Raw genomic sequence first — 57,671 nt, 5'->3', positions numbered from 1 at the left:
GCATTTATTGCTGCGTTTATTGCCGCCGGTGCTGATCTTTCTGCTGGGGATGGTAAATATCTTCTCTGTACTGACCCCGCCTTTGCGTGGCCGTCTGAGATTACTGCGTGCTTATATTCCTGTTGAAAGTATTCATGCGTCCAACCTGCTGGTGGTGTTCCTCGGACTGATATTGCTGGTAACAGCCACCTTCCTGTTCAGAGGCCTGCGTAGCGCGTGGATTGTGGCGTTATCTGTATCGCTGTTGTCAGTGGTGGGACATCTCAGTAAAGCGCTGGACTATGAAGAAGCATCACTGGCTTTGGGTACTGTAATTACATTGATCATTACATCCAGTCAGTATCGCGTAAAAAGTAACCGGCAGCTGGTCAATATCGGCGTCATTACGGCTGTCTCCACTTTATTGGTCGTCTTATTTTTCGGGACCCTCGGGTTCTATTTTCTGAATGCCCGTCATTTTGGAATGGAGTTCACGTGGTTACGCTCCCTGAGAGCGTCTTTCCATGGTTTCTTGTTGCTGGAAGACGATGGACTGAAACCAATGACCCGTTTCGGGAGAGAGTTCCTGAGTGCAATAAGGGTATTGGGAGTAGGCGCCTGGGCTTTCCTCTTTTATACGATCATTCGTCCTTATCTGCCGGTAGGCAAACATAGTAACGCGGCGCTGGAGAAGGCGCATTACTATCTGAGTCAGTATGGTAGTTCTGCGATGGATCACTTCAAGGTGGGAGATGACAAATTGTTATATGTGTCTGAAGAATATCAGGGTTTCATCGCTTATCGGATTGCCAGCAGTTTTGCCATCGTGCTGGAAGAACCGGTATGTGCAGAAGAGGTGAAGTTGCCGCTCTTACAGGAATTTGAGAAGCAGTGCCGTACAATGGGGCTGAAACCGGCTTTTTATCGCGTGGATGAACAAAGTATGTACTACTTCGAACACCTGCGTAAAAAGCGCCTTTTAATTGGTCAGGAGGGGATTGTAGACGTAACCGCATTCACATTGAGCGGTAAGGATAAAAAGTCCCTGCGCAACGGTTTAAACAGTCTGGCTGCAAAAGGCTATGTTACGAAGATACATTCCGCACCATTGCCTCCGGCATTGGTACAGGAATTGAAGGAGATATCAGATGAATGGCTGGTGCAGTACGATGTGAAGGAGATGACTTTTTCTCAGGGATTGTTTGATATGGATGAGATCCGTGAGCAGGATGTGATCACGGTAACGGATGCAGATGGAAGGATTGCGGCGTTTCTGAACATCATACCTGATTATGCGCCCGGAGAGTGTACGTATGATCTTATACGCAAACGTACCGAAGCCCCGGGCGGTTGTATGGATGCGCTGATTATAGCATTGATACAGGATGCAAAGGAGAAGGGTTTACAATATCTGAATCTCGGACTGGTGCCAATGTCTGGTATACAACAGCCACAGAATACCGCCGAACAGGTAGTGAAATTTGCTTATGAAAAAATAAAGGCTTTCCGCCATTACCATGGATTACGTGAGTTTAAAGAGAAATATGCCACAGAGTGGTCCAATAAATATCTGGTATACGAACATGATTTTGATCTGATTCAGTTACCGGGTGCATTGAGTAAGGTGATGAGAGCATAAATCAATCATACAATGAGTGGAAGAAAATATCTGCTGTTGCTGCTGGCGATGTTTGTCAGCGCAACAGCATTGAAAGCACAGCAGAGAGATCTGAGTAAGCTGCCGGTAACAGTGAAGGTACCGGCAGCAGGAGCGGCCGGACATCCGGTGGTTTTTTATATTACTGGTGATGGAGGGATGAAGAAGTTTTCTGTGGATATGGTGAATACGCTGGCGGCGAAGGGATATCCCGTTATCGGACTGAATGCGCTGAAGTATTTCTGGAGTAAGAAAACGCCGGCACAGGCGGCAGGAGATGTAGCTGCGTTGATGCAGTATTACAGTACACAGTGGAACAATCACTCGTTTGTCCTTATTGGTTACTCAATGGGAGCAGATGTACTGCCTTTTATTTATAATAGTCTGCCGGCTACATTACAGTCGCAGGTACAGCATCTGGTATTTATGTCTCCTTCTTCCAGCACGGACATGGTGGTACATTTATCAGACATGCTGGGTAAGACCAGTACGCCGGGCAGTATGAATGTGCCGGCGGCGATGAATACAATTTCCGGCAAGCCTTTGTTACTGATCTTTGGTCAGGATGAAAAGGACTTTGACAGTAAATCACTGACGGTTAACAACTACAAACAGCTGGTATTACCCGGGGGGCATCATTACAATGATGATGCGGCAGGGGTGGTACAACAGATCCTTTCACACTTGCTTCAACGTTAAACTACCTTCTTCGCTTAACAACACGTTAACGCCTGTCCCTTTTATTGCTAAAACGTTCTACCATACTGTAATTCTAATTCTTTCATACACACGGGCTTATGCGTATGTGGCGGGATAATTTTATTCCGTTAACATCTTATTAACTAATTTTTGCGACCTGAATTGTAGTATTACAACGTAGTGATGCAGCAGAGAAATTAAGGATATACCACTATTTGTCAGCCATGGAAATAGCCCTCAGGTCTCTACCTGAGAGTTTTTCACATACGGATGAAGGTTACAGCTATTTTGGATAAATATATTATACCGAAAGACATTGCCCCGGTTGTGGAACTGTGCGGTCGGAAACCGTGGTGGACAAGACTTTTAATGGTTGGTTTTTGATGAATACTCCCCAGGTTTCAACCGGGGGAGTTTATTCTTGCTGTAGAAATAACAGCAGCAAAAACCAGATGGCCTGCAACAAAATAGCAGTAGTTTTTTTTAGCTTGCAGGATGGCTATCCTTTGTGGGAGATGAGTTATGATCACATACCCTCAAAATATATATTGTATATGAAAATTGCACTTATGACTGCCATGAAAGGCAGGCCCTGTTTGTCTGATCCAGGTCGAACGATGCCGAATAAATATGCCTTTAAGAGTATTACGTTAACATCTTAGGATCCGGTAATTGATACAAAAAGACACATACACTATGGCTACTCACAACATTAGCCCGGAGAAAGCCGACGCGGTGAATAAGGATCAACGAACTACTTGTTATTATTATTTCTTTTCATTGTAAACCCCACTATGCCAGCATGCCTAAACGTTATTTTGAAAGACTGCAGACCATTGATTATCTGATAAGGATCAAAGGCACCGGAAAACCCGCTCATCTAGCAAAAAGACTGCGTATTTCCGAGAGAACGCTATTTGAATTTCTTAAAATGATGAAGGAGCTCGGTGCTCCGATAGCTTATGATCGCTACAAGGAAAGTTATTATTATTCGGAAAAAGGAGGCTTTAATATCCGGTTTGTCAAAAACCTGACACTTGCCATGGTGGCAATCCATGGAATGTTTATGGATATTTCCTTCCTGCTGCCGTAGATCATTTTCCACCTGCGCTAAATTTTATTTTGCAGGGGATTTCCCTTGCCTGGACGGAATTGCTGCGGAGTCTGATACTCCGCAGTTAACTCCGTATTAACTATTGCATTAACAATGGATTAACTCCCGCTGTAAGAATCCTCTTTATCTTTCCTGCCTGTATCTAAAAAGATTTTTTTCATACTACTTTTCTCATAAGACGGTTTAGATTTCATAAGCTTCTGTACGCAGGTTTCTATTCAGTTACCTGCTGGTTTTAAAACTGTATTCTATTAAAAACACTTAATCCCTGTAATAGCAAATGAAGAAGCACCAGTCCGCATTCCATATTTATTCCAAAGGTCAGCGTATTCGTATCCCGGTTCGTGAATTGCAGTTCGTAGAAGTCCGCGCAGATGGTTGTGTACTCCACCTCACACATTCACATATTATTTCCGAAGAAACACCAGAACGAATCTGGTCCTGCCTGCCAGAGGATTCTTTTGTGGCAGTAAGGAGAAAATTTATGATCAATCTTCACTATATCTCCGGTATCTGTGATCAGTATATTCACATGAACACAGGATTGATTCCACAACGAGATAGACAAACGGGCAGAATCAGTGCGCATTGGCTGCAACCGGGCTGCGTCGCCTGAAGTATAAAAATGCGGTAGTGATGCTATGGGAAATATGATGTAATGAATTGATTTCAAGTTGTTTACGTGGCTTGTTCGGCCGATATGAACCTAGCTGATTAATCACCAGACTATTATGTTTTTGTGCTTCGTATTATAACGAAGGTATAACGTTATTACGCCGTATGTGCTATGTTCAGCAACGAAGCATATACAAGGTAATAAGGGCATTAATAGCTCACAATGGGAATAGCTGTTGAAGACGTGTTTACAAATTCTTCCCTGCAATGTATTCGCCTGAATCATGAATGATCCCGGCGGAATATTCATTACTGACGATACTATGTATACACCGAAAATACCTTACGTTGCTATAGGAAAAAATGAGAAAAATAAAGGCCCTTACCAACTCATGGGTAAGGGCCCTGAACATTCACATGTCAACCGTTGCGGATTTCAGAATGGCAAGAATAATCTATACCGCAACAAAATAAAATCTTTTGATAATCAGCACTAAATGGGGCTATTGATCTCAAAACTAGATATTATAATCCGAATCCATGGTTAACCGATTGTTAAGGTCGGGTTCAGTATCTGTTCAGATTTTAACAGACTTACATATTATTTCAGTCTGTTACATTATTCCTGCTCAGTTTCTCAGGATTTACCTGTAAATTGGTAGTATAATATTTCCGCGTTACACCTATGTCAAGCTCTGCCTGTACAGAATATCCTGCCTTCATTTTTGGATATTTCTAATATTGTATAATTTGTTTATTAGTATTTATTGAAAAATCATATACTTATCCGATTGACTACTGGCTGTATTTGTATCAAATTTGTTTCGGTATGTGAAACCATCAGATCTAGCCATTTTTTCCATTTTTGGCCATACTATCAGAAGAGTTACCAGGACTTACAGTTACCGGAGAAGGTTTCGCAACATATTCAAACCCAAAAAATACATTATGAAAAATGTGAGGCCTAATAACGTTGGGCAGACTGATGAAGAGGATGCTTTAGAGATAAACGGGCAAGGCGAAGCCAACCAACTAATTCAGCAGCTGGCAAAAGACATCAGCAACATCATATTCATGGATATGGATATGCCAGGATTGACACCAACCGAAGCAGCCAGCATATTGAAAGCAGCCTACCCGGAAATGAATATCGTTTTATATACTGTACACGGGAAAGAATTCTCTGTAGCCAACGTCCATCCACGTCAGTCTCCTTCTGAACCTCCGGCTTCCCTGACCAATGTATTTTCTCAGGTATATGAAGCTGCCATGCAAACCAACCTGCTCGCCGTGCAAAAGGTACTCGCATTTTTTAACCGTAAAAATGCCGGTAATCAGGATCACCGTTATGGATTGTCCCCACGTGAACTGGAAGTACTCGATTGTCTTGTAAATGGAGATACCTATAAAAAAATCGCCGAGCATTGCCATATCAGCGTAGGCACCGTACGCTCCCATATCATGAATATTTATCGCAAGCTGGATGTAAATTCCCGTTCCGGCGCTATCGTAAAAGCTATGCAGGAGCGGCTTGTTGGCAGTTGAGGCCGTTTTTTTCTCTCTCTTAACTTTTATTTCCCCATTTTGTTATATAACTGGAACATGCTATTTTACATCAGACCTATCGTCTGATTGAGCTGCTTTATCACCACTTTTCATTTTAGTTGCTGTATTAACCCGCAGTACCCCAGCATGCTGTACAGCGGTCCCTTGTCCGTTTACCCATACCATCTTTGTCGTATTAAAACAACAAACTAAACTCTTGAACAGTCAGCATTGAATTAATCACACCCAAGCAAAAATCATCGTTATGAGAATTAATGGTACAAAAACAGCAGGCGTATTGCTGTTGCTGTTCCTGTCAGCGGTATTGACCGCCTCAGCACAGCAATCGGCTGCAACAGGGGGAAACACTGTCCCCGGCAACATGCCAGAACAGGAAGGTCCTGTGAGAGGAACTGTGAAAGACAAAAACGGAGTAGGCCTGATTGGCGTGACAGTACGTGTAAAAGGGACCTCGGCCGGCACAACTTCCGGCGCAGATGGCACATTTACGATCAACCTTCCGCAGGGAAAAGATACCCTCGTATTTTCCTATCTCGGCTATATCAGTCAGGAAGTTAAGGCTGGTGCTGCCCCACTAAACATCATACTTCAAACCTCCGAAAGTCAGCTGGAACAGGTCGTCGTAGTTGGTTACGGTACGCAACGAAAGAGAGATCTGACCGGCTCCATCGCTTCTGTAAAAGGGGAAGATCTGCTCACACAACCCGTACAGACACCCACACAGGCTGCTCAGGGCCGTATCGCAGGGGTACAGGTGATCTCATCTGGTCAACCCAACTCCCAGCCACAGATCAGGGTACGTGGTACCGGCTCCGTACTGGCAGGGGCCAACCCCCTCTATGTAGTGGATGGAGTGCTGACGGATGATATCCGCAACATCGCTACTGCTGACATCCTCACCATGGACGTACTCAAAGACGCCTCCGCCGCTATCTATGGGGTACGTGCTGCAAATGGTGTCATTATCATCACCACCCGCAAGGGAAAGGCAGGTACGCCACAGGTAAGATATGACGCCAATGTCGGCTTCAGGGAAGCGGCCAGCCTCGTAGAAATGGCCAGCCGTGACCAGTACATCTCTTATCTGACCGATGCTGCTCCGGGTAAAGACCCCGTCAATAACCCCTATGTATACAACGGTACCACCAACTGGTATAATGAAGTGCTCCGGAAAGCTTTTCAGATGAACCATAATATCTCCGTATCTGGTGGTTCAGAAAAGGGCACCTACTATCTGAGTGCGGGTTATATTCAGGAAGATGGTATCATCCAGACCAACAATTTTAAGCGTTTTACCTTCAGGGCAAATAATGATGTCAATATCACGGATCAGCTGAAGTTCACTTCTATGATCTCTTATTCGCGTGCTATTTCCCGTGATGTAGAACTCGGTGATACCTACCGTAATATCTACAGAGCCGCGCCAGTCGTAAAGGGTTTTGAAAACGGCCGTTATGGTAATACCTCCGGATGGGCCAACGTAGGTAACCCGCTATTGGCTATCGATAAAAGGAACGATGGTCGTGGCGAAAGCCGTCTGCAGGGAAATGTAGCACTGGAATATTCCCCGGTGTCTTCCCTGAAACTGCGTTCCGGCTTTAATGCGGATCTCAAATTCGGCAATGACCGGATCTACGCTTACCGATACCTGAATGATGACGCCACCTTTCTGGTAGCCGGTGGTAACCAACAAAATCAAAATAGCCGTCTCACCCGCGAAGAATACCGCTCACAAGGCTGGATATGGGATAATACCATCACATTCGATAAAACATTTGATAAACACTCCCTGACATTACTGGCTGGTTCGGTTACAGAAGGATTCTATAGTACTTCCCTGAAAGGGGTACGTATCAATGTACCGGAATCAGAAGATCTTTGGTATCTGGATCTGGGAGATCCCAATGTCCAATCCACTATTGCCAACGTTGGCGATAAATACGCCCGTCAGTCGTTTGTAGGTCGCGTGAATTATGGATACGACGGCCGCTATCTGTTGAGTGCATCCATTCGCGCGGACGGTAGTTCCAAATTCAGCGACCGCTGGGGTTACTTCCCCACAGTAGGTCTGGGCTGGGTATTATCAGAAGAAAGTTTCCTAAAAGACAAAGGTGTCTTTGATTTCCTGAAACTGCGTGGTAGCTGGGGTAAACTTGGTAATGACAACATTCCTACCAACGCCTATATTGCTGTGACCAGCGTAGATGCTCCTTACGTCTTTGACGGCAATGTCAGTCTCGGTGGCGCACTGAAAGAAGTGAAAGATCCTTTCCTGAAATGGGAAGCTACTACCCAATACGATATCGGTTTTGAATTTGCCCTGCTGAAAAACAGACTGACGGGAGAAATCGACTATTATAGCAAAAAGACAACAGATGCATTGGTAGTCGTGAATACACCCGCCATTCTCGGTGATCAGGATAATTCATATATCACGAATGCGGCCTCTTTCAAAAATCAGGGCTGGGAAATTTCCCTGAACTGGAAAGATGATATCACCGATGACCTGAGTTATAATATTGGTGGTAATATCACTTTTAATAAAAATGAACTGACCGGACTTAACGGCGGACAAGCATTACAGGGTGGTAACGTTGGTCAGCAGAGTTTTGTGACCCGTACCGACAACGGACATCCTGTAGGTAGTTTTTATGTAAGAGATGCGATCGGCATCTTCCAGAATCAGGCAGAAATTGACAATTATAAAGGCCCTTCCGGCAATGCCATTCAACCCGGTGCTGCTCCCGGTGATCTTAAGTACCGTGATGTAGATGGTGATGGAGATATTGATGATAATGACAAGATCTATGCAGGTTCTTTCCAGCCTAAATGTTTCTTCGGCTTTAATCTGGGTCTGAATTACAAGGGACTTGACCTTAGCGCCAATTTCTACGGTAATGCCGGCAATAAGATCTACAATGGTAAGAAGGCATTCCGTTTTGATCCTGCGGATAATATAGAAGCTGATTACGCAAGTAAACGCTGGACAAGTACCAATGGTTCTACAACGGATCCACGTCTGATTACAGCGGGAACGCCTGCCTCTACTTATTTCGTGGAATCAGGTACTTATGTGCGTCTTAATAACCTGATGCTCGGATATACCTTCTCTTCCAAAACGATGAAGCTGATCGGCATCAACAGCTTCCGTATTTACGCTACTTCGCAGAACCTGTTTACGCTGAAGAAATTCAGTGGATTCAGTCCTGAATTACCCGGTGGTACGATTGATGACGCCAATGCGACCAACAACAAGAGCGGCATACTGGATGCCGGTATAGAACTGAATGCATATCCAACTACCCGCACATTTGCACTGGGTGTCAATGTCTCATTTTAAAACGGAACAGCCATGAATCTTATACTCAATTATAAAAAAATATGGTGCTGCCTGATCGTACTGATGTTTACAGGTATCACTTCCTGCGATAATTATCTGGATGTAAAACCGCAGGGGCAGATAGATCAGGAGGCTTCGGCACTGGACCCTGCTACTGCACTGAAACTGGTAATCGGTGTTTATAACACCATGTGGGAAGGCAATATGCACGGTTTCTCTTATGTAGGGATGACGAATATTGCTTCTGATGATGCTGATAAAGGCAGTAATAGCGGCGATGATATGCCCAACTCCGGAGCACTGGATAACCTGACAATGGACGGGTCAGTAAATACTCTGAACAGCATCTGGAGTACCTTCTATCTGGGCGTAGCCCGTGCTAATCAGGCTTTGTCTTCACTGGAAGGTAGTACTCTGGATGAAACACTGAAAAATCAGTTAATGGGAGAAGTACGTTTCCTGCGTGCTTATTTCTACTTTGATCTGGTGCGTTTCTTTGGTGGTGTACCTAAGATTGACAGGGTGATCACGCCACAGGAGTCAAATAGTGCTACCTTTCAGACAAAGGCCAGCGCAGATGAGATCTATGCTTTCATTATCAGTGATCTGGAATTTGCCCTGACGAATGTAGCTGCCAAAGGACAGGCGAATGCAGCCGTAGGCAGAGCCACGAAGGGAGCGGCTGCAGGGATGCTGGCCAAAGTGATGTTATATCGTCAGAACTGGCAAAGGGCTTTTAGTCTGAGTGATTCTATCGTTACGCAGAAACTGGGTACTTATGGTTTGCTGGACAACTACTTTGAAATCTGGAGGGAAACCGGTGCTAACAGTATAGAATCCATTTTCGAAGTACAGACAGGTGAGAATGCAGCGTGTGAGGCGGCGATCGCCAACTATGCAGAATGTCAGGCGCCCCGTGCTGGTGGTAAGTTTGGATGGGCCGATCTGGGTTGGGGCTTTGGTACGCCTTCTCAGAGTTTGCTGGATGAATATGAAGACGGAGACCGGAGAGAAGCAGCAACGATTATCACCATTCAGCCAAATGGCACCTTCCTGTGGGATGGTTTCCGGATTCCGGGCAGGGATAGTGTGGAAAACGCCCGTTATAATTACAAATCTTATCACAGCCAGACTGCTGAAACGAATTGTGGTAACAGAGGCAGACTTCCTAAAAATCTGCGTATACTCCGTTATGGTGAAATATTGTTGATCCATGCAGAAGCTGCACTGGCATTAAACAATGGCGCAGCGGCAGCTACAGATATTTCGGCTTTACATCCACGTGCAGGTTTAGGTCCGGTGACGACGGTGACCAGAGAATACATCTGGCATGAAAGGAGAGTGGAGCTGGCGATGGAGCATGATCGTTTCTTTGACCTGATACGTCAGGATGCGCTGGTACCGGGAAGGGCAGCAGCAGCGTTTACAGCCCATGGGAAGACCTTTAACGCACGCAATAAGGTATTTCCGATCCCACAACGTCAGATCGATCTGGGAGGAGGAAATCTGAAGCAGAATGATGGTTACAATTGATAGATATAACCGGACAATTATTCAAGAGAGCGTATCATACCGGTACGCTCTCTTTTTTATGTGGATGGCGATAGATTATTCCCAGAAGCCGGCAGGTTTGATTTGCTGTGCACCCAGTTGTTTCAGCAACTTACGCGTCTGTACAACGAGCCGTACCTGTCCTGCTACATAAAATGTGGTATCCTGCAGCGGCAATTCGTGTTTTGTCAGCCATTCAATAACACCGCTGGTATAGTTCAGAAGCGTCGTCACCGGCATCTGCAGCAATTGTTCCGGCAAGGGTTGATGATGGCAGATCAGTGTATGGAATTGCTGGTTATTGCCTTTTCTGAGATGGAGTGAAGTAAAGTGCCCAACAGCGCTTGCATCTCCGATGCACACAAGGTGTGCTGATGATGTGGGTTGATGGAAGCCACCCCCCGGTCCGACGTATAACGTAGTATCTCCCGCTTGTAATTGTCTGGCCCAGTTACCACCGGCACCATCATGTCCGGTATCGATCAGCAAAGTAGCCTGTTGTTTTGCTTCGTCCCATGTTGCAACCGTATAGTCCCGGCAGTTAGACTTATCTACTTCAAATTTCAGGTGCTGACAACTGCGCCATTTCAATGCATCCGGCAGTTGCAAAGTAATTGCGAGCAGGTTGTTGGCAATATATTCTGTCGCAATAACGCTGGCAGTTTTTCCCATCCGGGCCATAAAGAAGGCCTGGGCTTTTTCTTTCAGGTATGACATAATGCAAAAGTAGTCGTGCGTCAGGTGGCGCTGATTATACTATTCCGGGTCAGATAGATACTTTTCCCGGACTTTTTCTCTGAAGGCGGCTGGCGTATGGCCGGTGTGTTGTTTGAAGAAACGATTGAAGTAAGACACCTCATTGAACTGCAGGTGCCAGGCGATTTCCTTGATGCTTTCTTTCGCGTGTAGCAATAGCCTTTTAGCCTCCAGTACACGTCTTTCATTGAGGTGTGCGGAGACGGTCCGGCCTGTATGCTGTCTGATCACTTCATTCAGGTGATCTACGGATACGTGCAGGGCCGCTGCATATTGTGCCGGTTTGGTCCATTCCAGAAAGTGGCGGGCCAGCAGGCTACGATAGCGTTGCAGCAGGGGAGGACCAGATTGCGTATAGGCGCTGGCATGACGATACAATAAGGTGATCAGTAGGGACAGATAATGTTGCAGCATTGCCACGTATTGTGGTGTCCGCTCTGTGTATTCCCGCTGTAATTGTGTGATGATAAGACAGGCCTGTGCAAAATCGGCATCTGAGAGCCTTACAGGGCCGGAGGGAAGTGTTGGCAGACTAACATCCTGATGTAACAGGAAATCGGCCGAAAATGCGACTATATATCCCTTTCCTGTATAATCTCTTCTGGGTTCATGTACCTGACCCGGAACGATCAGTACCATTTCACCAGCTTTTACTGTCATTGGTTCGAAATCCAGCATATCAGTTGTGGATCCTTCTGTACAGATGCCCAGCATGTAATAAGAGTGCCGGTGTATGCCCATGAGATGTGCATGTCCTTTGGCTGCATGAGCGCTCAGTTCTCCCACTACAAAGGGAATACCTCCCGGAGAGAAGTCCTCCAGCTGATAGGAAACGATAAAAGGAGCGGATGCGGGCATATTAAGACGCTTTGCTTATAGGTAGACGAAGCAGCAGCGGATAAATTGTATCCCGGAGATAATAAAAAAAATATCTCCAACCCCTTGTTTATTAATTGTATTATGAATAAATTTAGATTCCTATGCAAAAACACATAACCTATGAAATGGATTGAAGAACTCAATGTTATTTACCAAAAGCTCGGCGCTGTTGGTTTTGAAGAAGTAAAAAAAGAGATTTTAAGAGCCCAGATGAGCGGGCACGGTGGAGAAACCTACTATCTTGTTCTACAGCAGCTCATTATGATCAAAAAAGATAAAGTACAGATTTACGAACTGATCAAAGGTGAAGTAGAAAGCATCATTCACTTCAGCAAGCATATGATCCACCTGAACTAATAGTTCAGTTCCTCCTTCAGTCTGGCTGCTTTCCAATGTACCGGTGAATTTTCCGGTATTTTCAGCACCCATTCGAGGCATTGTTGTTTATCGTTTTCACGGATATAACTTAATGCCATATAGAAGGCGGCATCATAGCGATAGCTGGAGCCACTGTTGTATACTTTCTTAAGATCGGCACGGGCATCTTCAAGTTTTCCCTCGTCTACAAGGCTGACTCCCCTGTAGTAACGGGCAGTTGTATGTAAGGAGTCCCTGACTATTACCTGATTAAGCAGAACGATCGCTTTATTGAAATGACCATGATTGAAGGCTGCTGCTGCCTGATGCATCAGTAATGCGGTATCCTGTTCCGTAGACATATGATTGGCATGTACCATTTCCGTTCCTGAAAACTGACGGTAGATATCCTTATGCCATGGGCTGAGGAATAATAGTCCTGCCAGACCTGCACCTATTATAGCAGTGATGATCACGTAGATGCTCACTTTGCTGTTAGGACCTTCTTTGGTATGAAACCAGCGTTCCCGCTGATCGGCGATCATTTCTTCCAATTCTTCCCGGGTGTTATCCGCACCCTGTTTGGTATGTGGAGCTGCTAATGCAGCCTCTATGTATTTTATATGCTGTTCATCCAGGCCGGGAGCGGGCACTTCGGGATGGAATGACATTCCCTTTGTAGGCGCCTTCTGCATGAGATCCTGTTTCCATTTCAGTTGACAGGCGTACATGAAAAAAGGCTCAAAACGATTTGTAAGGGTTAATTTATGAAGATGAGCATAATCGTAAAGGGCGATTAGTACATCTTCGAATACATTGGCTGCTTCTTTGATGTTGCCACCCCAACCTGTTACCATATGTTTTACCTTACGGGCAAAACGCTTATAGATCGCGTCAACAATTGCAGGGGAGCTGTCTAGCAAACCGTCGATGTATTCATCGTCGTTATTTATTATCCGGCTGGAAACCATAATTTGCTATGTCTGCTACTGATATTAAAAGTATTAAATCACTGGTCAATAGACAAAAATATTAATACAATGCCTGTGCCGAAATCCGCACTGGGACACACGAAGAGCGGAATTTATATCTGACTTTTTGTTGCATTGTCAAAAAATAAATGTATAAGCCATTTTCAAACATATAGAAGTAGCGGATTGAGGAATTGACTCTGTTCTCAGGTAAGTTATTCACATCCCTGATTCAAGTACTGCTAAAAATGACCATGCCTGTCCCCGGATTTTCCAGAATCAGGAACAGGCATGTATAAAATGGAAAAATAATCAGCATTCAGGGTGTAAACTGAACACCAGTTTACGCAGGATCTGTTTCAGTGCATCAGCATCCTGCTGACCGACAATCCCGGTATATTCCTGTTGTATCTCCTGAAAGCTTTCCGCCGCACAGATGATCAGTTGTTTGCCTGCATCTGTCAGAGATATTACAGCTGCACGGGCATCAGTGACGTGTTTGCTGGTGTGAATAAAGCCACCTGCTTCCAGGTTTTTAACCACTTTACTCATGGCCTGTTTGGTAATACGGGCCTTTCTCGCCAGTTCGTTATTGATGATCCCCTGCGGATCTATATTCACTATCAGCACAAGGTCACCCAGTTTGAAATGGCTATAACCTTTCTGCTGTAGCTTTTGCATAATTCTACAATCCATATCCTTTTTCAACAGACCTAACATTCTGATAAGACTCTGTTGACGTTGCGCCAGATGCTGCTCTAACTGCTCATCCAGTGAACTGTTCATATGATTGTTTTTTGGAGCTACTTAATAAATTGATCAGCCTTCTTTTATCCAGCTGCTTACTTTTTCGTTTCTTATCCCAACCTTATAAAGCTGCCAGTAGGCTGCAGGTGTGGACTTTCATTTCCCCGAAATCGAACGCGCGATACCCAGTTCTAAGCCCCGGAGTTCCGCCAGTCCGCGTAAGCGGCCAATGGCACTATAGCCGGGATTTGTTTTTTTGTGAAGATCATCCAGCATCTGGTGACCATGATCCGGGCGCATCGGAATAGTGGTATTTCTTTTATGCATCACATTCAGAATCGACCTCACTACTGCATACATATCAACATCGCCTTCCAGATGATTGGCTTCATGGAAGTTGCCAATACTGTCGCGTTGTGTACTTCTCAGGTGTATAAAGTGAATATGCTCACCCAGCCGCTCTACCATACCCGGAAGGTCATTATCAGCGCGTACGCCATAAGAACCCGTACAGAAACAAAGTCCGTTAGAGGCATAAGGTGCTGCTGCCAGCAGTTCTCTTGCATCCTGCTCCGTACTTACAATCCTTGGCAGTCCCAGAATAGGGAATGGAGGATCGTCAGGATGGATCGCCAGTTTAATACCTACTTCCTCTGCTACAGGTGCGATCTGCTGCAGGAAATAGAAAAGATGCAGTTTCAGTTGTGTGGCATCAATGCCTTTATACTTATCAAGGGCTGCCTGAAAAAGCTCCAGTGAAAAGCTTTCTTCAGAACCTGGCAACCCGGCAATAATATTCCTTTGCAGCAATGCTTTCTCTGCATCGGTCATACTGTCAAAACGCTCTTTCGCCATGGATATATCCGCAGGGTCATAATCGTTCTCTGCACCCGGGCGTTGTAACATAAACAGATCAAAAGCAAGGAATGCCGCTTTTTCAAAACGCAGTGCTTTGGATCCGTCTTCAACTGTATATGCGAGGTCTGTCCTTGTCCAGTCCAGTACAGGCATAAAGTTGTATGTCACTATGTAGATACCGCATTGCGCGAGGTTGCGCAGGGATTGCTGATAATGTTGTATATATTCTTTGAACCTTCCACTCTGGGTTTTGATGTCTTCGTGAACGGGTACACTTTCTACCACTGACCAGCTAAGGCCTGCGGCTTCGATCATCTCCTTTCGCTTTTGTATCTCCTCGACTGTCCAGATCTCTCCGTTCGGAACATGGTGTAAGGCCGTTACAATACCGGTCGCTCCAGCTTGTTTGATATCAGCCAGGCTAACCGGATCATTCGGTCCGAACCAACGCCATGTCTGTTCCATTCTTAGCATACGCATATAAAGGTTTAAGCCCAAAAATAGGACTTCCGGAAATTAATTAATGATTTAGTAATAAATGATTTCTCTCATGCTACAAGGTCAGTATTCTGCTGTTGATCCTTTTTCAAGCTAAAATAAGCGTGTATTCCAATGGTTTATAAGCGTGCTGTCCTTGTAGAATTTTTGCAAACCTAAGAAAATCTAATGGGAACAACCAACGCTTCAGGAAATGATTGCCAGCATAATGTCCATTACATTCGTTTGCGTAGGACCTGTTTTAATCAGTCCTCCTGCTTTTTCAAAGAAATGCCACGCATCATTCTGCTTCAGATAAGCGGCTGCATCCAGTCCTTTTTCTATCGCCTGCTGCATCATATCTTTATCCGAAAAAGCACCGGCTGCATCTGTCGGACCATCAGTGCCATCGGTACCTGCACTGAGTACAAGAATGTCCGGAATATCTTTTATCAAAATGCCCGCAGCCAGCGCCAGTTGCTGATTCCGGCCACCCAGACCATCTCCCTTCACCGTTACGGTACTCTCGCCTCCCATAAGTATACAAGCAGGTTTTTTACCCTCCCGGCTGCGTGCTTCATTAACCAGTTTCTCTGCCAGTTTTTCTGCCTCCCCGGTAACCGTGGAACTTAATATCCGGGTATCATACCCAAGGGACTCCGCATGCTGCTTTGCAGCTTCCAGCGCAATGTGATTACTACCAATTAAAAAGTTATGCACATGCGCCAGATCCGGATGTCCGGGTTTAGGTGTCTCAGGCAATTTTCCGGCACATCCCTGTTGTAAATGTGCATAAATAGCGGGGGGTAATTGCGATGTGAGCGCGTATTTATCAAGGATCGCCATAGCATCTCCAAACGTGGAAGGATCAGCTACGGTCGGACCAGAACCTATAACAGAAAGATCATCGCCTACTACATCACTTAATATCAGACTGCACCAGGCTTTGGTATTGGCGGGTAGGGGAAGTTGTCCGCCTTTTACAGCTGACAGATGCTTCCGCACAATATTCATTTCATAAATATCTGCACCGCTTTTCAGTAACAGGGAAAATACCTGTTGTACCTGTGCCAGATCTGCTCCCGCAGGATAATCTGCAAGCAGGGCAGAAGCGCCACCGGAAAGCAACAACAGCACAATATCATCAGGCCGGGTGTTACGTAATAAAGCAAGCATTGCTGTAGTCGCCTGTACGCCATTTTCATCAGGTACAGGATGTGCGGCTTCTTTTAACTGAATATGCTTTAACGGTAATGCGTGTTCGTATTTTGTGATCACCAGCCCTTTTATCTGCACGCCGCTCAGTACCTGCTCAATAGCCTGTGCCATGGAGGCGGACGCTTTTCCCGCACCCAATACCCATACTGTACTGTCAGGTGTGATCGTAAACGACTGATCACAGACAGTCAGTACACCATCCCTGTAGTGTACGTGCCGGTGCATAAGATGTGCCGGTTGTACTGCCGCTACTGCTGCCCGGAATATCGCTATGGCGTCTTCTCTCCGCATCATCTCTCAAGATAAAAAAATAAGGATGCCAATCAGCATCCTTACTCCATTCATTTATAAAAGACCCTTCTTAGCGGGCATTACGTTTTTGTTGTTTTTTGTCCATTCTGGCTTCCATATGTTCCTTCTTCTTCAGTTCCCAGTCATTCCACTTTTTATACTGATCGGCCGAGAGTACTGATTTGAAACGCTGATTCCGTTCTTCATTCAACGCTTTCATCTGCTGCATCTTATCTTTTTTGGACAGCGTCGTATTGCGTTTGAGCGCTTCCATGCGTTGTGTAATATCGGTATTGATGGTGTGAATGTCTTTGTCCTGTTGTTTGGACAGGTTCAGCCGCCGGTCAAGTTTATCACTCATTTTATCCGCACGCTGCTCCGGTGTAAAGCGTACCTTCTTCACGGTGGAAGTATCCCTGTTTTGTGCCATGCTGCTGCCGCTTATTGCAAGTAAGAAGCATAATAACAGCCCACTGATGCGGATCATATAACTTTTCATAAAAAACGGGTTATTCTCTTGGTTAAATATAGGTAATTAACGCAATATTACTACCAGTCATCAAAAATCTGTTGAAATATGCAGAAGCCACATCAATCATTTGTTACTTTTAGGTCGCAGCAGGTATTGCCCTCCCGGTAAGACCTTTCTGATTGTCAGGATACTATGAACCCAAAATCTAAATTGACAAACACAAGCCAATGAGTAATTTTTTTTCGCCGCGTAAGCGGTTGTCCCACCTGTGTCTGTTGCTGAGCGGTCTGCTGGCCGGTTCGTATGCTTCAGCGCAGGAAACTTTTCCTGTGAACGGTATCGCCGATCCCAGAGAAGGGTGTTATGCTTTTGTAAAAGCGACGATTGTAAAAAGCGCCGGTAATGTATTGAACAACGCCAGCCTCGTAATCCGTAATGGCCGCATCGTCAGCGTTGGCAATGGCCCTGTACCCAAAGATGCGGTAGTGATCGATTGCGGTGGTAAATATATCTATCCTTCTTTCGTAGATGCTTACAGTGATTATGGTACACAGCCGGCAAAGAAAGCCGGTGGTGGTTATAGAGGGGAGCCTCAGTTCCTTTCTGCTACCAAAGGTGCTTATGGCTGGAATCAGGCGGTTAAAAGTGAGATAAATGCAGCTACTTTATTCCAGATAGACGGTACTGCCGCAGAGTCATTGAGAAACATAGGTTTTGGTACAGTATTAACTCATCAGCAGGATGGCATCGCCCGTGGTACCGGTGTGCTGGTAACGCTGGCGGATGACCGTGAAAATAAAGTCCTGATCAAAGAAAAAGCCAGTGCGCAATTCTCCTTCGATAAAGGTAGTTCCTCACAGAATTATCCCAGCTCCTTAATGGGTAGTATTGCACTGCTGCGTCAGACATTCCTTGACGCGCAATGGTATCAGTCTCACCCCGCTAAAGAAGGTACAAACCTGACCCTGCAGGCGTGGAATGACAGCCGCACCCTGCCGCAGATCTTTGATGTACAGGATAAATGGGATGCCTTACGTGCAGATAAAATAGGCGACGAATTTGGTGTACAATATATCATCAAAGCCAGTGGTAATGAATACCAGCGTATGCCGGAAATGGTAGCTACCAAAGCCTCCTTCATTCTGCCGCTGAATTTCCCGCAGCCGATCGATGTGGAAGATCCGAATGATGCCCGCTTCGTGGCACTCAGCGATATGAAACACTGGGAACTGGCTCCTACTGAAGCCGCTGCTTTTGAAAAAGCCAATATCCCATTCTGTATTACGGCTGCCGGACTGAAAGACCTGAAGCAATTTCTGGGCGCTGTGCGAAAATCAATTGAGTATGGTCTCAGTGAACAAAAAGCTCTGGATGCACTTACCCTCTCTGCAGCACGCATCATTAAAGCAGATGATCTCGTAGGTTCTTTGGAGCCGGGTAAACTGGCTAATTTTCTGGTGACTTCCGGTGCGATCTTTAATGAAAATACGGTACTGTTCCAGAACTGGGTACAGGGTAAAAAATACATCATCAAAGATGAAGGCTGGAAAGATGTGCGGGGTACTTATACACTGACCCTGACACCCGGCAATACAAAATATACCCTCCTGCTGAAAGGTACTGCTGCTACGCCAACCCTGTCCCTTTTACAACAGGATACACTGGCAGGTTCCATCACCATCAATGATAAGCTGATCAAAATCGCTTTCCCGATAAAGAAAGGTGGTGCACAACTGCGTCTCAGCGGTGTAGCTGGTACAAACGAATGGAGTGGTACCGGTCTGGATACCGCCGGTAAATGGGTGAAATGGAACGCTACATTCAGCGCCGCGTATACCAAACAGGATACCGCAAAACCTAAAACTGCTCCGCAGCTGGGTAACATGTACTATCCTTTCAACGGATATGGCTGGGAAGCCCTGCCTAAACAACAGGATATCCTGATCAAAAATGCCACTGTCTGGACCAGTGAAAAAGAAGGTAAACTTGAAAACACAGACGTCCTGGTACGCAATGGTAAGATCGCACAGATCGGTAAGAACCTGCCTGCCGGCAATGCACGCGTTATAGACGGTACAGGCAAACACCTGACAGCCGGTATCATCGACGAGCACTCTCACATCGCTATTTCCAAAGGCGTCAATGAAGGGACGCAGTCCGTTACTTCAGAAGTGCGTATCGCGGATGTGGTGAACCCTGATGATGTGAATATCTACAGACAACTGAGTGGTGGCGTGACAGCTTCACATCTGTTACATGGTTCTGCCAATACGATCGGCGGACAAAGCCAGCTCATAAAATTGCGTTGGGGTGCGGATGCAGAAGAACTCAAATTCGCAGGATCAGATCCGTTTATCAAATTCGCATTGGGCGAAAACGTAAAACAATCCAACTGGGGTGAACGCCAGCGCGAACGTTTCCCGCAAACACGTATGGGGGTTGAACAGGTATTGACAGATGCATTCACACGTGCGCGTGATTACGAAAAAGAAGGCGCAGGCAAACGTCGCGACCTCGAGCTGGATGCATTGGTAGAGATCCTGAACAGCAAACGTTTCATTACCTGTCACTCCTATGTACAGAGCGAGATCAACATGCTGCTGCATGTGGCAGATACTTTCCATTTCAGAATAAACACCTTTACGCATATTCTGGAAGGATATAAGGTGGCGGATAAGATGAAACAACACGGTGCCGGCGCGGGTACTTTCGCTGACTGGTGGGCTTACAAAATGGAAGTACAGGACGCGATCCCTTACAATGCCACTATCATGCAACGTGTAGGTGTAAATGTCGCCATCAACTCCGATGATGCTGAAATGGCACGCAGACTGAATCAGGAAGCTGCCAAGAGCATCAAATATGGCGATATGACGGAAGAGGAAGCCCTGAAACTGGTGACCATCAACCCGGCCAGACTGTTGCACGTAGCAGAGCGTACCGGTAGTATCAAAACCGGTAAGGATGCCGATCTGGTACTATGGAACGACAATCCTCTGAGCATTTATGCAAAAGCTGAAAAGACCCTCGTAGATGGTATCGTATACTTCGACCGCGAGAAAGACCTCGAATTGCGTCAGCGTATCAGCGCAGAACGTAATCGTCTGGTGCTGAAAATGCTGGGTGAAAAGAAAAAAGGTACGCCTACCCAGAAAGCAGCTGCTACCAGAGAGGAAATGTATCACTGTGAAGATCTGCAGGCTGGTCACCAGCAACGTCTGACAGATGGAAATAACGAATTGTAACCACTGCACGCATCAATCAAACAACATGAAACGTAGTTTATTAACATATATCACCGCACTTTCCTGCTCCGCCGTAATGGCTCAGGAAACAATATATCCGGCGCCTCCGCAGGCAAAGCCGGTTTACCTGACCAATGCGACGATTCACATCGGTAACGGACAGGTAATCGAGAAAGGTTCCCTGTCTTTCGCCAATGGTAAGATCGTTGCCGTAGGGAATAATCTGACAGCACCCTCCGGAGACGTAAAGGTCATTGACCTGCAGGGTAAGCATGTGTATCCGGGTGTGATCGCACCTCTGACCACTGTAGGTTTGACGGAAGTAGAAGCGGTACGCTCTACCAACGACTTCAGTGAGGTAGGAGAGATCAATCCTTCTGTACGTTCACTGGTGGCTTATAACACTGATTCAAAAGTGATCAATACCCTGCGCTCTAATGGTATTCTGCTGGCACAGGTAACACCTGAAGGTGGAATGATACCCGGTTCTTCTTCCGTGGTACAACTGGATGCATGGAACTGGGAAGATGCTGCTTACAAGGCGGATGGCGCTATCCACTTCTATATGCCAAGCCTGTTGCCTCCACCCGCTACACCCGGCCGGTTCTCTATTACCAAAGACAGAGCAGAAGAATTTGCCGAAAAAACTGAAAAGGTACGGTCATTCCTGAGCGAGGCGAAAGCTTACCTGCAGGAAGATAAACACACGGCTGTCAACCTGAAGTTTGAAGCAGTGCGTAAACTGTTCGCCAAACAGCAAAAGCTGTTCATTCACTGTAATCTGGTAAAGGAAATGCTGGTAGCAGTGGACTTTGCAAAGGAATTTGATATTGAGGTAGTCATAGCCGGTGGTGCTGATTCATGGATGATCGCAGATGTGCTCAAACAGCATAATATCTCTGTGGTCCTTGCCCAGCCGCACAGTTTACCGGTGATGCAGGATGATGATGTGGACCAGCCATATAAAACAGCCGCACAGTTACAACAGGCAGGCGTACTGTTCTGCCTCAGTAATGAAGGCTTCTGGCAGCAACGTAACCTGCCTTTTGAAGCAGGTACTGCCAGCACATACGGACTTTCCAAAGAAGAAGCACTGGCAGCAGTGACACTGAATGCAGCCAAAATCCTCGGTATCGATAAGATCACCGGATCACTGGAAACCGGTAAGGACGCCAATATTACCATCAGTACAGGCGATTTGCTGGATATGCGTAGCAGTGTGGTAACGCAGGCGTTTATTCAGGGAAGAGAAGTTAGCCTTGATAATAAACACAAACAGTTATATGAGCGTTATAAATATAAGTACGGACTGAAATAGCTGAAACTTATAACAGGCAAGGGGCCCGGTGTTGTACTAACAATACCGGGCCTTTTTCTTTTTTATATGGCATGAATTTTTATTGTTTCATACAAACACATTAATTCGATGGCAGCAATCCTCAAAAGAGAAGAGGCGATCAGAAAGGTTTCTGATCTGATTAACGATGTGCGGGTATGTATGTTTACTACCGTTGACGAGCACGGCCACGTTATATCCAGACCCATGGCTACTGTAGATGTAGACAAAGAAGGGAATGTCTGGTTTTTTTCCAATGAATATGCCGGTCAGGTGATGCAGATTTCAGAAAATAATGAGCTGAACCTCATTTATTCCCACCCGGGACATAACACCTATCTGAACATCTTTGGTATCGGATCGATCGTACTGGATCGTGAAAAAATGAAACAGTTGTGGACGCCGGCCGTTGAAGCGTGGTTCCCCGATGGGATTGACGATCCCCGGCTTTGTCTGTTGAGGGTAGATACCAAACAGGCGTGGTTCTGGGATAATTCATCCAGCAAAATGGTGATCTTCTTCAATATGCTGACCTCCATCATCCGGGGAAGACGCTTTGAGGAAGGAGAGAAGGGAGAACTGGATATTGAGTAAAATTATAATAGCAAATAAAAAGGGCTGACGTATCTGTGATACGCCAGCCCTCCTGTTTATAATGTAAGCTTATTTTACAATTACAAGGAAGTAGTTGTTTTTTCCTCTCTGTACAAGGATGTACTTGTCATTCAGCAGCAGGCTTTTATCAATCATCTTATCAATAGCTCCTACCTTCACCTTGTTGATGCTGATACCGTTGTTCTGGATCATTTTACGGGCTTCTCCTTTACTAGGAAGGATGTTGGTCTCCGCAAGGAAAGAGAGGATATCCTTTCCGGCTTCCAGTTCGGCAGCAGCTACTTCTACCTGTGGTACACCGTCCATGATCTCAAGCAACTGAGATTCAGTCAGGGATTGCAGTACCTCGGCGGTATCGTTACGGAACAGCAGATCTGATGCTTTCAGGGCAAACTCCAGTTCTGTCTGACCATGTACGAAGACGGTCAGTTCTTCTGCCAGTTTCTTCTGCAGCAGGCGTTTACCAGCATCCTGATCGTGTGCAGCGATCAGTTCATTGATCTCTTCCTGACCAAGGAAGGTGAATATTTTGATGTAGTTTTTAGCGTCTTCGTCTGTGGTTTTTACCCAGAACTGGTAGAACAGATAAGGAGACGTTTTCTGTGGATCCAGCCATACGTTACCTCTTTCTGATTTACCGAATTTAGTGCCGTCTGCTTTTTTCAGCAGAGGACAGGTAAAGGCAAATGCTTCCCCATTCGCTTTACGGCGAATCAGTTCAGTGCCCGTTACGATGTTACCCCACTGGTCAGAACCACCCATCTGCAGTTTACAGTTCTTCGCTGTATACAGATGATAGAAGTCATAGCCCTGAATCAGCTGGTAGGTGAATTCTGTAAAGGACATACCGCTATCGCCTTCCAGTCTTCTTTTTACGGAATCCTTGGACATCATGTAATTAACGGTAATGTGTTTACCGGTATCGCGGATGAAATCCAGAAAGGAGATCTCTTTAAACCAATCGAAGTTATTCACCATTTCAGCGGCATTCGGTTTGGCCGGATCGAAGTCGAGGAACTTCTCCAGCTGAGCTTTGATACCGTTCTGGTTATGCGCGAGGGTATCCAGATCCAGCATTTTGCGCTCTTCTGCTTTGAAGGAAGGGTCGCCCACCATACCGGTGGCGCCGCCAACCAGTGCAAAAGGCTTGTGACCCGCTCGCTGTAAATGTACCAGCAGCAGGATGGGTACCAGACTGCCTATATGAAGAGAATCTGCTGTAGGGTCAAATCCTACATAAGCAGAAGTCATTTCTTTCAGTAATTGCTCCTCCGTGCCCGGCATTATATCCTGCACCATACCTCTCCAACGTAATTCCTCTATCAGGTTCATGATTAATTGGGATAATTTTTGCAAACGTAAGAAAAGAATTTTAAACGATATGGACGAAGCAGGGCATTGTGCCGGAAATTCGTACATTCAATTGCGGATAAAACCGCCATCTTTTGTAAAGAGTACCATATGAAAAAAAGCTTGTTTTTAATTGCCGCACTGCTGGCAGCGGTAAATGTATTATTCGCGCAGGATTGCAAAAACTACTATTATCTCCTGAATAACGCTGAAGTAGAGATGAGCATGTTCGACGCCAAAGGGACGACTGTCGCAAAGAATGTTTATAAAGTATTGTCTGTCAATAAGGAAGGGGGCTCAACTGTATCTGACTTCACAGTGACCACAAAAGACGCCAAAGGCGCCTCTTTGTCTTCTGGTAAGGGTAAGTTCAAATGTACCGGTGGAGAGATCATGATTGATATGAAAATGTCCCTGCCCAATATGCCACAGCTGAAAGACATGAAGATGGAATCAGACGGGAGCGCATTTTTGAATTATCCTGCCACCTTAAAGGAAGGTCAGACCCTGCCAAATGGCTCCTTTGAAATGAGCGGTAATGCTAATGGTATGGATATCAGTCTGCAATATCAGGTGACTGACCGTAAAGTAGCGGGTAAAGAGAAGATCACGACTGCCGGTGGCAGCTGGGAATGTTATAAGATCACTTATAAGATGAATCTTGGTCTGAAAATGATGTCTATGAACATGCCGGTTGAAATGAATGCAACAGAGTGGTTTGCGCCGGGTTTTGGTGTGGTGAAGACGGCCACGTTTAAAGATGGCAATCCGGTTGGGCATATGGAGATCACCAGTTTTAAGAAGTAAGAGATATTAATATGCAGGTCTCAACAGATCTGATTATCATAAAAGGAAAAGGCGTTCACTAATGGTGAACGCCTTTTCCTTTTATAGAAGAAGTTAATAATTAACGCTTCATCTGCTTTTACAGCTGTTTGATACACTCTTTCAGACTCTCTTTCCAATGAGGGATCTGAATACCAAATGTCTCTTTAATCTTGCTTTTGTTCATGACACTGTAGGCAGGTCTTTTGGCCGCCGTAGGATACTGATCAGAAGTGATCGGAGATACTGTACAGGAAGCATTGCTTAGTTCGCGGATTGCGACAGCAAAGTCATACCAGCTGGTCACGCCTTCATTGCTAAAGTGATATACGCCGCCATATTCACCGGGTACATCCCATACTTTGGTCAGTATGGTCAATACCACTTTAGCCAGGTCTACTGCATAAGTAGGAGTGCCTGTCTGGTCAAATACGATGTTCAGGCTATCTCTTTCCTGCATCAGTTCGCGCATACGTTTTACGAAGTTGGCGCCGAATTCGGAATACAGCCAGGAAGTACGTAATACAATAGTAGCAGGGTTGGTACCTACAGCCGCACCTTCGCCACGCAGTTTGGAACTGCCGTAAATGCTGACCGGACTGGCGTCGTCTGTTTCTACATAGGGTACGTTCTGCTGGCCGCTGAATACATAATCAGTAGAGATATGTACTAACTGGGTGTTGTATTCAGCACAGATAGTAGCGAGGTTCAGTACTGCTTCAAAGTTGAGTTTAAAAGCAAATTCTTCGTCACCTTCCGCTTTATCTACAGCTGTATACGCTGCACAGTTCACACAGGCGTGTATTTCCTGCTGAGCAAAATAATTGCGCACAGCTTCTTCGCTGGTGATATCCAGTTCATTGAAGTCTGTGTATAGGAAGTTAAACCCCGGATAATCCGCTGTTACTTTTTTAATTGCCTGTCCCAGCTGGCCATTGGCGCCGGTTATCAGAATATTTTTCATTACTTATCTGAATTGTAAATGAAGTTATGCGTGCAGTTTTCAAGCGTGGGCAGTATCACATCTTTTTCTGATACCAGCGCATCCGCCAGACTGATACCCCAGTCGATGTTCAGTGCCGGGTCATTGTAAATGATACCACCTTCACTGGCTTTATTGTAGAAGTTATCCACTTTGTACATCACTTCTGCAGTCTCGCTTAATACGGAATAACCGTGGGCAAAACCTTTGGGTACCAGCAGCTGCTTTTTATTTTCAGCACTCAGTTCGATAGTGAATACCTTACCATAAGTAGGAGAGCCCTTGCGGATATCTACTGCTACGTCGATAATGCGTCCTTCCAGTACTCTTACGAGTTTGGTCTGTGCATGTGGTTCCTGCTGGTAATGTAAACCTCTCAGTACGCCATAAGTAGACCTTGCCTGGTTGTCCTGTACGAATTTCAGCTGCAGACCATGTTGTAGAAAGGCCTGTTCGCTGTAGCTTTCAAAAAAATAGCCACGGTTATCGTTGAATACCCGTGGTTCATATACTAACAGATCAGGTATCCCTGTTTCAGTAAAAGGCATATAGTTGATTATCTCTTTTGATACTGGTCACTGTAATATTCCTGGTAGGCGCCGCTGGTGACATGATCCAGCCATTCTTCGTTGGACAGATACCAGTCAACGGTTTTTTCCAGTCCTTCCTCAAACTGGAGGGAAGGTTCCCAGCCCAGTTCTTTATTGAGTTTGGTAGCGTCGATTGCATAACGCAGATCGTGGCCTGCACGGTCTTTCACAAAAGTGATCAGGCTTGCAGAGGTACCCGGTGCGCGGCCCAGTTTTTTATCCATCACCATGCAGAGCAGGTTGATAAGATCGATATTTTTCCACTCATTGAAACCGCCGATGTTATAGGTTTCCCCTAAGCGGCCTTTGTGGAAAATGGTATCAATTGCTCTTGCGTGGTCTTCCACAAACAGCCAGTCGCGCACATTCTCTCCTTTACCATATACAGGTACCGGCTTGTTGTTTTTGATGTTGTGGATGGCCAGCGGAATTAACTTTTCCGGGAAATGATGTGATCCGTAGTTGTTGGAGCAGTTGGAAATGATGGCAGGCAGGTGATACGTGTGATAGTAGGCCATCACAAAGTGATCAGAGCTTGCTTTTGATGCAGAATAAGGAGAGCGGGGATCATAAGCGGTTTCTTCTGTGAAGAAACCTTCTTCTCCCAGACTGCCATATACTTCATCAGTAGATACGTGGTAGAACAGTTTACCTTCGTAATTGTCTTTCCAGTATTTGCGGGCTGCATTCAGCAGGGTAGCAGTACCTAATACGTTGGTTTTGATGAATGCCAGAGGGTCCATGATAGACCGGTCCACATGGCTTTCTGCTGCCAGATGGATCACACCATCAAAAGAGTAGGTTGTAAACAGTTCATCTATGAATGCTTCATCCGTAATATCACCCTTCACAAAGGTATAGTTGGACTTGTCCTTTATATCTTTGAGATTTTCAAGATTGCCTGCATAAGTCAGCGCATCCAGATTAACAATCTGGTAATGAGGGTACTTATTCACAAATAATCTCACGACATGGGAGCCTATAAAACCGGCGCCACCGGTGATGAGTATGGTGTTGTGCATAATGATTATTTAATTACAGACAATGTACGCATTGCAAATGAACCACTACCTTAAGAGCAGTGGTTCATTTACAACGAATTATTTATTTAATGCTTCTTTGAAGTATTCGTAAGTCACCTTCAAACCTTCTTTTCTGTCTACTTTCGGAGCCCATCCCAGCAGTTCCTGTGCCTTGGTGATATCTGGTTTTCTTTGCTTCGGATCATCTTTTGGAAGCGGCTGATATATAATCTTCTGCTTACTGTTGGTCAGTGCAAGAATCTCTTCTGCAAATTCCAGCAGTGTGATCTCTGAAGGATTACCAATATTTACCGGCAGGTGATAGTCGCTCAATAATAAGCGGTAAATACCATCTACGAGGTCAGATACATAACAGAAAGAACGGGTCTGTGAACCATCACCAAAAACAGTCAGATCCTGACCGGTCAGTGCCTGACTCATAAATGCAGGTAATGCTCGACCATCATTGAGTCGCATACGCGGACCATAGGTATTGAAGATCCTTACGATCCTTGTTTCAACGCCATGGAAGTTATGATAAGCCATGGTGATAGACTCCATGAAGCGTTTTGCTTCGTCATATACACCACGCGGACCAACCGGGTTTACGTTACCCCAGTACTCTTCCGGTTGCGGATGTACATTAGGGTCGCCATACACTTCAGAAGTGGATGCTACCAGAATACGTGCCTTTTTTTCTTTGGCAAGACCCAGCAGATTGTGGGTACCGAGTGAACCTACCTTTAATGTCTGGATAGGCATTTTCAGATAGTCAATCGGACTTGCCGGCGAAGCAAAGTGTAAAATGTAATCCAGATTACCCGGTACATGTACAAATTTGCTTACATCATGATGATAGTATTCAAATTCCGGTAAAGGAAAGAGATGCTCTATGTTTTTGATATTGCCGGTCAGGAGATTATCCATTGCCACCACCCGATATCCTTCGGCGATGAAACGATCACACAGGTGTGAACCCAGGAAGCCGGCTGCGCCGGTAATCAGAACTCTTTTCATATTAACTGGCATTGATAGGGGTGATGATAATTAATTGTTTGTAGCCGCGCGTCCTACACTCTCATAATGGTAGCCAAGTTCTTCCATCCTGAATACGTCAAACAGGTTTCTTCCGTCGAAGATCACCTTGTTTTTCAGCGTACTGCCGATTTTATCGAAATCAGGTGTTCTGAATACACTCCATTCTGTGGCAATGATCAGTGCATCTGCATTTATAAGACAGTCGTACTGGTTAGCTGCATAAGCTACTTTATTGCCGATCAGGCGTTCTACATTGTTGCTTGCTTCCGGATCAAATACAGAAACGGTTGCGCCGGCAGCGACGAGGGCGTCGATCATATATAATGCCGGTGCTTCACGGATATCGTCTGTATTTGGTTTGAATGCCAGTCCCCACAGGGCGAAGTGTTTGCCCTTCAGGTCATTATTAAACCATGCGCTGATTTTCGGCATGAGGAACAGTTTCTGTCGCTCATTTACGTCCATTACCGCATTGAGTATTTTGAAATCGTAGTCTGCATCTTCTGATGATTTCACCAGCGCCTGTACGTCTTTAGGGAAGCAGCTGCCACCATAACCGATACCGGGGAACAGGAAGCGTTTACCGATTCTGTCGTCGCTACCTACGCCTCTGCGCACCATGTCAACGTCAGCTCCCAGTTTCTCACACAGGATCGCTATTTCATTCATGAAAGAGATCTTGGTAGCGAGGAAGGAGTTGGCTGCGTATTTGGTCAGTTCAGCAGATTTTTCGTCCATGAACAGGATCGGGTTACCCTGACGTACAAATGGTGCAAACAGGTCGCCCATTACTTTACGCGCTCTTTCTGAGCGGGTTCCGATCACAACACGATCAGGCTTCATGAAGTCGTCTACCGCCACACCTTCACGCAGGAATTCCGGATTGGAAACCACGTCGAAAGGATGTGAACAGTTCTTTGCAACCGCTGCATGTACCAGTTCAGCAGTACCTACCGGTACGGTACTTTTGTCAACGATTACTTTATAATCAGTGATGATTTTACCCATATCATCTGCTACGCGCAGAATGTAGGACAGATCCGCAGATCCGTCTTCTCCCGGAGGAGTAGGCAAGGCGAGGAATATAACATCTCCATGAGCAACGCCTTCTGCGAGACTTGTTGTGAAGTGTAAACGTCCTTCCTTCAGGTTACGCTCGAACAGTTTTTCGAGTCCTGGTTCATAAATGGTGATCTGTCCGTTGGAAAGCTTATTTACCTTGTTGACGTCGATGTCAACGCAGGTAACGTCGTTGCCCGTTTCTGCAAAGCAAGTGCCGGTCACTAGTCCCACGTAACCTGTGCCTACTACTGTAATTTTCATTTGGAGTTTTGATTTAAGAATGATTTAACTGAATCGATGATGTATTGGAGCTGATCTGCATCCATTTCAGTATGTATTGGTAAGGAAATGACCTTAGAAGTCAGGTCATCGGTAACAGGAAGATTGAAGGCAGCGCCGCCGAAGTCCTCGAACATTTTCTGGCGGTGTGCTGGTACAGGGTAGTAAATCATTGCAGGAACCCCTTTTTCCTGGAGGTATTGTTGTAACGCGTAACGATCTGCGCCATTCAGCTGCAGGGTATATTGATGATACACATGATAACTGTTGTCCGCCCTGAATGGAGTGGTGATCTCCGGGATACCGGCAAATCCGGCATCGTACGCGTCAGCCACCGTACGGCGGGCCTTAATATATTCATCCAGCAATGGCAGCTTGATATTCAATACCACTGCCTGTAAGGTATCGAGACGGGAGTTTACTCCTACTACATCATGGTAGTAACGGGCGGATTGTCCGTGGTTGGCAACCATTCTGATTTTGGCAGCCAGCGCATCATCATTGGTGAAGAGCGCACCACCATCTCCATAACATCCCAGGTTCTTGGAAGGGAAGAAGGAAGTACAGCCTATCTGGCCGATTGCTCCCAGCATCTTTTTACTGCCATCAGCGAAGGTGTAATGACCACCAATCGCCTGTGCATTGTCTTCAATAACAGGAATATTATATTTTCCGGAGATTTTCATGATCGGTTCCATATCAGTCGCATGGCCGTACAGGTGTACAGGAACGATCGCCTTTGTTTTAGGCGTGATCGCTTTCTCTACCTGCTCAGGATCAAGACAGAAAGTCTTCGGATCTACATCTACAAACACAGGTTTCAGACGTAATAAGGCAATCACCTCTGCTGTCGCAATAAACGTAAAGGAAGGAGTGATCACTTCATCACCGGGAGCCAGATCTAATGCCATCATCGCAATTTGCAGTGCGTCGGTACCATTGGCACAAGGAATCACATGTTTAACACCGAGGTAACTCTGCAGTGCATTGGTGAATTGTTGTACAGGTGCGCCATTGATAAAAGCAGCATTTTCCAGCACTTCGGTCATCGCAGCATCAACCTGCGGCTTTATTTTCAAGTATTGGCGTTTTAAATCCACCATTTGAATAGGAACCATGAGTGGGATAGATATTTTGTTTAAAGTGAGCAAATTTACAAATTTTGACATAGGAAGGGCAGTATCTTTGCGCCTGATCCAAAAAACAGTAAAAGTACGTTCAGGCATGCCGGCAAGCACTATAATATATGATCTGGGAATAAGAGGTTACAGGGCAGCTGTAGGGTTGGCGGCCGCTACAGGTAACGCCAAGGCCCGCCGCTGGGTGGAAGGTCGCCGCGACTGGCGCCAATCCTTAGCGCAACACCTGCCTGTAGGCGGTCCCGTCGTTTGGGTACATGCCGCCTCTCTGGGAGAGTTTGAACAGGGACGCCCCGTACTGGAAGCTATCCGTCAGGAATATCCCAACTGTAAAATACTGCTGACCTTCTTTTCCCCCTCCGGGTATGAGGTCCGCAAAGACTATCCGGGCGCTGATCACGTATGCTATTTACCGTTGGATACCCGGCAGAATGCCCGGGATTTCATCAGACTGGTCAGACCATCACTGGCCATTTTTATTAAATATGAGTTCTGGTACCATATGCTGACTGCCCTGCACCGGGAAAAAGTGCCGGTACTGCTGGTATCGGGTATATTTAGACCGGGACAGCTGTTCTTTAAGCCATATGGGGGCATGTTCCGCCGTTTGCTGCAACAGCTGACCTATATTTTTGTGCAGAACAAGGAATCGGTAGAATTGCTGGAACAGGCAGGCATCTCCAATGTCGCCCTCGCCGGTGATACCCGCTTTGACAGAGTGTGGGCTTTGCAGGAAGAGAACAGAGAAGTAACAGGCATCCGAGAGTTTATAGGTAGTCAGCAGGCGATTATCGCCGGCAGTACGTGGGAAGAGGATGAAACCTTACTGGCTGACTGGTGGAAAAAGCAGCAACAGGAGGGACGTTGCCTGATCATCGCCCCGCATGAAATAGAATCCGCCCATATCAATAAACTGCTGGCGCTGTTTCCGGCGGCCATACGCTATACTGATTGGGTGAAACAACCCGGAAAAGAGGGAAAAGTATTATTGATAGATAACGTGGGCATGTTGTCGGCTTTATACCGCTATGCCACTGTCACTTATGTGGGTGGTGGCTTTGGAAAAGACGGTATCCATAATATATTGGAACCCGCTACTTATGGTAAACCGGTGGTATTCGGTCCCATATTCCATAAATTCCCGGAAGCCGCTGCATTAATCGCGGCCGGTGGTGGCATCAGTATTCATGATCTGGAAACCCTTCATGTACAGGTGGAGCAACTCCTGCAGGACAATAATTCCTGTTTACATACAGGGGCACAGGCAAAAAAATATGTTGCTGATAATAAAGGCGCTACCGGTAAGGTACTACGCTATATTCAGGAAAAACGTTTCTTGACAAGGTTGTAAAACTGCCTTACAGTACGGTTTTCGTCATCCCATCCCTGGCGGATTTTCAGTTCTCTCTCTATCCAGTATTCAGCTTCCTGTAAAGAGTGTAATTCATTGATCGTCCTTACAGAACGTTCATAAGTATCTACATCTCCACGGAATAACTCCTGAATAAACTGAAACTTGTCATTAATGCCGATGGCCTGACGAAGATCTTTTACAGGCATATCTCCCAGTCTGTCAGCCACCTCAGCATGACTCTGGCGCCAGCGATCATTCAATGAAGTTGCACTCTGTGCTACCAGCTGATTGAGCTCTTTTAGTTCTTTACGTACGCCATTGGTTTCAGGCTTCTTCTCAGTAACGTGTGCCTTTTCGCCGTTTCCATTGAAAACAGGCGCAGCTGCAGGAGTTACCGGAGGATTCACCTGTTGCTGAGATTCGGCGTTACCGTAAATCGTAATGAAAGCCGGTTTCTTTTCTTCCTGTACAGGCTCCGGCCTCGGTGCAGGCGTTGGCTCAACCGGTTTGGGCATAGACGTATGATGACGCGGTAAGGTCAACGTAGATGCGGCAGCTGGAGCAGCTACTGGCGCTGGTACGGGTTGTTTACGTTCTTCCTGTACAATTGGTTCGGGTGATGTCGCTACAGGTGTTTCTACTGTGATTGTCGCCGGACCAGTTCCTGTCGTAAGCGGAGCTGTAGGAAGGATCACGGCTATATGGCTATCCTGTTTTTTCTGTTGTGCGCGTTCCTGCTCTCTTTCCAGGGTTCTTGCATGCAGGATTTCAGCCTGAAGCAGTTGCACATAGTAAGAAATGGACTGTAAGCCAGCATTTGAATTCTTTAGTTCCTGTAACTTATCAATTAATGCACTTATTTTTTCCATAGCAGTAAAAAAAATAAATTGAAAGCAAAATGCGTTCCATGCCTTAATTGTTAACGCGATATGGGGGAATTTATTTTATTTGCATAAAGTTAGAGCTTTTTAATTACTTGTAAATCAAAATACTAAGATATGTTTATTGAACCTTCTCTTGCGGGAGGGCGAAGGGGTTGGATAGAAGTGATCTGCGGCTCAATGTTTTCCGGAAAAACGGAAGAATTGATCAGAAGATTGAAACGGGCCCGGATAGCCAATTTGAAAGTGGAAATCTTTAAACCGATGATAGATACACGATATGACGTACAACATATTGTGTCTCACGACGAAAGTCGTATCATCAGTACTCCGCTGGAAAATTCACAGCAGATCCTGCTGCTCGCACAGGAAGTGGATGTAGTGGGAATTGATGAAGCGCAGTTTTTTGATGGAGAATTGCCTGAAGTATGTGATCAGCTGGCACTGAGAGGTATCAGGGTGATTGTTGCCGGACTGGATATGGATTATCTGGGTAAACCATTCGGACAAATGCCTTTCCTGTTGGCCAAAGCTGACTATATTACCAAACTACACGCGATATGTGTGAAATGCGGCAACATTGCCAACTACTCTTACCGCAAAAGTAAAGACAGTCATACAGTCTTGCTGGGAGAAACAGATCTCTACGAACCAAGATGCCGGCACTGTTATTATGAAGGTGTTGAATAATACTGAAAAGCGTTCCTCTCAAAGGGACGCTTTTTTATTTATCGCCGCTTTTAGTGCTCACCGGCCATCTCCACTATATGCCGGTGCTGCATGTTCACTGTTTGATTGCTAATTCCTTTCTATATCTCGCCGGACTCACCCCATTATATTTCCTGAACTGCCGGCTCAGATGACTCTCGTCCGTAAACCCCAGTTCCCCCGCAATCTGACTCACCGTAAGCGCACTATAGGCCAGACGCTGTTGCACCAGTTTCATACGGTAATGCGTAATATAATGTTGCAGACTCTCTCCGGTGAACTTCCTGAAATATTCGCCCACATAGTTTTCTGAAAGATTGAATAAAGCAGCCAGTTGCTCAACCCTTAATTGTTCAGGATCAGCTATATGTTGCCGGATATGTAATAAGATCCTGTCTATCAGTGGCTCAGCGAGTTGTTCGCCGTTACTGCCGGCGGCACTGTCAGCCACATTACGGGCAAGTATATTCAGTAACAGTGTTACGAAATGTTGGAGATTTTCTTCCCGGTAAGGCTGACGCTGTTCGTATTCATTGACCATATTCTCCATCAGCATCTTTATCATCTGGCAATCTCCCGGTTGTTTTACCAGCAGCTCCTGAAAACGGTTATGGTGAAAGAAGATATGTTCCAGTTGTTTCAGCCACTGTGCAATGCGTTCTTTATCCTGTGTTGTCTTGCATTTGCCAAGGAATGCCTCCGAAAAACGGATAGAACAGAAACGTGTGGAAGACTTTATATCAAAGCCACGGCAATCCCTTGGCGTGAATAGAAAGATGCTTCCCTTCTGATAAGGAAAGGTGTTGCTGTTTGTAATACGATCGCCTGCTCCCTCCAGTATCTGTACGATCTCAAAGAAATGATAAACCAGCGGACGCTGTTCCCAACATTCCATATCTGATACATACAATTCAAATGGTTCGTACAATACTTTCTGTTCCATACCTGCCAATTTACAGGAAAAACCCCGCTTTGTCACTGTTCCTCCGTACCGGGCGCAGGTAATTTTGAGGCACAAAAGAATAGCATATGAATGCAGAAAAGAAATTGCTGACGCCATTGATCACACCTTCGCTGAGCCTTTCAAACAGAGTAGTAATGGCGCCGATGAGCAGAAGACGTTCTTCTAATGGAATACCCGGTGCAACGGCTAATATTTACTACAGACAAAGAGCCGGTGCTGGCCTGATCATCGCAGAAAATAGTGCGGTGGCCGCCAATGGTATCGGGTATCTGGATGCACCGGGTATTTACAATGAAGTACAGAAAACGGCATGGAAGAAAGTGGTAGATGAAGTGCATGCAGCAAATGGTAAGATCTTTATCCAGCTGGTACATACAGGCCGTATTGGTCATCCGCTTAATCATGAAAACAGTGCGCAACTCGTAGCGCCTTCTGTGGTGCGGGCAGCCGGAGAAATGCGCGTGCCGGGGAATTTACACTTATCTATTCCGGCACCACTGGAACTGAGCACTGCTGAGACGCAGGAAATGGTGCAGGCTTTTGTGACGGCTGCTTTAAATGCAATCGAAGTGGGTTTTGATGGCGTGGAAGTACACGGCGCACATGGCTTTTTAATAGAACAGTTCCTGCATCCGCATACCAATCACAGAACGGATCAATATGGTGGATCTATGACTAACCGTGCACGGTTCCTGCTGGAAGTAACGCAGGGAATTGCTGATGCAATAGGGAAGGAGCGCACGGGTATCCGTTTATCACCTTTTGCAGTACTCAATGATCTGCCTGCTTATAAGGATGAACTGGCTACACATCAATACATTACAGCTGCGCTGGAAGAAATGGGCATTCTTTATATACATCTGTCCAGTCAACCTCTGAACGGACAAGCCTCTATTACGGAAGACTACATCAGAGATGTACGAAGCCGTTTCAGCAGGTTGTTGATCGTAGCAGGTGCCCATACAGCCGCTTCTGCGGAGGCTTTGTTACAGGCAGGGCTGGTTGATCTGGTGGCATTTGGTCGTCCGTTTATCGCGAATCCTGATCTGGTAGAGCGTTTCCGGCAGAATAAGCCACTAAGTCCGGGAGATGTGGAGACTTTTTATCAGGGTGGAGATAAGGGTTATGTGGATTATCCGGTATTGTATGAAAAGGTAGGCCCTTGTAAGGTATAAAAGAAAAGACCGCCCTGTAGAGGCGGTCTTTTTCAGGTATGTTAAAATGATTTAAGCGCTTGCCTTTACCTTAAAGGTGAATTTCTTTTGCGTCAGATAGCTGAAGCCCACTACGAAGATGGTTGTCAGTACTTTAGCAATGGTTGGGTAGATGTGAAAATACTCTACAAACAACTTCATGAAACCGTAGTTCAGACAGATGCAGATACCCACCAGCATGAAATAACGCATCAGTTGTACACGTCCTCTCAGGTTGGATTCTGAGAATACGATAAACTTACTCAGGAGGAATCCTGTCGGGAAGGTCACAATCATTGCCATAAACAAAGCGGCGATGTGTGCACTGACAGTTAAAAAGCTGAAGTGGATCGGGTTTTCGTGTAGTATGAAATGATAACTGACATAATACAATAGGATATCCATAGCCGTATTACCACTGCCGCAGGCGAGGTAACGAAAGGTTTGCAGCGGCATCAGCTTTGCAAACGGCTGGTAAAAAAAATCTAGCACCAATAAAATGAACCTTTTCATAAAATAGTTGTACAGGGCAAAACTAGTCAGTTTTACCGTTACTGTATTGCGCTTTTGGATTATCTTAACAATTTCCTGTTTTTCCAAAGTTTTGGCTGCCGGTTCAAAGGTTGCTGCCTGATCCGGCGCTGCTCTTCCTGCCATACCTGTACAGCAAGAATGGCTGCTGCTTTGGCAGCTTCAGGATCTCTTTGGTTCAGTGACTGTGGTGTGAAGTATTTTCCGATAAAGTTTGTGTCAAAAGCGCCTTCAATAAATGCTGGCTGTTGTAGTGCCCAGCTGCCAAATGGCAATGTGGTGCGGATGCCCTTTACCTGATATTCAGCAATAGCGCGGAGTAATCGCTCACGGGCTTCTTCCCGGTTAGCGCCCCATGCTATCAGCTTGGCAATCATAGGATCATAGTAGATAGGAATGTCCATTCCCTGCTCATAACCATCGTCTACGCGTACACCGTATCCCTGTGGACGAACATACGTTGTCAGGGTACCGGTATCCGGAAGGAAATTATTGGCCGGGTCTTCTGCACAAACGCGCAGTTCGATGGCGTGTCCGTTTATTTTAAGGTCTTGTTGACTAAAAGATAGTTTTTCGCCTCTGGCGACCCTGATCTGTTCTTTTACGAGGTCGAGCCCGGTGATCATTTCTGTAACAGGGTGCTCTACCTGCAGACGGGTATTCATTTCCAGAAAATAGAACGCCAGTTTTTCATCAACGAGAAATTCGACCGTACCGGCGCCATAATACTGGCAGGCGCGGGCTACATCCAGCGCACATTTGCCCATGGCTTCCCGGATGTCGGGCGTCAGGCAGGAAGAAGGAGCTTCTTCAATGAGTTTCTGATGTCTGCGCTGTATAGAACATTCACGTTCAAACAGATAGACATAGTTTCCGTGCTGGTCGCCCAGTACCTGAATCTCTATATGGCGTGGGGAACCCACATACTTTTCAATGAATACGGCGTCATCTCCAAAGGCGCTCATGGCTTCGCTTTTGGCGAGTCTGATCTGTTCTTCCAGTTCTTCAGGGGCGTTTACCACGCGCATACCTTTACCACCACCACCGGCAGAAGCTTTGATCAGAATCGGGAAACCGGTTTTTTGAACCACTTCTCTGGCTTCTTCCAGACTACGCAAAGGGGTTTCAGTACCCGGTACCATGGGTACGCCAAAACGCTGGGCAGCTTGTTTAGCGGCCAGTTTGCTACCCATCATTTCAATGGCAGCAGCGCTGGGACCGATGAAAATGAGTCCGGCATCCTTAACGGCCTGTGCGAAGCGGGCATTCTCGCTGAGGAAACCATAACCGGGATGAATGGCGTCTGCACCCGTCTGCCGGGCGGCGCCAATGATCTTATCGATCAGCAGGTAGGACTGGCTGGAGGGTGCCGGACCTATACATACCGCCTCGTCCGCATACTGCACGAAGGGCATTGCACGGTCGGCTTCGGAATATACAGCAACTGTCGCGATCCCCATTTCCCGGGCAGATCGCATAATCCGTAGTGCAATTTCACCACGGTTGGCTACCAGTATTTTTTTCATGGAAGCGAATATAAGTGATTCTACTATCTTTGCCTCCTCATGAAATCCAGTGCCTTCAGACAAACACTTACCTTAGTAAAAAAGGACATTTTGCTCGAGTTACGACAGAAATATGCCTTTTACGGTATCCTCTTATATATTATATCCACTGTGTTTGTAATAAATCTGATGATTGACAAACCGGAGGAAAAGATCTGGAATGCACTGTTCTGGGTAGTACAGCTGTTTGTGGCGGTGAATGCCATTGCGAAAAGTTTTGTGCAGGAAAACAGGGGCCGGCTGTTATATTTCTATTCTCTGGTACATCCACGTAGTTTTATTGCCGCCAAACTAATCTACAACATCATACTTATGTCAGTGATGACATTGATTACCATGGGCTGTTGTATGATGTTTCTGGGTAATCCGGTGACCAGTTTCTGGTACTTTCTGGGAGTGATCCTGCTGGGCGGGATCAGTCTTTCGCTGCTTTTTACCATGCTGGCGGCTATTGCAGCACAGGCCAATCAGAATGCGGCTCTGATGGCTATTATGGGTTTCCCTATTATGCTTCCCTTGCTGATGTTGCTCTCTAATATCGCAAAGTCTTCTTTTATAACGGTTTATCAACCGGGTTTACCCAAGATGTTCCTGATGATGGGCAGTATGGACCTGCTGATTATCGCACTGTCCTTAGTATTATTTCCTTTTTTGTGGAAAGACTAGCAACAGTTGTATGGATGATGGGAAACAGGTTACTGAATTTTGTGATTAGTGATAAAACCTGTAGGTTTGCCCCCAATATAGTTGGTTTAAAATGGCAAAGCATTGGTGGAAAGCTCTAGCAGTAATTATCCTCGTATACGTTATCATCGCAGGATTTACTGTTGAGATACCGATTATCGGCACAAACGGGCAATCTTCCCGCGGCCTTTTCTTTCACGTTCCCATGTGGATATGCATGTATACCATGTTCACTATCTCCGTGATCAATTCCGTTCTCTATCTTTCTAAATACGATCTTCGTAGAGATGCATATGCAAGTTCTGCTGCGAGTGTAGGGGTGTTTTATGGCATCCTGGGCTTCGCCACGGGTACATTGTGGGCGACCTATACATGGGGTGGTTCCTTTACCCGCGATCCCAAGCAGATGCTGACGGCTGTTGCACTCATGATCTATATGGCTTATCTCGTATTACGTTTGTCCATTCCAGACATTGACAAACGTGCGAGGATCTCAGCCGTGTTTAACATTTTCGCATTTGCTTTGTTGATTCCCTTAACGTATATCATCCCGCGCATGGTCGATTCCCTGCATCCTGGAAGCGCCACCACGCCTGGATTTGCATCCAGTGACACCGACAACCACATGAAATGGGTACTCTATCCGGCGTTCATTGGTTGGACCCTGCTGAGTGTATGGATTTACACACTGCTTGTACGGTACAAAAAATTAGAGCTAAAAAATATTTTTAAATGATCAACAAAGCGTTTTCTTTCTGCTGTACCTGTCTGCTGTTACTCATTTCCCTGTTTGCAAACGCGCAGGAAAATCAAAATCAGAATACAGAGACAGGACCTGTCAACGAATTTTTTCGCAGCAATGGCAAGATCTATGTGATAGTAGGTGTGCTGCTGATCATCTTTATCGGGATTGTTATATTTTTAATAGCACTGGACAGAAAGATCAGCAAGCTGGAACAAAGAGAGAACAGTTTGCAGGGCAAATAAGTCCAACTACATATATATTACCAAAACAATTGTCTATGGCGCAAGAGCAACATTATGACTTCTTTCAGAGCGTTGAAAGAAGTTTTGACAAAGCCGCAAAATTCACGAAATGGGAAAAGGGCATTCTTGAACAGATCAAAGCCTGTAATGCCGTGTACCGTATGAAATTCCCGGTACGCGTAGGTGACACGATCGAAGTAATAGAAGCCTACCGCGTTCAGCACTCTCACCACAAACTGCCTTGTAAAGGTGGTATCCGTTTCAGCGATGCTGTAAATCAGGACGAAGTAATGGCCCTGGCAGCATTGATGACCTACAAATGCGCTATCGTTAACGTTCCTTTTGGCGGCGCCAAAGGAGGTATTAAGATCAATCCACGTAACTATTCCCCGTTCCAGTTAGAAAACATCACCCGCCGTTACACTGCGGAACTTGTTAAGAAAAACTTCATCGGCCCGGGCGTAGACGTTCCTGCTCCGGATTATGGTACCGGCGAAAGGGAAATGAGCTGGATCCTCGATACTTACATGAGCCTCCGTCCCGGAGAGATCGATGGTTACGGTTGCGTAACCGGTAAACCGGTTTCTCAGGGTGGTGTACGTGGCCGTAAAGAAGCTACCGGTCTTGGTGTATTCTACGGTCTGCAGGAGCTGTGTAATATCAAAGAAGATATGCAGCGCCTCGGTCTGGAACCGGGTATCATCGGCAAAAAAGTGATTGTACAAGGTATGGGTAACGTGGGTTACCATGCTGCTAAATATTTCCACGAAGCAGGCGCGGTGATCGTTGGTCTGATTGAGTGGGATGGTGCGCTGTACAGCGATAAAGGTATGGACCCTGATGCAGTACTGAAACACAGAAATGAAACAGGTTCTATCGTTAATTTCCCGGGTGCTACTACATTGAAAAACAATGCAGAAGGTCTGGAAATGGATTGTGATATCCTGATTCCTGCGGCACTGGAAAATGTCATTCATAAAGAAAACGCCCCTCGTATCAAGGCAAAGATCATCGGTGAAGCAGCGAACGGTCCCATTACACCGGAAGCTGACGAAATCCTGAACCAGAAAGGTGTGATCGTTGTACCGGATATGTTCCTGAACGCAGGTGGTGTAACCGTTTCTTACTTCGAATGGTTAAAAAACCTTAGCCACGTACGTTATGGCCGTCTGGGCAAACGCTTTGACGAAAATATGAACATTCACATCCTGAGCGTGATCGAAGACCTTACCGGTAAATCCGTATCCGACAGAGAAAGAAAGTTCATTGCACATGGTGCAGACGAGGTGGATCTGGTATATTCCGGTCTGGAAGAAACCATGCACGCCGCATTACATGAAGTACGTACCATCATGATGAACCACAAGGACATCCATGACATGCGTACTGCTGCTTATGTATGTGCTATTGATAAAGTAGGTGCTGCTTACGATCAGCTGGGTATCTTCCCTTGATATCTGCTTCACATAATTGTTTTAGAAAGGGGATACCAGCCGGTATCCCCTTATATATTATACTATATTCTCCCTGTTATTGACGGATCATGTCCACCTCATGTCCACCTTATCTCCGGGTGTGCAGTATGTCAACGTCCCCTTTTATAGCGGTGTCAGGCGGATTTATCTGCCCGGAAAAGGCGCTTTTTAAAGACGTGTGAAAATAGTATTATAAATGAGCAGGTAACTGCGAAATGAACTGCCATTCCTGTTCGGCCACCATATGCTGACAACAGAAGGTATTCACCCCATTGGTGATCACCAGAAAGGCTGCCGGCAACACCATATGATAACGTATAATCTGCTCTAATACAGCCTGTGTTAACTGTACCTCCATCTCCTTACATTCGATGATCATCCATGGTTGCATTGCCCTGTTATACACAACGATATCACATCGTTTTTTCAGCTCTCCGAGGTAAATTTCCTTTTCCACACCTATCAGGGAGGCCTGATAACCCAATGTTTTCACCAGATAATTAAGAAAGTTCTGCCGCACCCATTCCTCCGGGGTTAATATGACATATCGCTTCCGGAACCGGTCGAAAATGAGTGTTTTATCATTCTCCTTTACAATTTTGAAATCAGGGGTGGGAAATTCGATTGCGATCATGCCGCAAAGATATTTATAGTCTGGTACTAAGCCGATAGTATTATAGTAGTTATACTATACTTATACTATACTCATCTTACGCTAATGCTACCTTTTGAACGTAGCATTAGCGTAAGATGAGTATAGTATAAGTATGGGATGAGGGGCATAACAAAGATTTAACGTCCTTTTCCGCTTATACCAAAGGTATTACAGGGCCAGTGACATGGGACTTCAGAGTTTTTTCTGTATATTCGTTTGTCAAAAGGCTATGAAGACAAAAGAAGAAATTGTAGCTAACTGGCTCCCCCGCTACACCGGAGAAAAATTGGAGAATTTCGGTTCTCATATCCTGCTCACCAACTTCAGCAACTACCTTAATTATTTCGCAGAATGGCATAACACCACTATCGTAGGTGAAGGCCGTCCTATGCAATGTGCTACTGCAGATGACATTACGATCATCAATTTTGGTATGGGAAGTCCGGGTGCTGCAACTGTGATGGACTTACTCAGTGCAATTCATCCCAAGGCGGTACTTTTCCTTGGAAAATGCGGTGGTCTGAAAAAGAAGAATAACATCGGTGATCTCATATTGCCTATCGCTGCGATCCGTGGTGAGGGTACTTCCAACGACTATTTTCCTGCTGAAGTTCCGGCCCTGCCGTCATTTGCTTTGCAGAAAGTAATATCCACCACTATCCGTGAATATGGTTGCGATTACTGGACAGGTACCTGTTACAGTACGAACCGTCGTGTATGGGAGCATGATGTGGAATTCAAGCGCTATCTCGAAAGAATCAGAGCAATGGCGATCGATATGGAAACAGCCACTATTTTCTCTGTGGGCTTCTTTAACAAAATACCTACCGGTGCATTGCTGCTCGTATCAGATCAGCCAATGATCCCTGAAGGTGTGAAGACAGAAGACAGTGATCGCAGAGTGACAACAGAGTATGTGGAAAGACATATCCGTATCGGTATCGATTCACTGAAAAACCTGATCAATAGTCACCAGACAGTAAAACACCTGCTGTTTTAAAGCCGTCTGTTCCTCAATATGCAGCAGCCACTTTTATCCATCCGTGACCTGATGGTTTCATTCGGCAGCACGCATGCTGTCAATGGTATTTCGCTGGACATAATGCCCGGTGAGATCGTCGGTATTGTCGGAGAATCCGGTTCAGGAAAATCAGTAACAGCACTCTCTTTGATGCGGCTGTTGCAGCATCCCGGCCGGATAACCGGAGGCAGTCTGCAATATCATCTGTCAGGCAGTAAAATGCCCGTAACGGATATTGCCCGTTTATCTGAAAATGAATTGCGTTCGTGGCGTGGCAACGAGATTGCCATGATCTTTCAGGAACCAATGACATCCCTGAATCCGCTGCATACCTGTGGGCATCAGGTGATGGAAGCACTCTTACTCCATAAAAGAGGGATGAACAGGGAGGCAGCCAGACTGCAAACCCTGGCATTGTTCAAACAGGTACGTCTGCCAGATCCGGAACTGATAATGGACAGGTATCCGCATCAACTTTCCGGCGGACAGAAACAAAGGGTCATGATTGCCATGGCTATCAGTTGTCAGCCCCGTTTGCTCATTGCTGACGAACCCACCACTGCATTAGATGTTACTGTACAAAAGACGATTCTTGAGCTGCTGAAAGATCTGCAGAAGCAGACGGGCATGAGTGTGATCTTTATTACCCATGACCTCGGGGTGATTGCAGAGATAGCGGACAGGGTAGCGGTCATGTATAAGGGCCGGATTGTCGAGGAAGGAAGCGTAGCACAACTGTTCACCCATCCGCAGCATCCTTATACAAAGGGATTGCTGGCTTGTCGTCCGCCATTGGACAAACGGCTGTTTCGTTTGCCGGTTACCCGCGATTTCATGGAAATAGACCCGCAGGGGGAGATCGTGGAGAAAGCGCAGGAGGTGAAGGCATTTGTGCATAGTCTGGAGGTGCCGCAGGAGCTGATTGCCGGCAGGGAAGCGCTGTTGATGCAGCGGCCGCCTTTACTGGAAGTAAAAGATCTGCATACATGGTTTCCCGCCAGAAAGAACATTTTTGGCAAGGTCCTTTCCTGGACGAAGGCTGTTAATGGCGTTAGTTTCGATATCAGGGAAGGGGAAACAATGGGACTTGTAGGGGAATCCGGATGTGGAAAAACTACGCTGGGAAGGACTTTGTTAAGACTGGCGGAGCCAACATCCGGCAGTATCTTTTACAAGGGGAAGGATATTACTGCATTACCTGCGGGAGACCTGAGGGACCTGCGGAAGGATATTCAGATCATTTTTCAGGATCCTTATTCTTCGTTGAACCCGCGAATGACGATTGGCCGTGCAATTGAAGAGCCGATGAAAGTACATGGGTTATATGGTACGGAGCAGGGGAGAAGAGAGCGGGTGAGGGAGCTGCTGGCGAAGGTGAATCTGTTGCCGGAGCATTACAATCGTTATCCACATGAGTTTTCCGGCGGACAAAGGCAGCGTATTGTCATTGCACGGGCGTTGGCGCTGGATCCGTCGTTTATTATCTGTGATGAATCTGTTGCAGCACTGGATGTGAGTATTCAGGCACAGGTTTTGAATCTGTTGATGCAGCTGAGGGAGGAGTTTGGATTTACCAGTATATTTATTTCCCATGATCTGTCGGTGGTACGTTTTATCAGTGACCGGATGATGGTGATGAACCGGGGGCAGATTGAGGAAGCGGGACCGGCCGCTGAAGTGTATGAGCAGCCTAAAAGTGAGTATACCAGACAGCTAATTAATTCTATACCGAAAAATATTTATGTGTAACTTAGTGTTCGATAATGTATAGATAATCTCTTTTGATAGAGTCCATAATAATCAATACTTTTGCAGCCTTAAAATTCATTCATACCGTAATATGAAACTATCACAGTTTAGATTCGATCTTCCTTTAAATCTGATTGCGCAGCACCCTTCCAAGACTAGAGATGAAGCACGTTTGATGGTGGTAAACCGTGCCACCGGCAAAATTGAGCACAAGGTGTTCCGTGATATCATCAACTACTTCAATGATAAGGATGTAATGGTGGTGAACAACACCAAGGTATTCCCTGCCCGTTTATACGGCCGTAAGGAGAAGACTGGTGCAAAGATTGAAGTATTCCTGCTCCGTGAGCTGAACAAGCAGAACCGCTTGTGGGATGTAATCGTAGATCCTGCCCGTAAGATCAGGGTGGGTAACAAATTATACTTTGGCGATGATGAATCGCTGGTAGCAGAAGTGATTGATAACACTACTTCCCGTGGTCGTACGATCCGCTTCCTGTTTGAGGGTGATGACAATGAATTTAAGCAGGTACTGGACACCCTGGGTGAGACACCGCTGCCTAAATACATTAAGCGTAAGCCTGAAGAAGAGGATAAAGAGCGTTATCAGACAGTTTACGCGAAACATGAAGGCGCCGTTGCAGCTCCGACTGCTGGTCTGCACTTCAGCCGTGAACTGATCAAACGCCTCGAGATCAAGGGTGTTAAATTCGCAGAAGTTACCCTGCACACCGGTTTAGGCACATTCCGTCCTATCGAGGTAGAAGATCTGAGCAAACACAAGATGGATGCTGAGTACTTCAACATTGACGAGTATGCCGTGAAAGTGGTGAACAAGGCGAAAGAAGAGAACCGTAAGGTTTGTGCGATCGGTACTACTACCGTGAGAGCGGTGGAGTCTTCCGTGACTGCACAGAACCTGCTGAAAGCAGCAGAAGGATGGACAAATACCTTTATCCACCCTCCTTATGATTTTGCAATTCCAAACGCTCTGGTTACTAACTTCCACCTGCCTAAAACGAGCCTCCTGATCATGGTATGCGCTTTTGCAGGTTATGATCTGGTGATGGAAGCATATCAGCAGGCTATTAAGGAGAAATACCGTTTCTTCAGCTATGGTGATGCAATGCTGATCATCTGATAAGCAGAAAAAAAACTATTCGAAAAGGTCCTGTTCCGTATTATGCGGGACAGGACTATTTATGTAAGGCCATATGGAACAGCGTAAAAAGATAGCGATCATTGTAGCCGGCGGATCAGGCACACGTATGGGGAGTGCCGTGCCCAAGCAATTTCTGGAACTTTCAGGTAAGCCTGTATTATGGCATACGGTGAATGCATTTGCCAGTGCATTCCCTGATATACATATTGTGCTGGTATTACCGGAAGCGCATTTTGATTACGTAAAACCATGGCTGCATGATTTTAATACAGGCGCTGCCGTTACATTGGTGAAAGGAGGGGAGACCCGCTTTCATTCTGTAAAGAATGGCCTGCATGAAGTGAAGACCCCGGCTGTTGTGTTTGTACACGACGGTGTTCGTCCGCTGATCAGCACAGCGCTGATCCGTTCCTGTTATGAGGCGGCCCTTGAAAAGGGGAGTGCCATTCCGGTGATCGATATGAAAGATAGTATCAGGCAGTTGGAAGGAGAGGGGAACAAGGCGGTGGACCGTGAACAGTTTAAGATTATACAAACCCCGCAAACATTCTTATCAGAGTGGCTTTTGCCTGCCTTTTCATTACCCTATGATCCATTGTTTACGGATGAGGCAACCGTTGTAGAGCGGCAGGGGCACCGTGTACATCTGGTACCGGGAGAGGAAGCCAATATAAAAATAACGCGCCCGCTGGATCTGACCATTGCGAGCGCGCTATTGAAAGAAAGAAATTAAGCTGAATATTTTTACTGAGCGGTGTCTGGTGACAGGCTCTTTTGGATTTTTGCCAGTATCTGGTGAGCAACTTCCATTGCCTGCAGGCCATCAATGGCATTCACCGGTACCGGTTTATTGTGCAGGATGCTATCGCGGAACAGTTCGAGTTCCATGCGGATGGCATTGGTCTGCTTGATTTCCGGGTTATCGATAGCGATGGTTTTCTTACCTGAATTCGTATCGATATCCAGTGTGAATAAACCTTCGTCTTCCGGTGTTTTCAATTTGATGATCTCTGTCTTTTTATCCAGAAAGTCGATGCCGATGTAGGCGTCTTTCTGGAACAGCCTCATTTTACGCATCTTTTTCAGGGAGATACGGCTGGAGGTCAGGTTAGCCACGCAGCCGTTATGGAATTCGATACGTACGTTGGCAATATCAGGAGTATCGCTCATTACGGCTACGCCGCTGGCGGATATTCTGTTGATAGTAGATTGTACAATGCTCAGTACGATGTCGATATCGTGTATCATCAGGTCAAGGATCACGCTTACATCGGTACCACGCGGATTGAATTCTGCGAGGCGGTGTACTTCGATGAACATTGGTTTCAGCGTGTGACCTTTCAGTGCAAGGAATGCAGGATTGAAACGTTCCACGTGACCTACCTGGAATTTAATATTGGCTTCTTCCACCAGTTTCACCAGTGTTTTGGCCTCATCCATGGTATTGGTCATTGGCTTTTCCACGAAAATGTGTTTTCCGTTACGGATAGCCTGTTCACAGATTTTAAAGTGATGGGTGGTTGGTGCGATGATATCAATTGCGTCGGATGCCTGGATCAGTTCTTCTGCAGAATCGAATCGTGGAATCTTGTATTGAGCTACGCTTTCGGCGTTGGCATTGCTGGGATCGAAAAAACCAACTATTTCTACGTCTTTCATTGCGGCCCATTGGGAGAGATGTATCTTCCCCAGGTGCCCCACTCCGAAGATGCCTATCTTGAGCATGTTACTATTTGATAATAAAATAATTGCGAATGTAAGGAAAAAGGGGGTATTAAATCCAAATGTTATATAATGAACCCATCTTCTACCATACTGCAATAGCCGGCTTCGGAGACAATGATGTGGTCGAGTACGCTGATGTCAAGCAGGCGTCCTGCTGCTTTGAGTTTTTCGGTGATCTGAATATCAGCGGTACTGGGGCGGAGGTTGCCGGAGGGGTGATTGTGGCAAAGGATGATCTGGGTAGCGCCCAGTTCGAGTGCCTCCCGGAAAATGACTTTAGGATCGACGATGGTGCCGGTAATACCTCCGATGCTGATACAGCGGTGCTGCAATACCCGGGAGGCGTGATTGAGATAAAGCACATGAAAGGATTCAAGGAGGGCGTCTCCGAGCAAGGGTTTAAAATACAAGGCAGCATCCCGGCCTTGCCGGATCGTTCTTTTCTGGTGCATATAGCCTGCCTGACGGCGGCGGGCCAGTTCCATGGCGGCGATAATTTTGGTGGCTTTGGCGGTGCCGATACCCTGTATCTTTTTCAGCTGTTCCAGTGTGAGCTTGCCCATTTCTCCCAGATTATTGGAGGCAGAACGTAGTACTTCCTGCGCAAGCGTAAGGGCGGATTTTTGTTTATAGCCATCATTCAACAGTATGGCAAGTAACTCTGCATCGCTTAATGCATGTGTTCCTTTGTTGATCAGTTTTTCGCGAGGCTGGTCATCTTCTGGCCAGTTTTTGATGGCAACATGTGCACTTACCGGATTAACTGTTCCTTCCATTTTGCTAAAAATATTAGCAAATATATCCCTTCCCACTCAGTTTTTTTATCTTCTCTCAATTTATTTTAAATTAGTCTTCTTTTTATAAGATTCTAAGGGAATGCGCGTGTAAGGGACTGTGAATAAGTGTGTTATCTGATTCGCAAAAAAGCCGGGCATTTGCGGTATTGCGGATTGCCTAAAAAAATACAGAATACGTACTCCAAAAAGCATAGTTTTGCAACCTCTTTAATATTCCATGCAACCATCAGTAAAAATTTTCACAGGGAACAGTAACACGGCTCTTGCAGAAAAAATTGCAAAGCGTTACGGTAATGGTCTGGGTAAACTGACCATACAGAAATTCAGCGATGGCGAGTTCCAGCCGATCTACATGGAAAGTATCCGTGGTGATTATGTTTTCCTGATACAGAGCACCAACGCTCCATCTGACAATCTGATGGAACTGTTGATGATGATAGATGCCGCTAAAAGGGCATCTGCAGGTTACATCACTGCTGTAATTCCATATTTTGGTTTCGCGAGACAGGACAGGAAGGACAAGCCAAGGGTAGCCATAGCGTCTAAGCTGGTGGCTAATCTGTTGACTTCTGCAGGTGCTAATCGGGTGATAACCATGGATTTACACGCTCCGCAGATCCAGGGCTTCTTTGATATTCCGGTAGATCATCTTGATAGTTCCGCAATATTCATCCCGTATATCGAGAATTTGAAGCTGGAAAACCTTACCTTTGCGTCCCCTGACGTAGGTAGCACCAATAGGGTAAGGGAAGTTGCGTCCTATTTCAATGCTGAAATGGTGATTTGTGACAAACACCGTAAACGTGCAAATGAGATTGCCTCCATGGTGGTGATCGGTGATGTAAAGGACAGGGACATCGTATTGATCGATGATATCTGCGATACGGCAGGTACACTGACCAAAGCGGCCAACCTGCTGAAAGAGAAGGGGGCAAGAAGTGTAAGAGCTTTCTGTACGCATCCGGTGTTAAGTGGTAAAGCGTTCGACAATATCACTAATTCTGTACTGGAAGAACTGGTGATCTGTGATACCATTCCGCTGAAACAGCAGAGCCCGAAGATCAAAGTGATCAGTGTGGCCGACCTCTTCGCAGTAGCGATCCGGAACATGCACGAAAACAGGTCTATTACAAACCTGTTCGTTCATAGCCACCGCAGGGTCTAGTTAATGAGCATTATTTATAACAACATAAATGTTTAATCAATGAAAACGATAACAATCGAAGGACAACTCAGGAGCGAGTTTGGCAAAAAAGCCACCCGCCAGGCACGTTCTGAGGGCCAAGTGCCTTGTGTTATTTACGGGGGTGCAGAAACCGTAAGTTTTTCAGCTCCGGCAGTATCTTTCAAAAATCTGATCTACACGCCTGATTTTCAGTTGGCTGAAATCAAATTAGGTAGCAAAGTGTACAGATGTGTACTGAAAGACAAACAATTTGACACTGTAACAGACGAACTGTCTCACATCGACTTCCTGGAACTGGTAGAAGATAAACCAGTAGCAGTTACTCTGCCAATCAGAATTGTTGGTCAGTCAGAAGGTGTTAAAGCCGGTGGTAAGCTGGTAGTTAAAATCAAAGCGCTGAAAGTAAAGGCTCTGCCTAAATATCTGCGTGAGAACATCGAAGTTAGCATCGACAACCTGGAACTGAACGGTAATATCCGTGTAGAAGACGTTGTTGCTGAAAACATCGAAATCCTGAACTCTCCACGTATTCCTATCGCGTCAGTAGTAATGACCCGTCAGTTACGTCAGGAAGAAGCAGCTGAAGGTAAAAAGAAATAATTCTTTCAGAATATTTTGCAAAAAGTCCCGTTCCGGCTCGTCCGGGATGGGACTTTTTCTATTTTTGCCCTGCATTACATTTTGCTTCGTATAAATAGAGGCTTTGTATGCTACAGACGTATAGCAATTAAAATAGTAATCCGATGAAGTACCTGATAGTAGGATTAGGGAATATAGGGACCGAATACGAACAGACGCGCCATAATATTGGCTTTGATATAGCGGATGCTTTTGTTAAAAAGCATGGAGGCTCATTCAGGGAAGATCGCCTGGCAGATGTAGCCGAAATAAAATGGAAAGGCCGCATTTTTGTGGTGATAAAGCCCACTACATATATGAACCTTAGTGGGAAGGCGGTAAAGTATTGGATGGATAAGGAAAAAGTGCCACTGGAAAATATACTGGTATTAGTAGATGATCTGGCATTACCATTGGAAGTAATTCGTCTGCGTCCCGGAGGCAGCGATGCGGGACAGAATGGTCTGAAAAGTATTCAGGAACTGCTGGGTACCAATCAGTATCCGCGTTTACGCTTCGGTATAGGTAATAACTATCCACGTGGACGACAGGTGGAGTTTGTACTGGGTAAATGGACAAATGACGAATGGCCGGTGGTAATGGGCAAGCTGGGGAAATGTGTGGAATTGATCGAGAGTTATGCTTCCATCGGATTGCCTCGTACGATGAATGTCTACAACACCCTGAGCTACCCTTATGATAAATAAATGTCGAAAAACTGATATGATCCGTTCATTTAACCTTAAAACCAAGAAACACCTGTCATGAAAATTATTTGTGTTGGAAGAAATTATGCTGATCATGCAAAGGAACTGAAAAATGAGGTGCCAACCGAACCAGTGATTTTCATGAAGCCTAAGAATGCATTGTTACAGAATAATCACCCGTTTTACTATCCGGAGTTCACAGACAATCTGCATTATGAATGCGAACTGGTACTCCGTATCAGTAAGAATGGTAAACATATACAGGAGAAATTCGCCGATAAATATTACGACCAGATAGGTATCGGTATTGATTTCACTGCCCGTGACCTGCAGGAGAAACAAAAACAGAAAGGATTACCATGGGAGATTGCCAAAGCATTTGACAATTCAGCCGTAGTGGGACAGTTTATGCCGATTACTCCTGAACTGGACAAAAAGGATATTAATTTCTGTCTGTATAAAAACAAGCAGATCGTACAACAGGGCAATACCAAGGACCTGCTGTTTTCATTTGATTTTCTGGTGTCTTACATTTCCCGGTATTTCACTTTGAACATCGGGGATCTGGTATTCACCGGTACGCCGGCAGGTGTTGGTCCGGTAGAAATAGGCGATTCACTGGAAGCGTTCATTGAGAATGATAGTATGCTGGAGTTTATGATCAAATAGGCTCTTTTACCGATATGCAGGCGCTTAACGTAAAACTGTCCACAGTTTGTGTTAAGCGCTTTTTTATGCCCTGTAATCAGCTATAAAGCACATAGATTCCCCTTCGCAGTGATGCGATGCAGCAAAACCAGGTACCCGGAAGAAACAGATGAGAAAAACGTTAAGCTGGCAGATCGTTTACGTTAATCAGCCGCTTCAGAGGCGGCATCTCATAGTCAGGAACGAGTGGTAAGGGTCAGTGATCAGGGTATATTTTGATAGATCGCGTCCAATATTCTGGTCAGTTCAGTATAATCATGTTCTGTTAATCCCGACCATCCCGTCTTACGCATATCCAATACCAGCGGACGAACATCCTTGTATTTATCGGAGCCTTTGGGTGTCAGCTGGAGGTATACCTTCCTGCGATCCTGCGGGGATCCTTCCCGGACTACCAGTTCTTTTTTTACCAATAATTCGATGATACGGGACACGGTCGTGATATCCTTAGAGGTCAGTCTGGCAAGCTCATTGTGTGTGATCTTCTTGTGCTTGTACAGGTTTTCGATCAGGAGCCACTGGTCTACGGTAATGTCTTTTTTATTGGCATCGAAGGTCTTCTGCCAGTAATTACGTATCCGTTTGAGGGTGGCATCCAGCTTAAAAAAAGACGGATTGCTTACAAAAGTATCAGTCATAATCATTAATTTGCAGTAGCAATAGTTGCATTAGCAACTAATTTTAGTTAAACATCCAAAACAATCCTTACGTGTTTAAAGATAGTACAAGTGTACCAACTTTTAAAGCTGCTGTTCCCGGTAAGGAGCGGTCTTCCGGCAAACAGGTGACACTATTGAAAGCATACCGCTTCATGCAGCAGGCGGCCCATATGGCGGCTACCTATGAGGCGAACCGCAATATCTGCAAATATGTACATTCCACGTCCCGCGGACACGAGGCTATTCAGATTGCTACGGGCATGCAATTGCAGCCATGGGATTATGCCAGTCCTTATTACCGTGATGACAGCATGTTACTGGCTATGGGCTTTACTCCCTATGATCTGATGTTGCAGCTGCTGGCAAAAAGGGACGATCCGGCATCTGCGGGCCGTTCTTATTACTCACATCCCAGCAGTCTGGATCCGGATAAGCCCATCATTCCACATCAGAGTAGTGCAACGGGTATGCAGGTCATTCCGGCAACGGGTATGGCACAGGGGATCCGCTATCTGGAAAAAAGCCATTCACCGCTTTTAAAGACTGGTCCGAAAGGAGAGTTGCCAGTTGTGCTTTGTTCACTGGGGGACGGTAGTGTTACCGAAGGAGAAGTCAGCGAGGCATGGCAAAGTGCCATACTGTGGGAGTTGCCGGTTATATACCTCGTACAGGACAATGAATGGGGTATTTCGGCCAGTTCGGAAGAAACCCGTGTCATGGATGCATATGAATATGCGGCCGGCTTTAAAGGCATGGAACGCATGCGTGTGGATGGTAGCAATTTCGAAGAATGTTACCATGCAATAGGTGCTGCCATCAGTTATGTAAGACAGGAACGTAAACCCATGCTGGTACACGCCTGCGTACCTTTACTGGGACACCATACTTCCGGTGTGCGTAAAGAATGGTATCGTACAGACGAAGACCTGGCTTTGCACACAGAAAAAGATCCTTTACCATTACTGCGCCAGCGATTGCTGGAGATAGGAGTGGAGGAGAAAGACATTTTGGCGATAGAGTCAGACACCCCCAAATATATCAGTCTTGAATTTGACAGGGCAACTGAGGCTTTTGAGCCAACCGCTGATACTGTAGCAGATCACGTTTTTGCCCCGGCAGCAGTTACCCTTGAAAAAGGAGACAGATTGCCCGCCAACGGCAGCAAAGTAATGATGGTGGATGCCGCACTGCACGCGGTAGAGGAAATTTTACAACAATATCCTGAAGCCATATTTTTCGGTCAGGATGTAGGTCGCCGGCTCGGTGGCGTATTCCGCGAAGCGGCCACACTGGCTGAGAAATTCGGTGATAACAGGGTATACAACACCGCCATTCAGGAAGCCTATATCGTTGGTTCGACCGCCGGCCTTTCCGCTGTAGGTGTCAAGCCTATAGTCGAGATCCAGTTTGCTGACTATCTGTACCCTGGTTTCAATCAGCTGGTAACAGAAATCTCCAAATCCTGTTACCTGAGCAATGGCAAGTTCCCCGTGCAGACACTCGTACGTGTACCTATCGGTGCCTACGGTGGTGGTGGACCTTACCATTCCGGTAGCGTGGAATCCACGTTACTGACCATCAAAGGTATCAAAGTCGTATATCCGTCAAATGCAGCTGATATGAAAGGATTGATGAAGGCAGCCTTCCTCGATCCTAATCCGGTGGTTATGCTGGAACATAAAGGTCTTTACTGGAGTAAAGTCCCCGGTACACAAGGCGCCATCACCGTCGAGCCGGATGCAGACTACGTCATTCCACTGGGTAAAGGAAGAGTCGTACAACAAGCACATCCCCGTGATGTTAAAAAAGGCGACACCATCTGTATCATTACCTATGGTATGGGCGTATACTGGGCACAGGCAGCTGCTACCCGCTTCCCCGGACAGGTAGAAATCATCGACCTGCGTTCACTCTTCCCATTAGATGAAGAATTGGTGTACAGCACGGTGAAAAAACATGGAAAATGCCTGATCCTGACAGAAGAACAACTTAACAATTCTTTTGCGCAGGCATTGGCCGGACGAGTGCAACGCGTTTGTTTTAAATCACTGGACGCACCGGTGTTTACGCTGGGAGCCCTTGATCTGCCTGCTATTCCGATCAATACCATCCTTGAAAATGCGACCTTACCGAATCCTGAAAAGGTAGCGGCTGCGGTGAAGGAATTATTGTCTTATTAAATATTATAAAGTTTTCTTTGGTTTTTTGAAATTGTCCATTATCTTTGCACTCCCGTTTTGAGATAAGACAACGGAAAAATGGCGAGGTAGCTCAGGCGGTTAGAGCGCAGGATTCATAACCCTGAGGTCAAGGGTTCAACTCCCTTTCTCGCTACAAGGACTAAAAAAAGGCTTTCTATATGAAAGCCTTTTTTGTTTATATTGGCTTATACTTTTGTTAACATGAGTAATATCTTCATTACTTCTATAAATATTGGCGAGGTCCTTAATGTAAAGCAGCTCCGGATCTCTCTCTCCACTGATGAGCGAAAACATCTAATTATAACAGGACGAAATGGAAGTGGTAAAACCTCGTTATTACTTGCATTGAAGGCATTTATTAAGACACACTTAGTAAATGCAAGTCTTGTTGTAGGTGTACCAGTAGTCAATATGGAAGAAAATTCAGATAGATTTCCTGTAAAAGGTCTTGAACTTAAATTGAACAGCAGGCAAGCTGAAATAATTAATGAGATCAGAGCTGGAAAATTTATCGTTGCATTTTTTGATTCTAAGAGAGAATCGTCTTTTAACAAACCCACTGGAATAAGCAAGGTTGAATTTAAACCAAGGTATTCACTTGACGATAAAATTGCCAGAGAGTTTATTCAATATATAGTCAATTTAAAAGCAGATCGATCTTTTGCGAAAGACGAAAATGAAGACGCTGTTGTAGCAGAAGTAGATAGTTGGTTTTCCAGATTTGAAAAAAGTCTGGCTGAGTTATTTGGTAATCCCGAAATCAAATTATCCTTCGATAGGAAGAACTATAACTTTAATTTGTTAGAGCCAGGAAAGAGCCCGTACAACTTAAATGAGCTGTCGGATGGTTATTCCGCTATTCTTAGTATTATAACTGAATTAATTTTAAGGATGGATAGCATAGATGCCAAAAGTTATGATGTCGAAGGCATTGTGTTGATTGACGAAGTAGAAACTCATCTTCATATTGAATTGCAGAAAAAGATATTACCTTTTTTGACTTCTTTCTTCCCAAAAATACAATTCATTGTAACTACACATTCTCCTTTTGTTTTAAGCTCTATAGAGAATGCTGTTATTTGTGATCTTGAAAAGAAAATTGTCACTGATGATTTGTCAGGTTATTCTTATGATACATTAATTGAAAGTTATTTTGAAGCAGACAAATATTCCACTGTTTTAAAGAACAAAATCCAGGAATATGAGCGATTGATGGCTAAGGAATCATTGCAGGATAGTGAGAAACTTAAATTGGAAGAATTAAAAAGGTATATTGAAGATGTCCCCAAATTCTTAGCCGATGAATTAGCAGTAAAGATTCAGCAAATTCAGTTAAAAAAGCTTAACAATAAGAAGAATCAATGATTTTCGCCGCTAAGTCCCAGCCTGCACCACCTTGTCTGGCACAGGAGAAAGTAAAAGCCTCTGGAACATATAGATGTGATGATGTTCTTCATGCTATTAAAAAGGATTTCTATAACAAATGTTATATCTGTGAACAACGTGAGCCTACGACCATCAATGTAGAGCACTTCATTCCTCACAAAGGCGATCGCGATTTGGAATTTGATTGGAATAATCTATTTTATGCCTGTGCACATTGTAATAATATTAAATTGGCACAGGTGCAGTTCGATAATGTCCTCAATGTGACTAATAGATTACATGAGGTAGATAGAAAAATAAAATATCAGATTAAACCATATCCGAAGGAAAAAGCAACGTTTGAGGCTATCGATGATACCGAGTCTGTGAGAAACACGATCGCTCTTTTAAACGCTGTCTACAATGGTACTACGACATTAAAGACAATAGAAGCGGGAAATCTTCGGAGTCTTTTGCTTAAGGAAATAAGAGCTTTTAATGATCTGTTGTTTAGGTTTTATGATGAAACTTATACGGAAGAAGAAAGAGAAGTTATAAAGAATGATATAATAAGGCATTTGCGTTCCTCGTCTGCTTTTACTGCATTTAAAAGATGGATAATCCTGGATCTTGAGAATATCAGGCCAGATTTTGAGCAATATTGTGAATAGTCATTGACTATATTGTTTTAATCTAATTGAGACGTTTAAGTTTGTATATAAAAAAAGAGGCAGTATTGATACTGCCTCTTTTTTATATACAAAATTTTTTCACAGTGAAGGGTTATTTCAATACGCTTTTAAGCTCTACAACATCGAAGTTATCATTGCTTTCTAAAAAATGTTTTAGTATTGGGACATGTCCTTGCCCAAAAATTAAGATAACATATTTGTCAGAGGGTTCAACCTGATTTATAATATTTGAATAAATAGCAAGATTTCTTAAATACCAATCTGATACAGCTTCTGCTCCTATATAATTTTTACCTCCTCCAATCTTTGCCATAAATTTCATATAAAGAGATAAATTTCTTTTTAATTGTTCGGGTTTGTTGATGTATTTTAAAACGTCGGTTATTGTGCCTTTTTCAGTTTATCATTGAAATCATTGAGCATGGCATTTGCCTGGGTCCCTAGGTCTTTTAGCAAATCAAGCTGATTATTTTCTTTTGCGGTCGCTGCCATTAAGCCATCATGGGTCATTCCATAAAATTTGTCTATACAGTTTACATGATTTAAGTTTAATTTTTTAGCTAGCCTAAACCCAATTTGTTCTCTTTCTGAAACTGTTATTTATAATGATCTGCTAAATATGAATTGTACAAACTGTCGTTGGAATGTTGATTTTCAAATGGCCGTTCAATCATTACTTTAGTAGCTTTTGTTTGAGATAGAACATTCGTTAAATCTTCTAATTCACCCTGTCGCTTTGCACTAAGAAAATCGTCTACTTTTAATTCGAATTCATCTGTATGTGGGGTTTCAAAATGGATAGTTCCGATCAATAAAATTTTTGTTTTCTGCGTTTGTCCAAATGCTGTAAGCCCAAAAGTTAAAGCACAAAGGAGTGTTAAAATTTTCATATATATTATGCTGGTTTGGTTGTTGCTTTTTGTGTCTGATGTATGAGAAGCTACTACTGATTAACTGTGTGGCAAGGTTATACAACTGTTTATTTTAAATTTATGAATATAGGTCGTCCTGAGAGATAAGCACGATTTTCTATATATGCTATTATCCCAACTTT

The 57,671-nt window shown here is 45.2% G+C and carries 53 protein-coding genes, 1 tRNA gene and 1 pseudogene (1 of these 55 running past the window's edge); 31 read left to right on the top strand and 24 right to left on the bottom strand.

The annotated features are described in order from the left end of the window. The 7 genes from FEF09_RS14880 to FEF09_RS14850 all read left to right on the top strand — a co-directional run. A protein-coding gene (locus FEF09_RS14880) for a phosphatidylglycerol lysyltransferase domain-containing protein (protein WP_146305853.1) crosses the window boundary here: on the top strand, positions 1-1,618 show its 3' portion. 968 nt of this gene lie to the left of the window's left edge; only the last 1,618 of its 2,586 coding nucleotides appear in the window; its start codon lies off the left edge, out of view; it ends in the stop codon at positions 1,616-1,618. Positions 1,619-1,630: 12 nt separating this feature from the next. Further along, positions 1,631-2,335: an alpha/beta fold hydrolase gene (locus FEF09_RS14875; RefSeq protein ID WP_146305852.1), complete on the top strand. Its 705-nt coding sequence runs from the start codon at positions 1,631-1,633 to the stop codon at positions 2,333-2,335. Positions 2,336-3,137: 802 nt separating this feature from the next. Further along, the gene (locus tag FEF09_RS14870; RefSeq protein ID WP_146305851.1) at positions 3,138-3,428 is read left to right on the top strand and encodes a hypothetical protein; all 291 of its coding nucleotides are present in this window, start codon (positions 3,138-3,140) and stop codon (positions 3,426-3,428) included. Between the two features lie 301 nt (positions 3,429-3,729). Next, positions 3,730-4,065, top strand: a complete 336-nt coding sequence (locus FEF09_RS14865; RefSeq protein ID WP_146305850.1) for a LytTR family transcriptional regulator DNA-binding domain-containing protein — start codon at positions 3,730-3,732, stop codon at positions 4,063-4,065. A gap of 947 nt (positions 4,066-5,012) precedes the next feature. Continuing rightward, positions 5,013-5,609 carry a response regulator transcription factor gene (locus tag FEF09_RS14860; protein WP_146305849.1) on the top strand — a complete coding sequence of 199 codons (597 nt, stop codon included), beginning with the start codon at positions 5,013-5,015 and terminating at the stop codon, positions 5,607-5,609. Between the two features lie 265 nt (positions 5,610-5,874). Then, a complete protein-coding gene (locus FEF09_RS14855) occupies positions 5,875-8,970 on the top strand; it encodes a SusC/RagA family TonB-linked outer membrane protein (RefSeq protein ID WP_146305848.1) in 3,096 nt (1,031 codons plus the stop codon). A gap of 12 nt (positions 8,971-8,982) precedes the next feature. Continuing rightward, complete coding sequence (locus tag FEF09_RS14850) at positions 8,983-10,503, top strand: RagB/SusD family nutrient uptake outer membrane protein (protein ID WP_146305847.1); 1,521 nt, start codon at positions 8,983-8,985, stop codon at positions 10,501-10,503. A gap of 75 nt (positions 10,504-10,578) precedes the next feature. On the opposite strand, the gene FEF09_RS14845 is transcribed toward FEF09_RS14850, so the two are convergent. After that, positions 10,579-11,238, bottom strand: a complete 660-nt coding sequence (locus FEF09_RS14845; protein WP_146305846.1) for a siderophore-interacting protein — start codon at positions 11,236-11,238, stop codon at positions 10,579-10,581. Between the two features lie 39 nt (positions 11,239-11,277). Then, on the bottom strand, positions 11,278-12,135 hold the full coding sequence (locus FEF09_RS14840; protein WP_146305845.1) for an AraC family transcriptional regulator: 858 nt from the start codon (positions 12,133-12,135) through the stop codon (positions 11,278-11,280). Positions 12,136-12,276: 141 nt separating this feature from the next. Between FEF09_RS14840 and FEF09_RS14835 the strand changes: the two genes are divergently transcribed. Continuing rightward, positions 12,277-12,513 (top strand): hypothetical protein, encoded by a 237-nt coding sequence (locus tag FEF09_RS14835; protein WP_089809602.1) that lies wholly within the window; start codon positions 12,277-12,279, stop codon positions 12,511-12,513. On the opposite strand, the gene FEF09_RS14830 is transcribed toward FEF09_RS14835, so the two are convergent. The 5 genes from FEF09_RS14830 to FEF09_RS14810 form a co-directional block, all read right to left on the bottom strand. Next, complete coding sequence (locus FEF09_RS14830) at positions 12,510-13,436, bottom strand: tetratricopeptide repeat protein (RefSeq protein ID WP_146305844.1); 927 nt, start codon at positions 13,434-13,436, stop codon at positions 12,510-12,512. The two genes, FEF09_RS14835 and FEF09_RS14830, sit on opposite strands and share 4 nt — an antisense overlap. A gap of 360 nt (positions 13,437-13,796) precedes the next feature. Continuing rightward, the gene (locus FEF09_RS14825) at positions 13,797-14,270 is read right to left on the bottom strand and encodes a MarR family winged helix-turn-helix transcriptional regulator (RefSeq protein ID WP_146305843.1); all 474 of its coding nucleotides are present in this window, start codon (positions 14,268-14,270) and stop codon (positions 13,797-13,799) included. Positions 14,271-14,387: 117 nt separating this feature from the next. Further along, positions 14,388-15,563 carry a mannonate dehydratase gene (uxuA, locus tag FEF09_RS14820; protein WP_146305842.1) on the bottom strand — a complete coding sequence of 392 codons (1,176 nt, stop codon included), beginning with the start codon at positions 15,561-15,563 and terminating at the stop codon, positions 14,388-14,390. Positions 15,564-15,773: 210 nt separating this feature from the next. After that, positions 15,774-17,078 carry a glycerate kinase gene (locus FEF09_RS14815; protein WP_146305841.1) on the bottom strand — a complete coding sequence of 435 codons (1,305 nt, stop codon included), beginning with the start codon at positions 17,076-17,078 and terminating at the stop codon, positions 15,774-15,776. Between the two features lie 67 nt (positions 17,079-17,145). Then, on the bottom strand, positions 17,146-17,574 hold the full coding sequence (locus FEF09_RS14810; RefSeq protein ID WP_146305840.1) for a hypothetical protein: 429 nt from the start codon (positions 17,572-17,574) through the stop codon (positions 17,146-17,148). Between the two features lie 200 nt (positions 17,575-17,774). Between FEF09_RS14810 and FEF09_RS14805 the strand changes: the two genes are divergently transcribed. From FEF09_RS14805 to FEF09_RS14795, 3 genes are all read left to right on the top strand, one after another. After that, positions 17,775-20,792: an amidohydrolase family protein gene (locus FEF09_RS14805; RefSeq protein WP_146305839.1), complete on the top strand. Its 3,018-nt coding sequence runs from the start codon at positions 17,775-17,777 to the stop codon at positions 20,790-20,792. A 25-nt stretch (positions 20,793-20,817) separates the two neighbouring features. After that, positions 20,818-22,110 (top strand): amidohydrolase family protein, encoded by a 1,293-nt coding sequence (locus FEF09_RS14800; protein ID WP_146305838.1) that lies wholly within the window; start codon positions 20,818-20,820, stop codon positions 22,108-22,110. Positions 22,111-22,218: 108 nt separating this feature from the next. Next, complete coding sequence (locus FEF09_RS14795; protein ID WP_146305837.1) at positions 22,219-22,722, top strand: pyridoxamine 5'-phosphate oxidase family protein; 504 nt, start codon at positions 22,219-22,221, stop codon at positions 22,720-22,722. A 69-nt stretch (positions 22,723-22,791) separates the two neighbouring features. Here the strand turns inward: FEF09_RS14795 and tyrS are convergent, their stop codons facing one another. Further along, entirely contained in the window at positions 22,792-24,075 is a 1,284-nt protein-coding gene (tyrS, locus tag FEF09_RS14790) for a tyrosine--tRNA ligase (protein WP_146305836.1), read from the bottom strand. Between the two features lie 129 nt (positions 24,076-24,204). Here tyrS and FEF09_RS14785 point away from each other — a divergent pair, with 129 nt between their 5' ends. Next, a complete protein-coding gene (locus FEF09_RS14785) occupies positions 24,205-24,900 on the top strand; it encodes a hypothetical protein (protein ID WP_146305835.1) in 696 nt (231 codons plus the stop codon). 118 nt (positions 24,901-25,018) lie between these two features. On the opposite strand, the gene rfbD is transcribed toward FEF09_RS14785, so the two are convergent. From rfbD to FEF09_RS14755, 6 genes are all read right to left on the bottom strand, one after another. Next, positions 25,019-25,882, bottom strand: coding sequence for a dTDP-4-dehydrorhamnose reductase (gene rfbD / locus FEF09_RS14780; RefSeq protein ID WP_146305834.1), 864 nt, complete (start codon positions 25,880-25,882; stop codon positions 25,019-25,021). Beyond that, on the bottom strand, positions 25,882-26,448 hold the full coding sequence (gene rfbC / locus FEF09_RS14775) for a dTDP-4-dehydrorhamnose 3,5-epimerase (protein WP_146305833.1): 567 nt from the start codon (positions 26,446-26,448) through the stop codon (positions 25,882-25,884). Before rfbC ends, rfbD begins: the two co-directional genes overlap by 1 nt. 8 nt (positions 26,449-26,456) lie before the next feature. After that, the gene (gene rfbB / locus FEF09_RS14770) at positions 26,457-27,512 is read right to left on the bottom strand and encodes a dTDP-glucose 4,6-dehydratase (protein WP_146305832.1); all 1,056 of its coding nucleotides are present in this window, start codon (positions 27,510-27,512) and stop codon (positions 26,457-26,459) included. Positions 27,513-27,590: 78 nt separating this feature from the next. After that, on the bottom strand, positions 27,591-28,529 hold the full coding sequence (locus FEF09_RS14765) for a UDP-glucuronic acid decarboxylase family protein (protein WP_146305831.1): 939 nt from the start codon (positions 28,527-28,529) through the stop codon (positions 27,591-27,593). A 30-nt stretch (positions 28,530-28,559) separates the two neighbouring features. Continuing rightward, positions 28,560-29,873, bottom strand: coding sequence for a UDP-glucose dehydrogenase family protein (locus tag FEF09_RS14760; RefSeq protein WP_146305830.1), 1,314 nt, complete (start codon positions 29,871-29,873; stop codon positions 28,560-28,562). Further along, a complete protein-coding gene (locus FEF09_RS14755; protein WP_146305829.1) occupies positions 29,870-31,009 on the bottom strand; it encodes a DegT/DnrJ/EryC1/StrS family aminotransferase in 1,140 nt (379 codons plus the stop codon). Before FEF09_RS14755 ends, FEF09_RS14760 begins: the two co-directional genes overlap by 4 nt. A 106-nt stretch (positions 31,010-31,115) precedes the next feature. On the opposite strand from FEF09_RS14755, the gene FEF09_RS14750 reads away from it, so the two are divergent. Next, a complete protein-coding gene (locus FEF09_RS14750; protein ID WP_146305828.1) occupies positions 31,116-32,381 on the top strand; it encodes a 3-deoxy-D-manno-octulosonic acid transferase in 1,266 nt (421 codons plus the stop codon). Here FEF09_RS14750 and FEF09_RS14745 read toward each other — a convergent pair. Further along, the gene (locus tag FEF09_RS14745) at positions 32,351-33,253 is read right to left on the bottom strand and encodes a hypothetical protein (RefSeq protein ID WP_146305827.1); all 903 of its coding nucleotides are present in this window, start codon (positions 33,251-33,253) and stop codon (positions 32,351-32,353) included. The genes FEF09_RS14750 and FEF09_RS14745 overlap by 31 nt on opposite strands. Positions 33,254-33,382: 129 nt before the next feature. Here FEF09_RS14745 and FEF09_RS14740 point away from each other — a divergent pair, with 129 nt between their 5' ends. Next, positions 33,383-33,955 (top strand): thymidine kinase, encoded by a 573-nt coding sequence (locus tag FEF09_RS14740; RefSeq protein WP_146305826.1) that lies wholly within the window; start codon positions 33,383-33,385, stop codon positions 33,953-33,955. Between the two features lie 94 nt (positions 33,956-34,049). On the opposite strand, the gene FEF09_RS14735 is transcribed toward FEF09_RS14740, so the two are convergent. Then, on the bottom strand, positions 34,050-34,916 hold the full coding sequence (locus tag FEF09_RS14735) for an AraC family transcriptional regulator (RefSeq protein WP_186774349.1): 867 nt from the start codon (positions 34,914-34,916) through the stop codon (positions 34,050-34,052). An 86-nt stretch (positions 34,917-35,002) separates the two neighbouring features. Here FEF09_RS14735 and FEF09_RS14730 point away from each other — a divergent pair, with 86 nt between their 5' ends. Beyond that, positions 35,003-36,112 (top strand): alkene reductase, encoded by a 1,110-nt coding sequence (locus tag FEF09_RS14730; RefSeq protein WP_146305824.1) that lies wholly within the window; start codon positions 35,003-35,005, stop codon positions 36,110-36,112. 51 nt (positions 36,113-36,163) lie between these two features. On the opposite strand, the gene FEF09_RS14725 is transcribed toward FEF09_RS14730, so the two are convergent. Both FEF09_RS14725 and accC read right to left on the bottom strand, forming a co-directional pair. Then, positions 36,164-36,643 carry a GtrA family protein gene (locus tag FEF09_RS14725; protein WP_146305823.1) on the bottom strand — a complete coding sequence of 160 codons (480 nt, stop codon included), beginning with the start codon at positions 36,641-36,643 and terminating at the stop codon, positions 36,164-36,166. Between the two features lie 59 nt (positions 36,644-36,702). Further along, complete coding sequence (gene accC, locus FEF09_RS14720) at positions 36,703-38,187, bottom strand: acetyl-CoA carboxylase biotin carboxylase subunit (protein WP_146305822.1); 1,485 nt, start codon at positions 38,185-38,187, stop codon at positions 36,703-36,705. 39 nt (positions 38,188-38,226) lie between these two features. On the opposite strand from accC, the gene FEF09_RS14715 reads away from it, so the two are divergent. The 4 genes from FEF09_RS14715 (at position 38,227) to FEF09_RS14700 (ending at position 41,351) form a co-directional block, all read left to right on the top strand. Then, the gene (locus FEF09_RS14715) at positions 38,227-38,892 is read left to right on the top strand and encodes a heme exporter protein CcmB (RefSeq protein ID WP_146305821.1); all 666 of its coding nucleotides are present in this window, start codon (positions 38,227-38,229) and stop codon (positions 38,890-38,892) included. A 91-nt stretch (positions 38,893-38,983) separates the two neighbouring features. Further along, positions 38,984-39,646: a cytochrome c biogenesis protein CcsA gene (ccsA, locus tag FEF09_RS14710; RefSeq protein ID WP_089809566.1), complete on the top strand. Its 663-nt coding sequence runs from the start codon at positions 38,984-38,986 to the stop codon at positions 39,644-39,646. Beyond that, complete coding sequence (locus tag FEF09_RS14705; protein ID WP_089809564.1) at positions 39,643-39,897, top strand: CcmD family protein; 255 nt, start codon at positions 39,643-39,645, stop codon at positions 39,895-39,897. The genes ccsA and FEF09_RS14705 overlap by 4 nt, the downstream gene beginning before the upstream one ends. Before the next feature lie 35 nt (positions 39,898-39,932). Further along, a complete protein-coding gene (locus tag FEF09_RS14700; RefSeq protein WP_012789198.1) occupies positions 39,933-41,351 on the top strand; it encodes a Glu/Leu/Phe/Val family dehydrogenase in 1,419 nt (472 codons plus the stop codon). 211 nt (positions 41,352-41,562) lie between these two features. On the opposite strand, the gene FEF09_RS14695 is transcribed toward FEF09_RS14700, so the two are convergent. Beyond that, positions 41,563-42,006, bottom strand: a complete 444-nt coding sequence (locus tag FEF09_RS14695; protein ID WP_146305820.1) for a type I restriction enzyme HsdR N-terminal domain-containing protein — start codon at positions 42,004-42,006, stop codon at positions 41,563-41,565. A gap of 250 nt (positions 42,007-42,256) precedes the next feature. Here FEF09_RS14695 and FEF09_RS14690 point away from each other — a divergent pair, with 250 nt between their 5' ends. From FEF09_RS14690 to FEF09_RS14675, 4 genes are all read left to right on the top strand, one after another. Continuing rightward, on the top strand, positions 42,257-43,027 hold the full coding sequence (locus FEF09_RS14690) for an AMP nucleosidase (protein WP_012789200.1): 771 nt from the start codon (positions 42,257-42,259) through the stop codon (positions 43,025-43,027). An 18-nt stretch (positions 43,028-43,045) separates the two neighbouring features. Beyond that, a complete protein-coding gene (locus tag FEF09_RS14685) occupies positions 43,046-44,797 on the top strand; it encodes an ABC transporter ATP-binding protein (protein ID WP_146305819.1) in 1,752 nt (583 codons plus the stop codon). 91 nt (positions 44,798-44,888) lie between these two features. Then, entirely contained in the window at positions 44,889-45,938 is a 1,050-nt protein-coding gene (gene queA, locus FEF09_RS14680) for a tRNA preQ1(34) S-adenosylmethionine ribosyltransferase-isomerase QueA (RefSeq protein WP_012789202.1), read from the top strand. A gap of 73 nt (positions 45,939-46,011) precedes the next feature. Beyond that, positions 46,012-46,692 carry a 2-C-methyl-D-erythritol 4-phosphate cytidylyltransferase gene (locus FEF09_RS14675; RefSeq protein ID WP_146305818.1) on the top strand — a complete coding sequence of 227 codons (681 nt, stop codon included), beginning with the start codon at positions 46,012-46,014 and terminating at the stop codon, positions 46,690-46,692. An 11-nt stretch (positions 46,693-46,703) separates the two neighbouring features. On the opposite strand, the gene FEF09_RS14670 is transcribed toward FEF09_RS14675, so the two are convergent. Together FEF09_RS14670 and radC are read right to left on the bottom strand one after the other, a co-directional pair. Further along, positions 46,704-47,684 (bottom strand): Gfo/Idh/MocA family protein, encoded by a 981-nt coding sequence (locus FEF09_RS14670; protein ID WP_146305817.1) that lies wholly within the window; start codon positions 47,682-47,684, stop codon positions 46,704-46,706. A gap of 62 nt (positions 47,685-47,746) precedes the next feature. Next, complete coding sequence (gene radC, locus FEF09_RS14665) at positions 47,747-48,460, bottom strand: RadC family protein (RefSeq protein ID WP_146305816.1); 714 nt, start codon at positions 48,458-48,460, stop codon at positions 47,747-47,749. 238 nt (positions 48,461-48,698) lie between these two features. On the opposite strand from radC, the gene FEF09_RS14660 reads away from it, so the two are divergent. The 4 genes from FEF09_RS14660 (at position 48,699) to FEF09_RS14645 (ending at position 51,661) form a co-directional block, all read left to right on the top strand. After that, positions 48,699-49,646, top strand: a complete 948-nt coding sequence (locus tag FEF09_RS14660; RefSeq protein WP_012789206.1) for a ribose-phosphate pyrophosphokinase — start codon at positions 48,699-48,701, stop codon at positions 49,644-49,646. A 39-nt stretch (positions 49,647-49,685) separates the two neighbouring features. Then, positions 49,686-50,267: a 50S ribosomal protein L25 gene (locus FEF09_RS14655; RefSeq protein WP_012789207.1), complete on the top strand. Its 582-nt coding sequence runs from the start codon at positions 49,686-49,688 to the stop codon at positions 50,265-50,267. Positions 50,268-50,410: 143 nt separating this feature from the next. After that, positions 50,411-50,992, top strand: coding sequence for an aminoacyl-tRNA hydrolase (gene pth, locus FEF09_RS14650; RefSeq protein ID WP_146305815.1), 582 nt, complete (start codon positions 50,411-50,413; stop codon positions 50,990-50,992). A gap of 57 nt (positions 50,993-51,049) precedes the next feature. Then, a complete protein-coding gene (locus FEF09_RS14645) occupies positions 51,050-51,661 on the top strand; it encodes a fumarylacetoacetate hydrolase family protein (RefSeq protein WP_146305814.1) in 612 nt (203 codons plus the stop codon). 242 nt (positions 51,662-51,903) lie between these two features. Here FEF09_RS14645 and FEF09_RS14640 read toward each other — a convergent pair whose 3' ends face one another. Next, entirely contained in the window at positions 51,904-52,338 is a 435-nt protein-coding gene (locus FEF09_RS14640; protein WP_186774348.1) for a MarR family winged helix-turn-helix transcriptional regulator, read from the bottom strand. A 71-nt stretch (positions 52,339-52,409) separates the two neighbouring features. On the opposite strand from FEF09_RS14640, the gene FEF09_RS14635 reads away from it, so the two are divergent. From FEF09_RS14635 to FEF09_RS14620, 4 genes are all read left to right on the top strand, one after another. Then, positions 52,410-54,539 (top strand): thiamine pyrophosphate-dependent enzyme, encoded by a 2,130-nt coding sequence (locus tag FEF09_RS14635; RefSeq protein ID WP_261387499.1) that lies wholly within the window; start codon positions 52,410-52,412, stop codon positions 54,537-54,539. Positions 54,540-54,619: 80 nt separating this feature from the next. Then, positions 54,620-54,693, top strand: a tRNA-Met gene (locus tag FEF09_RS14630). A gap of 68 nt (positions 54,694-54,761) precedes the next feature. Further along, a complete protein-coding gene (locus tag FEF09_RS14625) occupies positions 54,762-55,925 on the top strand; it encodes an AAA family ATPase (RefSeq protein WP_146305812.1) in 1,164 nt (387 codons plus the stop codon). Further along, the gene (locus FEF09_RS14620) at positions 55,922-56,596 is read left to right on the top strand and encodes an HNH endonuclease (protein WP_146305811.1); all 675 of its coding nucleotides are present in this window, start codon (positions 55,922-55,924) and stop codon (positions 56,594-56,596) included. The genes FEF09_RS14625 and FEF09_RS14620 overlap by 4 nt, the downstream gene beginning before the upstream one ends. Before the next feature lie 112 nt (positions 56,597-56,708). Here the strand turns inward: FEF09_RS14620 and FEF09_RS33030 are convergent. Next, positions 56,709-57,193 (bottom strand): annotated as a pseudogene (locus tag FEF09_RS33030) (DUF5694 domain-containing protein). Between the two features lie 20 nt (positions 57,194-57,213). Then, a complete protein-coding gene (locus FEF09_RS14610) occupies positions 57,214-57,507 on the bottom strand; it encodes a hypothetical protein (RefSeq protein WP_146305809.1) in 294 nt (97 codons plus the stop codon). Between the last annotated feature and the right edge of the window lie 164 nt (positions 57,508-57,671).

Source organism: Chitinophaga pinensis, from assembly GCF_007896845.1.
GTDB classification, from domain to species: domain Bacteria; phylum Bacteroidota; class Bacteroidia; order Chitinophagales; family Chitinophagaceae; genus Chitinophaga; species Chitinophaga pinensis_C.
This window is presented reverse-complemented; position numbering and strand designations above follow the sequence as displayed.

Excerpts from the sequence above, each read along its gene's own strand:
- FEF09_RS14875 (WP_146305852.1), top strand. The coding sequence starts at position 1,631 with ATGAGTGGAAGAAAATATCTGCTGTTGCTGCTGGCGATGTTTGTCAGC.
- FEF09_RS14870 (WP_146305851.1), top strand. The coding sequence starts at position 3,138 with ATGCCTAAACGTTATTTTGAAAGACTGCAGACCATTGATTATCTGATA.
- FEF09_RS14865 (WP_146305850.1), top strand. The coding sequence starts at position 3,730 with ATGAAGAAGCACCAGTCCGCATTCCATATTTATTCCAAAGGTCAGCGT.
- FEF09_RS14860 (WP_146305849.1), top strand. The coding sequence starts at position 5,013 with ATGAAAAATGTGAGGCCTAATAACGTTGGGCAGACTGATGAAGAGGAT.
- FEF09_RS14855 (WP_146305848.1), top strand. The coding sequence starts at position 5,875 with ATGAGAATTAATGGTACAAAAACAGCAGGCGTATTGCTGTTGCTGTTC.
- FEF09_RS14850 (WP_146305847.1), top strand. The coding sequence starts at position 8,983 with ATGAATCTTATACTCAATTATAAAAAAATATGGTGCTGCCTGATCGTA.
- FEF09_RS14845 (WP_146305846.1), bottom strand. The coding sequence starts at position 11,238 with ATGTCATACCTGAAAGAAAAAGCCCAGGCCTTCTTTATGGCCCGGATG.
- FEF09_RS14840 (WP_146305845.1), bottom strand. The coding sequence starts at position 12,135 with ATGCCCGCATCCGCTCCTTTTATCGTTTCCTATCAGCTGGAGGACTTC.
- FEF09_RS14835 (WP_089809602.1), top strand. The coding sequence starts at position 12,277 with ATGAAATGGATTGAAGAACTCAATGTTATTTACCAAAAGCTCGGCGCT.
- FEF09_RS14825 (WP_146305843.1), bottom strand. The coding sequence starts at position 14,270 with ATGAACAGTTCACTGGATGAGCAGTTAGAGCAGCATCTGGCGCAACGT.
- uxuA (WP_146305842.1), bottom strand. The coding sequence starts at position 15,563 with ATGCTAAGAATGGAACAGACATGGCGTTGGTTCGGACCGAATGATCCG.
- FEF09_RS14815 (WP_146305841.1), bottom strand. The coding sequence starts at position 17,078 with ATGATGCGGAGAGAAGACGCCATAGCGATATTCCGGGCAGCAGTAGCG.
- FEF09_RS14810 (WP_146305840.1), bottom strand. The coding sequence starts at position 17,574 with ATGAAAAGTTATATGATCCGCATCAGTGGGCTGTTATTATGCTTCTTA.
- FEF09_RS14805 (WP_146305839.1), top strand. The coding sequence starts at position 17,775 with ATGAGTAATTTTTTTTCGCCGCGTAAGCGGTTGTCCCACCTGTGTCTG.
- FEF09_RS14800 (WP_146305838.1), top strand. The coding sequence starts at position 20,818 with ATGAAACGTAGTTTATTAACATATATCACCGCACTTTCCTGCTCCGCC.
- FEF09_RS14795 (WP_146305837.1), top strand. The coding sequence starts at position 22,219 with ATGGCAGCAATCCTCAAAAGAGAAGAGGCGATCAGAAAGGTTTCTGAT.
- tyrS (WP_146305836.1), bottom strand. The coding sequence starts at position 24,075 with ATGAACCTGATAGAGGAATTACGTTGGAGAGGTATGGTGCAGGATATA.
- FEF09_RS14785 (WP_146305835.1), top strand. The coding sequence starts at position 24,205 with ATGAAAAAAAGCTTGTTTTTAATTGCCGCACTGCTGGCAGCGGTAAAT.
- rfbD (WP_146305834.1), bottom strand. The coding sequence starts at position 25,882 with ATGAAAAATATTCTGATAACCGGCGCCAATGGCCAGCTGGGACAGGCA.
- rfbC (WP_146305833.1), bottom strand. The coding sequence starts at position 26,448 with ATGCCTTTTACTGAAACAGGGATACCTGATCTGTTAGTATATGAACCA.
- rfbB (WP_146305832.1), bottom strand. The coding sequence starts at position 27,512 with ATGCACAACACCATACTCATCACCGGTGGCGCCGGTTTTATAGGCTCC.
- FEF09_RS14765 (WP_146305831.1), bottom strand. The coding sequence starts at position 28,529 with ATGAAAAGAGTTCTGATTACCGGCGCAGCCGGCTTCCTGGGTTCACAC.
- FEF09_RS14760 (WP_146305830.1), bottom strand. The coding sequence starts at position 29,873 with ATGAAAATTACAGTAGTAGGCACAGGTTACGTGGGACTAGTGACCGGC.
- FEF09_RS14755 (WP_146305829.1), bottom strand. The coding sequence starts at position 31,009 with ATGGTTCCTATTCAAATGGTGGATTTAAAACGCCAATACTTGAAAATA.
- FEF09_RS14750 (WP_146305828.1), top strand. The coding sequence starts at position 31,116 with ATGCCGGCAAGCACTATAATATATGATCTGGGAATAAGAGGTTACAGG.
- FEF09_RS14745 (WP_146305827.1), bottom strand. The coding sequence starts at position 33,253 with ATGGAAAAAATAAGTGCATTAATTGATAAGTTACAGGAACTAAAGAAT.
- FEF09_RS14740 (WP_146305826.1), top strand. The coding sequence starts at position 33,383 with ATGTTTATTGAACCTTCTCTTGCGGGAGGGCGAAGGGGTTGGATAGAA.
- FEF09_RS14735 (WP_186774349.1), bottom strand. The coding sequence starts at position 34,916 with ATGGAACAGAAAGTATTGTACGAACCATTTGAATTGTATGTATCAGAT.
- FEF09_RS14730 (WP_146305824.1), top strand. The coding sequence starts at position 35,003 with ATGAATGCAGAAAAGAAATTGCTGACGCCATTGATCACACCTTCGCTG.
- FEF09_RS14725 (WP_146305823.1), bottom strand. The coding sequence starts at position 36,643 with ATGAAAAGGTTCATTTTATTGGTGCTAGATTTTTTTTACCAGCCGTTT.
- accC (WP_146305822.1), bottom strand. The coding sequence starts at position 38,187 with ATGAAAAAAATACTGGTAGCCAACCGTGGTGAAATTGCACTACGGATT.
- FEF09_RS14715 (WP_146305821.1), top strand. The coding sequence starts at position 38,227 with ATGAAATCCAGTGCCTTCAGACAAACACTTACCTTAGTAAAAAAGGAC.
- ccsA (WP_089809566.1), top strand. The coding sequence starts at position 38,984 with ATGGCAAAGCATTGGTGGAAAGCTCTAGCAGTAATTATCCTCGTATAC.
- FEF09_RS14705 (WP_089809564.1), top strand. The coding sequence starts at position 39,643 with ATGATCAACAAAGCGTTTTCTTTCTGCTGTACCTGTCTGCTGTTACTC.
- FEF09_RS14700 (WP_012789198.1), top strand. The coding sequence starts at position 39,933 with ATGGCGCAAGAGCAACATTATGACTTCTTTCAGAGCGTTGAAAGAAGT.
- FEF09_RS14695 (WP_146305820.1), bottom strand. The coding sequence starts at position 42,006 with ATGATCGCAATCGAATTTCCCACCCCTGATTTCAAAATTGTAAAGGAG.
- FEF09_RS14690 (WP_012789200.1), top strand. The coding sequence starts at position 42,257 with ATGAAGACAAAAGAAGAAATTGTAGCTAACTGGCTCCCCCGCTACACC.
- FEF09_RS14685 (WP_146305819.1), top strand. The coding sequence starts at position 43,046 with ATGCAGCAGCCACTTTTATCCATCCGTGACCTGATGGTTTCATTCGGC.
- queA (WP_012789202.1), top strand. The coding sequence starts at position 44,889 with ATGAAACTATCACAGTTTAGATTCGATCTTCCTTTAAATCTGATTGCG.
- FEF09_RS14675 (WP_146305818.1), top strand. The coding sequence starts at position 46,012 with ATGGAACAGCGTAAAAAGATAGCGATCATTGTAGCCGGCGGATCAGGC.
- FEF09_RS14670 (WP_146305817.1), bottom strand. The coding sequence starts at position 47,684 with ATGCTCAAGATAGGCATCTTCGGAGTGGGGCACCTGGGGAAGATACAT.
- radC (WP_146305816.1), bottom strand. The coding sequence starts at position 48,460 with ATGGAAGGAACAGTTAATCCGGTAAGTGCACATGTTGCCATCAAAAAC.
- FEF09_RS14660 (WP_012789206.1), top strand. The coding sequence starts at position 48,699 with ATGCAACCATCAGTAAAAATTTTCACAGGGAACAGTAACACGGCTCTT.
- FEF09_RS14655 (WP_012789207.1), top strand. The coding sequence starts at position 49,686 with ATGAAAACGATAACAATCGAAGGACAACTCAGGAGCGAGTTTGGCAAA.
- pth (WP_146305815.1), top strand. The coding sequence starts at position 50,411 with ATGAAGTACCTGATAGTAGGATTAGGGAATATAGGGACCGAATACGAA.
- FEF09_RS14645 (WP_146305814.1), top strand. The coding sequence starts at position 51,050 with ATGAAAATTATTTGTGTTGGAAGAAATTATGCTGATCATGCAAAGGAA.
- FEF09_RS14640 (WP_186774348.1), bottom strand. The coding sequence starts at position 52,338 with ATGACTGATACTTTTGTAAGCAATCCGTCTTTTTTTAAGCTGGATGCC.
- FEF09_RS14625 (WP_146305812.1), top strand. The coding sequence starts at position 54,762 with ATGAGTAATATCTTCATTACTTCTATAAATATTGGCGAGGTCCTTAAT.
- FEF09_RS14620 (WP_146305811.1), top strand. The coding sequence starts at position 55,922 with ATGATTTTCGCCGCTAAGTCCCAGCCTGCACCACCTTGTCTGGCACAG.
- FEF09_RS14610 (WP_146305809.1), bottom strand. The coding sequence starts at position 57,507 with ATGAAAATTTTAACACTCCTTTGTGCTTTAACTTTTGGGCTTACAGCA.